Source organism: Delftia sp. NA_296.1 (genome assembly GCF_052692095.1).
In genome coordinates, this window is sequence record NZ_JBQZGF010000003.1 from 504,827 (window position 1) to 560,444 (window position 55,618).

Below are 55,618 nucleotides of genomic sequence, written 5' to 3' on the forward strand. Positions count from 1 at the left end.
GGATCGCATACGTGCTGGAACTGTGCATGGACCAAGTGAGCTTCATGGAGGGACTTCTGTCGCTGGACGGCATGAAGGAGCGCATGGCGGCATGCCTTGCCTATGAGGAGCTGGTGGTGCGCCAAGGCGTGCGCAGCGAGGCATTGCGCGCATTGCACTATCTTTTTGCGGCCCAGGCGGAGATGGATCGGGCCGACTTCAAGGCCATGCTGGGGTTGGGTGACCGGCTGGCCACCGCCCAGGTATCGGCACTGCTCAAGCGCGGCCTGCTGGAGACGGATTCACCGTATGGAAGAGTGCGCCTGGGCGTGCCGCTGCACGCCCTGCGTTTTTACTTCCCCCGCCTCTGGCCGGAAGCGGAGGCTGATTCGCTGTAGACGGCTCCTCTCAAGCCGCCACAACCCTCGCCCCGAACACCATCGCCCGCAGCCTGCCCAGCAGCGGCCACACCAGCATCAGCAGGGCCAGCGTGGTGATGGTGCCCGACAGGCCGTTGTGCCAGAAGATGCCCAGCTCGCCCTGGCTGGAGAGCATGCTCTGGCGGAAGGCGTCTTCCATGCGGTCGCCCAGCACGATGGCCAGGACCATGGGCGCCAGCGGATAGTCCAGCTTCTTGAACACGTAGCCGACCACGCCGAAGACCAGCATGAGCCAGATGTCGGTGGCATTGCCGTGGACGGTGAAGGCGCCGATGGCGCAGACCATGAGGATCATGGGCGCGACGATGGAAAACGGCACGCGCAGGATGGCGGCGAACAGCGGCACGGTGGCCATGACGATGACCAGGCCGGCGATGTTGCCCAGGTACATGCTGGCGATCAGTCCCCAGACGAAGTCCTTTTGCTCGGTGAACAGCAGCGGGCCGGGCTGCAGCCCCCAGATCATCAGCCCGCCCAGCAGCACGGCCGCCGTGGCCGAGCCCGGAATGCCCAGGGCCAGCATGGGCAGCAGGGCCGAGGTGCCGGCCGCGTGGGCGGCGGTCTCGGGGGCGAGCACGCCTTCGGGGTTGCCCTTGCCGAAGCTGTCGGGGTCGCGCGAGAACTTCTTGGCCAGCCCGTAGCCCATGAAGCTGGCCGCCACGGCGCCGCCCGGCGTCACGCCCATCCAGCAGCCCACCAGGGCCGAGCGCAGCATGGTCAGCCAGTAGCGCGGCAGCTGGGCCCAGGTCCTGAACACCACCTTGAGGTCGATGGAGGCCTTCTTGCCCTTGAAGGCCAGGCCTTCCTCGATGGTCATCAGGATCTCGCTGATGCCGAACAGGCCGATCACCACCACCAGGAAATCAAAGCCGCGCAGCAGCTCGGTGGAGCCGAAGGTCATGCGCAGGTCGCCCGAGATGGTGTCCATGCCCACGGCCGCCAGCAGCAGGCCCACGGCCATGGCGGCCACGATCTTGGCCTTGGGCTCCTTGCCCATGCCGATGAAGGAGCAGAACGTCAGGAAGAAGACCGCAAAGAACTCCGGCGGCCCGAACTGCAGCGCGAACGAGGCCACGACCGGCGCCAGGAAGGTGATCAGCATCACGCCCGAGATGGCGCCGATGAACGAGCCCGTGAAGGCCGTGGTCAGCGCCGCCCCCGCGTGGCCCTGCTGGGCCATGGGATAGCCGTCGAAGGTGGTTGCCACCGACCAGGCCTCGCCCGGGATGTTGAACAGCACCGAGGTGATGGCGCCGCCGAACAGCGCCCCCCAGTAGATGCACGACAGCAGGATGATGGCCGAGGTGGGCGACATGCCGAAGGTCAGCGGCAGCAGGATGGCCACGCCATTGGGGCCGCCCAGGCCCGGCAGCACGCCGACCACGATGCCCAGCAGGATGCCCGTGAGCATCAGCCCCGTGTTCTGCCAGGTGGTGACGGCCGCGAAGCCGTGCGCAAGGTATTGGAGTTCGTCCATGGTGTTGCTCCGTGGCGGCGACAGGGGTCAATAGCCGAGCCAGGCTTCAAGCGGACCCTTGGGCAGGGGCACCTTGAACTGGATCTCGAAGACGTAGAACAGCAGCACGCTGGTGAAGCCCGACAGCGCCACGGCCTTCCACCAGGGATAGCGGCCCGCAAACACCATGAAGCCCGTGATGAACAGCACCGAGGCCGCGTAGATGCCCAGCGGCGCGATCACGGCGATGTAGGCCGTCAGCGGCAGCAGCACCTGGGCCACGCGCTTGAGCTGCAGCCAGCTGGCGAACTGCTCCTGGCTGCGGTTGCGCAGCGCCTGCACGAAGACGGCGATGGCGCAGATGCCCAGCACGGCGCCCACGCGCAGCGGGAAGTAGCCGGCCTGCGGGCCGGTGTCGCTCCAGCCTGCGCCAATGCGCTGGTTGTCCCAGACCACGAGCACGGCCAGCGCCAGCAGCACGGCGGCCACGCCGTACTCCACATGGCGGCGGGACAGGCCGGGGGCCTGGGCTTCGGTGGCGGGGATGGATTCGGTGGCCGCGCTGGAGGGCTGGGCCGGGGCTGCTGCTGCTGCTGCTGAATTGGAGGAGGGCGGGGCAAGGTGGATGGCGGTGTCCATGGCGCGGCTCCTCACTTGGCGGCGGCGGCCACGCTGGCCGACAGGAAGCCGGCCTTCTTCATGATGTCGAGGTGGCGCGTCTCGTCCTTGGCCAGGAAGTCCACGAAGGCCTGCCCCGTCATGTACTCGGGCTTGAGCGCGTTTTTCTCCAGGTACTCCTTCCACTCGGGCGTGGCCACCACCTTGTGCATCACGCCTGCATAGAACTGCGCCTGTTCGGGCGTGGTGCCGGGCGGCAGGAAGAAGCCGCGCAGCATGGTGTATTGCACATCCAGGCCCTGCTCCCTGCAGGTGGGGATGTCCGACAGCGCCTGGCTGCCCGTGACCTTGGCCGTGTACTCGATGCGCTGCGTGTCGAACACGCACAGCGCCCGCACCTGGCCCGCGCGCCACTGCGCCATGGACTCGCTGGGGTTGTTGACGTTGGAGTCGATGTGCTTGCCCACCAGCTGCGTGCTGGCCTCGCCGCCGCCCTTGTAGGGGATGTAGGTGAACTTCACGCCGGCGGCCTGTTCCATGTTGGCGGTGATGATCTGGTCCTCGCGCTTGGAACTGGTGCCGCCCATCTTGAACTTGCCGCCGGCCTGCCGCGCGGCGGCCAGGTAGTCGGCGGGCGTCTGGTAGCCGGTCTCGGCATTGACCCAGAGCACGAACTGGTCCTGGGCAATCATGGCCACGGGATTCAGGTCGCGCCACTGGAAGGGCAGGGCCGTGGCCATGGGCAGGGTGAAGATGGCCGTGGAGGCCACCAGCAGCTTGTGCGGGTCGCGCGCCGAGGCCTTGACATCCAGAATGCCCTCGGCGCCGGAGGCGCCGGCCTTGTTGAGGATGACCACGGGCTGCTCGATCAGCTTGTGTTTGGTGACGATGGCCTGGATCACGCGTGCCATCTGGTCCGAGGCGCCACCGGCCGAGAATGGCACGACGAGTTCGACGGACTTGGCGGGCTTCCACTGCGCCCAGGCGGCAGGGGCGGCGAGGGTGATGGCGGCTGTGGCGGCGAGGGTGGCGACGGCAGTTGCCGCCAGGCGGTTGCGGGGCGATGTCATGTCTCTTGTCTCCTGTTATTTCCTGGTATTGGTGCAATCCACGATCAAGGGGGCGAGCCATGTGCTCCGGCTCTGCCAAGGGTTTTCGGCGCGGGGCCGATGGGTTCAGGCGGCCTTGCGCAGCGCCCCGGCTGCGGCGTGGGCAGCGAAGTAGTCCATGGACGCCTGCACGCCGCTGCCGGCCAGACGGATGCCGGACAGCTTCAGGCCCATCTCCACGCCCGCCACCATGGCCAGCAGCGTGAGGTCGTTGCTGTCGCCCAGGTGGCCCATGCGGAACATGCGGCCCTTGAGCTTGCCCAGGCCCGCGCCCAGCGACAGGTCGAAGCGCGTGTGGATCAGGCGGCGCAGGGCGTCGGCATCCACGCCTTCGGGCGTGATCACGCCGGTGAGCACGGGGGAGTAGACCTGCGGATCGGCGCACTGGATGGGCAGGCCCCAGGCCTGGACGGCGGCGCGCACGCCGGCCGCCCAGCGCTGGTGGCGCGCAAACACCGTATCCAGCCCTTCGGCCAGCAGCATGTCCAGCGATTCGGACAGGGCGTACAGCAGGTTGGTGTTGGGCGTGTAGGGCCAGTAGCCGGTCTGGTTCATCTCCACGATCTCGTCCCAGGCCCAGAACGACTTGGGCAGCTTGGCGCTTTTGGCGGCCTCCAGCGCACGTGGCGACAGCGCGTTGAAGCTGATGCCGGGCGGCAGCATCAGGCCCTTTTGCGAGCCGCTGATGGTCACGTCCACGCCCCATTCGTCATGGCGGTAGTCGGCGCTGGCCAGGCCCGAGATGGTGTCCACCAGCAGCAGGGCCGGGTGGCCAGCCGCATCGATGGCCCGGCGCACGGCGGCGATGTCCGAGGTCACCCCCGTGGAGGTCTCGTTGTGCACCACGCACACGGCGCGGATCCGGCGCTCCGTGTCCTTGCGCAGCCGTGCCTCGATCAGGCCGGCCTGCACGCCATGGCGCCAGCCCGGCGCCTCGGGCAGGTGCTCGTCGCTGCCGCCATAGGACAGGAATTCGGTGGACAGGCCCAGGCGCGTGGCCATCTTCTGCCACAGCGAGGCGAAGTGGCCGGTCTCGAACATCAGCACATGGTCGCCAGGGCTGAGCGTGTTGATCAAGGCCGCCTCCCAGGCGCCCGTGCCGGAGGCCGGATAGATCACCACCGGATGCCGGGTCTTGAAGACCTGCTGGATGCCGGCCAGCACCTTGAGGCCGAGCTGGCCGAACTCCGGCCCCCGGTGGTCGATGGTGGGCAGGCTCATGGCCCGCAGGATGCGGTCGGGAACCGGGCTGGGGCCGGGGATCTGGAGGAAGTGGCGGCCCGTGGGATGGTTGTCGAGCGTGAGCATGGTGCGTCCCTTTCAAGGAAATGCCAGGTCGGTCTGCGGGGGAGGGTGTTTGCGAATTTTTGCATTCAAAATTCATAAATGCCTTGGTGATAACCATGAATACCTTGAGAAATGCTTGCGTAAAAATGAATGCAAAATTCATTCGACCAGGAGAATCCATGGCGGAGATCATCGAGATTTCGCGGCTTGCCCTGCATGACCAGGTGGCGGCGCGGCTGCGCACCTGGCTGGTGGAGGGGCGCATACCGCCCGGCGCCAAGCTCAACGAGCGCGCGCTGTGCGAGCAGCTGCGCGTCTCGCGCACGCCGCTGCGCGAGGCCATCAAGCTGCTGGCCTCCGAAGGGCTGGTGGACCTGGTGCCCAACCGCGGCGCCGTGGCCGTGCGCCTGGGCGAGGCCGATGTGCTGCAGACCTTCGAGGTGCTGGCGGGGCTGGAGGGCATGTCGGGCGAGCTGGCCGCGCAGCGCATCAGCGAGCAGCAACTGGCCGAGGTGCGGGCCCTGCACTTCGAGATGCTGGCCAGCCATGCGCGCCAGGACCTGTCCGGCTACTACCGGCTCAATGCGCTGATCCACTCGGCCATCAACCGCGCCGCCGCCAACCCCGTGCTGGCCGAGACCTATGGCCGCATCAACGCCCGCGTGCAGTCGCTGCGCTTTCGCACCAACCAGGACGCGGCCAAGTGGAAGCGCGCCGTCCAGGAGCACGAACGCATGCTGGAAGCGCTGCAGGCGCGCGATGCCGCCGCGCTGCGCCAGGTGCTGGTCGCCCACCTGGAGCACAAGCGCGACACCGTCATCGCCCTGCTCAAGGCAGGCCAGATCTACCCACGAACCATGAACGAATGAGAGCTGCCATGCTGATGGAATCCACGCACCGCCTTGCCGCTTCCCCCGACGACACCGTGCCCGCCCCCGGCACCGTGCTGCCGCCCGACGATGTCAGCCAGATGCTGGCGCGCCGCCTGCGCTCGGACACGCGCGGCCAGGTCCTGTTCGACGCCGCCTCGCGCGGGCGCTATGCCACCGATGCCTCCATCTACCAGATCATGCCGGTAGGTGTCTTTGTGCCCACCTGCGAGCAGGACATCGCCACGGCCCTGCAGATCGCCCGCGAGCTGAGGGTGCCCGTGCTGCCGCGTGGCGGCGGCACCAGCCAGTGCGGGCAGACCACGGGCGCGGCCCTGGTGATCGACAACAGCAAGCATTTGCGCAACATCCTCTCGGTGGACCCTGATGCAGGCACGGCCGAGGTCGAGCCCGGCCTGGTGCTGGACCACCTCAACGCCCGGCTCAAGAAGCTCGGCCTGTGGTATCCGGTGGACGTATCGACCAGCGCCCAGGCCACGCTGGGCGGCATGGCGGGCAACAACTCCTGCGGCTCACGCTCCATTGCCTACGGCAACATGGTGCACAACGTGCGCGGCGCCCGCGCCTGGATGGCCGATGGCGAGCTGCTGGACTTCGGCCCCGTCGCCCAGGCCACGGGCCGCGCGGCGCGCATTGCGCAATTCGTGCACGGGCTGGCGCAACAGCACCGCGAGGACATTCACGCCCACTGGCCCAAGGTCATGCGCCGCGTGGCCGGCTACAACCTCGACATCTTCGACAACCAGAGCGAGCGGCCCTACACGGCCGACGGCAGCGTCAACCTGGCCCATCTGCTGATAGGCGCCGAGGGCACGCTGGCCTACACGCGCTCGCTCACCCTGCAGCTCAGCGCGCTGCCGCGCGCCAAGGTGCTGGGCGTGGTGAACTTTCCCACCTTCCACGCGGCCATGGACTCGGCCCAGCACATCGTGAAGCTGGGCCCCACGGCCGTGGAGCTGGTGGACCGCACCATGATCGAGCTGGGCCTGGCCAACCCGGCCTTCAAGCCCACCATAGAGACCGCGCTCATCGGCCGCCCGGCTGCCATCTTGCTGGTGGAATTCGCCGGCGACGACCGCGCCGCGCTGCTGGTGCGGCTGCGCCAACTGGTGGAACTCATGGGCGAGCTGGGCCTGCCCGGCAGCGTGGTGGAAATGCCCGAGGAAGCGGCCCAGAAAAACCTCTGGGAAGTGCGCAAGGCGGGGCTGAACATCATGATGAGCCTCAAGGGCGACGGCAAGCCCGTGAGCTTCATCGAGGACTGCGCCGTGCCGCTGCAGCACCTGGCCGAGTACACCGATGCGCTCACCGAAGTGTTCGCGCGCCACGGCAGCCGGGGCACCTGGTACGCCCATGCCTCCGTGGGCACGCTGCATGTGCGGCCCATCCTGGACATGCGCACCGACGGCGCGGCGCGCATGCGCGCCATTGCCGAGGAAGCGGCCGAACTGGTGCGCAAATACAAGGGCGCCTTCAGCGGCGAGCACGGCGACGGGCTGTGCCGCGGCGAGTGGATCGCCTGGCAGTTCGGGCCCGCCATCACCGAGGCCCTGCGAGCCATCAAGCAGCACTTCGACCCGGACAGCCTCTTCAACCCCGGCAAGATCATCGACACGCCGAAGATGGACGATGGCCGGCTGTTCCGCTTTGCGCCCGCCGATGCGCCCCGGCCCTACCGGCGCATTCCCATCACGCCCGTGCTCGACTGGTCTGCCTGGAACGTGCAGGCCGACCCGGTCACCGAAGTCACCACGGCGCCCGGCACGGGCGGCGACGTCACCGGCGGCTTTGCCAAGGCCGTGGAGATGTGCAACAACAACGGCCACTGCCGCAAGTTCGACGCCGGCACCATGTGCCCCAGCTACCGCGTCACGCGCGACGAGCAGCACCTGACGCGGGGCCGCGCCAACACCCTGCGCCTGGCCATCTCGGGCCAGCTGGGGCCGGACGCCTTCACCAGCGAGGCCATGCACGACACCATGGACCTGTGCGTGGGCTGCAAGGGCTGCAGGCGCGACTGCCCCACGGGCGTGGACATGGCCCGCATGAAGGTGGAATTCCTGGCCCACTACAAGGCCCGCCATGGCCACACGCTCAAGGACCGGCTGGTCGCCCATCTGCCGCGCTACGCGGCCACGGCCAGCCGCATGCCCTGGCTGCTGAACCTGCGCAACCGCCTGCCCGTGCTGCGCCAACTGGGCGAAAAACTGCTGGGCCTGTCCGCCAGGCGCTCGCTGCCGGCCTGGCGCAGCGACACCTTCTGGCGCGCGCCCGAAGCACATACCTTTCTTGACCGCGACCAGGCCCTGGCCCGCGCGGCGGGCGGCGAGCGCGTGGCCGTGCTCTTCGTGGACACCTTCAACGGCACCTTCGAGAGCGAAAACGCCCTGGCCGCCGCCCGCGTGCTGCAGGCGGCCGGCTATGCGCTGCACACCGCCAGCAAGTCCGCCAAAGAGGGCGGCGGCCACCACTGCTGCGGCCGCACCTACCTGGCCATCGGCATGGTCGAGCAGGCCAAGGCCAGCGCCGGTGCGCTGATCAACGCCCTGGCGCCCTTGGCCCGCGCCGGCATCCCCATCGTCGGCCTGGAGCCCTCCTGCCTGCTGACCCTGCGCGACGAAGCCCTGGTCATGGGCCTGGGCGAGCCTGCGCAGGCCGTTGCCGCCCAGGCCCTGCTGTTCGAGGAATTCATTGCCCGTGAAGTCAAGGCCGGCCGCTTTGCGCTGCCGCTGCGCGCCGCCGAGGCGCCCATCCTCGTGCACGGCCATTGCCACCAGAAGGCCTTCGGCGCGGTCAGCCCCATCCTCGACGTGCTGCGGCTGATTCCCGGCGCCCAGCCCGAGCTCATCGAAAGCTCCTGCTGCGGCATGGCCGGCAGCTTCGGCTACGAGGCCAGCCACCACCAGGTCTCCATGGACATGGCCGAGGCGGCCCTGCTGCCGGCCATACGCCAGCGCCCCGAGGCCATCGTCGTGGCCGACGGCACCAGCTGCCGCCACCAGATCGCCGACGGCGCGGCGCGCGAAGCCGTGCATGTGGCGCGGCTGCTGGAAAGCCTGCTGGACGCCCGCTGACCGCCATCCTTCCTCCCGCACAAGACAAGGCACTCCCATGAAGCACAAGCCCTGCCTGGACCTCCAGGACATCAAGACCATCGCCCAGGCCGCCGAGGCGCATGCCACGGCGCGCGGCTGGGCCGTCAGCATCGCCATCGCCGATGACGGCGGCCACCTGCTGTGGCTGCAGCGCCTGGACGGTGCGGCACCGGCCTCGGCCCACATCGCGCCGGCCAAGGCCCACGCCGCCGCACTGGGCCGCAAGGAAAGCCGGCTCTATGAGGAAATGATCAATGGCGGCCGTACCGCCTACCTGAGCGTGCCCGCGCTGCAGGGCCTGCTGGAAGGCGGCGTGCCCATCACCAGTGAGGGCCACTGCCTGGGCGCCGTGGGCGTCAGCGGGGTGAAGCCGGCAGAGGATGCGGAGGTGGCGCGGGCGGGGATTGCGGCGCTGGGGGCCGCGCCGCAGCGGTAGCGGCCCTGGGCTTCAGCGCGACTTGCGCGGCTGCAGGGCCTCGGCGCGCAGCATGGCCAGCACGGCATCGCGCTTGTGGTGCAGGTGGGTGACCAGCAGCTCGCGCAAGGCCGTGGCGTCGCGTGCGCCCAGGGCCTCGATCATGGCCTCGTGCTCCTTGACGGCCTGCTTCCACTTGGCCGTGTCCAGGTTGGTGCGAAAGCGCAGCGACTGCACGCGGTTGTTGATGCGCTGGAAGGTTTCCGTCAGCACGGGGTTCTTGGCGGCGCTGTTCAGCGCCGCGTGGATGGCGGCGTTGAGCCGGTAGTAGGCAGACACGTCGGCGCGCGCCACGCTGGCCATCATCTCGTAATGCAGGGCGCGGATCTCGGCGAATTCCTGGTCGGTGATGCGCTGTGCGGCCAGTTCGCCCGACAGGCCCTCGATGCCGGCCAGCACCTCGAAGGCGTGCATGACATCGGCCTCGCTCAGCTTGACGGCGATGGCGCCGCGGTTGGGCAGCAGGTCGGCCAGGCCTTCGGCGGCCAGCAGCTTGATGGCCTCGCGCAGCGGCGTGCGCGAGACGCCGAGCTGCTCGCACAGCTCGCGCTCGTTGAGCTTGGCTCCCGGGGCGATGCGCCCTTCGATGAGCATGGACCGCAAACGGTCCGCCACCTGCTCGTGCAGCGCCGCCCGCGATATCTCGATGATCTCCGCCATCTAGCGGTCTCCTTGGCTGTTCCTGGCTGGTGGATGCCCCCGCCACAGGCATTGCGCCATGCGGGGCGGCGCCGATGTTAGCCGAGTTTGCACCCCAGGCGCGCCTCCTGCCCGGCGCACGCGCTGTCCCTGCCAAGCACTACAGGCTTTTCAGCAGGGGCCTACGGCCTGCGGGCGTGGCTGCCCGCACCATGGTGGCGATCAGACACACCAACCAGGGACAAACAATGGCCAACGCAGCGATCCGGCTGCAGATCCAGGTGGATCTTGCTTATGACATCCGCGATCCGGCCGGGGCCGATTTCGTGTTCAACATCCATGCGGCCCACACCTCGCACCAGACGGTGGAGAACGAGCGTCTGGTACTCAGCCAGCCCGTGGAGCCCGACATTGCCACCGAGCCCGCCACCTCCACCCGCTTCATGCGCCTGCATGCCAACCCAGGCCCCCTGCACCTGACTTACACGGCCACCGTCTGCATCGCGCACCACCGCGAGGATCCGGCGGCGCTGGGCGAGGTTCCGGTGCGCTGCATCCCGCTGGAGGTCCTGCCGTACATCTACCCCAGCCGCTACTGCCAGTCCGACCGGCTGATGCAGCTGGCCTTCCGCAATTTCGGCCAACTGGCGCCCGGCTATTCGCGCGTGCTGGCCATACAGCAGTGGGTGCAGGAGCTGGTGACCTTCGCTTCGGCCACCAGCAACTCGTCCACCTCGGCCGTCGATACCCTGGTGGAGCAGGTGGGCGTGTGCCGCGATTTCACGCACCTGATGATCGCCCTGTGCCGCGCGCTGAACATTCCCGCCCGCATCGCCACCGGCACGGACTACGGTGCCGACCCTGCGCTGGGCCCGCCCGATTTCCATGCCTACGTGGAAGCCTACCTGGGCGACAGGTGGTATCTGTTCGATGCATCGGGCACGGCCATTCCCATGGGCTTCATGCGCTTTGGCACGGGCCGTGACGCGGCGGACGTGGCCTTTGCCACCATCTTCGGCAACGTGGTGGCCATGGCCCCCATGATCCAGACACAGGCCCTGGAAGACGAGCACAGCCAGCTTCCCCGGCTGTGCAGCGAGGCGCTGTCGACCACCGCGCCTTCGCCCGCCGTGCTGTCGGGCTGCGCATCGTTTGGCAGCACGGCGGACCGAAGGAGCTTCAGGCAGCTGCCTGCCTGAGCTGCCTGCGCTGTGAAAGGCGCACGGCGGCGGTCCTCAGAAGCGGTGCGTTCCCGTCACCGCAAAGGTGCGCCGCTGGCCGTAGAAGCAGTCGCCGCGTGCCAGGCACTGCGTGATCTGCACCTTGTCGGTCAGGTTGACCACGTTGAAGGCCAGGCGCCATGGGCCGGCGTCATAGGACACCATGGCATCCAGCAGGGTGGCAGAGGGCGTGTCCACCAGGCTGGTGCCCGTCCACTGCGAACCCGTGTAGCGCACGCCGGCGCCCAGGCTCCAGCCGCCGCGCCCTTCGCTGGCAAAGCGGTGGGTCAGCCAGGCCGACGCCGTGTGGCGCGGCACGCTGGTCACGCGCTGGCCCTGGTCGCCGCCATTGCTGCGCGAGATGACGGCGTCGGTGTACGCATAGGCCAGGGTGGCGTCCCAGTGGCGCGCCAGGCTGGCGGTGAGCTCGGCCTCGAAGCCGTTGACCTTGACCTCGCCGATCTGCAGGCTGTTGAGCGGGTTGGCAGGGTCGGAGGTCTTGCGGTTCTTCTCGCGCAGCGTATAGACCGCGGCAAAGGCCGACAGGCCCTGGCCCGGTGGCTGCCACTTCACGCCGGCTTCCCATTGCTCGCCGCGCTGGGCCTTGTAGGGCGTGCCGTAGACATCCACGCCGCCCAGCGGCTGGAAGGACTCGGAGTAGCCCAGGTAGGGCGCCCAGCCACCGTCCATCTGGTAGGTGGCGCCTGCGCGCTTGGTCCAGGCCTTCTCGTCCACGGCGGAGGCGGGCCGGCCTTCGGTATCGGTCTGGGCGCTGTCGTGGCGCAGGCCCAGGGTGGCGGTCCAGCGGCCCCACTTGATCTGGTCCTGGGCGTAGAAGCCCAATTGCTTTTGCGACACGCCCGGCTGGCGCACCAGCTGCGAGGCCGTGGGCGGCGTGAAATTGCCGTAGACGGGGTTGTAGACGTCAAACGGCGCGGTCAGGCCGCGCCAGGTGGACTGGCTGGTGCTGTTGCGCTGCGCATCCATGCCGGCCAGCACGGTGTGCTCGGCCGTGCCCCAGCGCAGCCGGCCTTCGAGCTGCGTGTCGATCACCAGCATGCGCCCGCCGTTGACCTGCCAGGAGGCATCGCGGTAGACGCTGCGGTTGTCGGGGTTGAAGACCGGGCGCGCAGGGCGGCCCTGGCCGGGGATGGCGGTGAAGCTGGTGTAGATGGAGCGGTAGTCCACGTCGCTGATGGTGCGCCGCAGGTTCTGGCGCACAGTCCAGTCCGCGTTCAGGCGGTGGCTGAACAGGTAGCCCCAGGATTTGTTCTCTGTGTCGAACGAGTCCCAGCCGGGCTCGCCGATGAAGGTGCTGGTGGGAATCTGGCCGTAGGGGCTGGGCAGGCGCGTGCCCTGCCAGGGGAAGAAGCCGATCAGCGAGCCGCTCTTGTCCTTCTGGTAGAGCGCCTGCAGCGTGAGCGAGGTATCGGCGCTGGGCCGCCAGGTCAGGCTGGGCGCGATCACCAGGCGGTCGTCGTTCACATGGTCCACCTGGGTGCCGCTTTCCCGGCCCACGGCCACCAGGCGGTACAGCCACTGGCCGTCTTCGGTGACGGCGCCGGTCAGGTCGGTGGCGATCTGCTTGCGCCCGTAGCTGCCCACCTGCACCTGAACCTCGCGCAGCGCCTCGGCCTGCGGGCGCTTGCTGGTCAGGTTGAGCACGCCGCCCACGCTGCCCTGGCCGTAGAGAACGGAAGAGGGGCCGCGCAGGAACTCCACGCGTTCCAGCGTGTAGGGGTCGGGGCGGCTGGTGTTGTAGGTGCCGTAGGTGCGCAGCAGCCCGTCCTGGTACTGGCTCACGCTGCCGCCGCGTGCCGAGAAGCTGTCCACGCGGCTGTCAAAGTAGTTGGACACCACGCCCGCGCTGTAGGCCGTGGTCTGGCGCAGCGTCTGCACGCCCTGGGCCTCGAACTGGTCGCGCGTGACCACGCTGATGGCCTGGGGCGTCTCTATCAGCGGCGTGTCGGTCTTGGTGGCCGAGATGGCGCGCTTTGCGGTGAAGCCCACCACGGCTCCGGTGGGATTTTCCTTCTCGGTGCCTGCGTTCACGGTGACCGGGGCGAGCGTGGCCTCGGGAACATTTTCAGGCTGGGCCTGCGCGTGGGCTGCGCCGCACAGGGCAAGCAGGGCGGCATGCGCAACTGCCGTGCGCGAGAGTCTTTGGATAAGCATGGTCAATGGTCGAGAGCTGGGAAACCTGTGCCGTGGGGCGTGCTCTGGGTGCGTCGGCGCTGCTGCCGGCCTGGGTCCAGCGGCGCAGCCTGTCGTGGCGGGTGCGGATTCTAGAATGACAATGAGAATGATTTCTTTTTCTTTTCATTTGTATGTAGCATGCAACGCATTGGTATCATTTTGATAGCAACAAAGCATGTCTTGAAGAGATCTGCGAGTCGATGTGCAGGGCGGTGCGATACGCGTGCGGTCTTGCTTGCGGGAAGTACGCGCAGCGTGTTAGCCCCTTTCACGCCGGGGCGCCAACGGCCCCGGTCGCCTCAGGCCAGGGCGGCCTGCGAGGGGTTGCTTCGGTGTGAAACGGCCTCGGGCCACAGCCGCCCGGCCGCCGACTGCAATGCTTCCACCAGCTGCCGCGTATCCGCCTTGCCCGTGGCGTGCAGCGCTTCGGTCACGATCAGCGCGTTGACTGTGGATTCGCGCACTGCCGAGTGGCCGCTTTGGCGGTTGCACCAGCGCCGGGCGTGGGCGCGGCCAGCGGTGTCGGCGAAGATGATTTCGCCGGGCTCGGGATATTCGATCTCGCCCGAGAAGGTCTCGTAGACCTCGCTGCCGGTTGCGGGGCGCACCTGCAGGCAGCCGCTGATGCGGTCCAGGTCGAAGACGGCCACGGGAATGGCAAAGGCCACCGAGGCCGCATTGCACAGGTCCACCAGCGGATGCAGGCCCGGCAGATCTCCTTCCTTGCGCAAGCGGCGCAGCAGGGCCTCGGCGGCGCAGCGGTATTGCGTGGGCTTGAGGCCCATCCTGGCAAAGCCGCGCCGCCAGGCCTGAATGGATGGCATCTCGCTTTCCGGGGTGCAGGCCAGGTTCTGCCTGGCCTGTGCCATGAAGGGGGCGATCACGGCGTGTACGGGCACGTCGGGCGACAGGCCGCGCAGCAGCAAGGTCTGCGAGGCCAGTTCAGGAAAGTCGCGGGGGATGGAGGATGAGTAGGAGAACTGCAAGATCAGGCCTTGTGAGTGGAGAGGGGATGTGATCTCCATCCTCGCCAGGCCGGTTTGCGTGGTCTTGAAGGAAATTGCAGCGCGTCATGCAGCGCAGGCCTTGGCTGCCCTGGCGTAGAAGCCGGGCGCCATGCCGAAGCTGCGCACGAACAGGCGCGTCATATGGCTCTGGTCGGCAAAGCCGCTGTGCGCGGCGGCCTCGGCCAGCGGCATGCCGCCGGCGATGAGCCTGCGCGCCTGGTGCAGGCGCCGCTGCAGCAGATAGGCATGGGGCGTCATTCCCGTGGCGCGCGCAAAGGCACGCAGGAACTGGTAGCGGCTCAGGCCCGCCTCGTGCGCCAGGGCGCCCAGGGTCAGCGGCGCACCGGGATCGTCGTCCATCCGGGCGCGGGCCAGTGTGATGGGGGCCGGTGCGCGGGGCGCCGGGGCAGGGGGCTGCAGCATGCCGCCCAGCAGCTGCAGCAGGCCTTCGTCCAGGTCCAGGGCGTCCGTTGCCTCGCCGCTGCCGGTCATCCTGCGGTACAGAGCCTGAAAACACGCGGCCAGGCGCGGGTCGCGCACGGCGGGCTGGCTGAACTCGAAGCCGGTCGCTGGCCCCGCGCCATCCATGTCCGCCATGAGCCCGGCCACGACCGAGGGCTCCAGGTAGAGCATGCGCCAGGCGCGACCGCCATCGCCCAGGGGCATGCCGTCATGCAACTCGCCGGGGTTGACCATGATGAGGTCGCCAGCCCCGGCCTCGTACAGACCTCGCCCGCTGGCGGATTTCTGCGCGCCACGCTCGATCAGGCCGATCCCGTACTGCTCGTGGGCGTGCCGGCCAAAGTGCCTCGCCGTGTCTGCGGCCACGGCTTCCACGCCTGCGGTGCGGCAGCGCAGCCAGCTGAAATGCCCATCCGTGGTCGAAACCATGCTGCAGCCTTTCCTACCCACCCTGGCGCGCCAGCGTGATCGCCAGGCCGGCCAGCCCCGCGCCCACCACCACGGGGATCACGCCCACCTTCCAGCGCAGCAGCGCGGCCGCCGCAGCCAGGCCCAGCAGTGCGGACGGCCAGTCGAAGGGACCCGCCCAGCCCTGCGGCCACAGCACGTGCCAGGCAAAGAACACGGCCAGGTTGGCAATGACGCCCACCACGGCGGCCGTGATGCCCGTCAGCGGCGCGGTGAAGCCCAGCCTGCCATGGGTGGACTCGATGAAGGGGCCGCCCAGCAGGATGAAGGCAAAGGACGGCAAAAAGGTGAAGAAGGTCACGACCAGGGCGGCGGCGGCGCCGGCCGGCAGCAGCGCATCGGGGCCGAACACCTGCGTGCTCCAGCCGCCCAGGAAGCCCACGAAGGACACCACCATGATCAGCGGCCCCGGCGTGGTCTCGCCCAGGGCCAGCCCGTCCATCATCTGCGTGGCCGTGAGCCAGTGGTAGTGGTCCACCGCGCCCTGGTAGAGGTAGGGCAGCACGGCGTAGGCGCCGCCAAAGGTCAGCAGCGCCGCCTTGGTGAAGAACCAGCCCATCTGGGTGAGCGCGCCCTGCCAGCCGAAGGCGGCGGCCAGCAGGCCCAGCGACAGCGCCCACAGCCCCAGGCTGGCCGCCAGCACCTGGCTGAAAAAGCGCCAGCGGAACCGTGCATGGGCCGGTGTGGGCGTGTCATCGTCGATGACGGCCGGGCCGTGGCTGCCACCGCGCGGGCCGTGCCCGCCCGCAGGGGAGAAGTGGCGCGGCGCCAGCCTGCCCCCCAGGTAGCCCAGTGCGCCGGCCGCCAGCACGATCAGCGGAAACGGCAGCTTCAGCGCGAAGATGGCCACGAAGGCCGCCGCGGCAATGCCCCACAGCCAGCCGTTGCGCAGGGTGCGCGAGCCCACGCGCCAGGCCGCCTGCACCACCAGCGCCGTCACGGCCGGCTTGATGCCATAGAAGATGCCGGCAACGGCCGGCACATGGCCGAAGGCCACATAGATCCAGGACAGGGCGATGAGCAGCAGCAGCGAAGGCAGCACGAACAGCCCGCCGGCCACGATGCCGCCCCAGGTGCGGTGCAGCAGCCAGCCGATGTAGGTGGCCAGCTGCTGCGCCTCGGGGCCTGGCAGCAGCATGCAGTAGTTGAGCGCATGCAGGAAGCGCCCCTCCGAGATCCAGCGCCGCCGCTCCACCAGGTCCTCATGCATGATGGCGATCTGCCCGGCCGGCCCGCCAAAGCTGATGCAGCCCAGCTTCAGCCAGTAGCGCAGGGCTTCGGCGCGGGTGGGCGGGAGGGGTGCAGCGGGTGCAGCGGGTGCATCAAGCGAACTGGGAGGCATGCCGCAAATGTCTCATACGGCAGCCGCCGCCGACGCCTGCAGGCACCTATACCGCATCCGTACCGCACCCGTACCGCACCCGCGCTGCGCAGACGCTACATCTGCCGGGCGGCCTGCTTGACCAGCACCGGCTCGGCGCGGTAGCTGCCCGGGAACAGCTGCTTGAGCTGCTCCACCTTGGGCAGGTCGTTGATGACGATGTAGGGATGGCGCGGGTTCTCCGTCATGAAGTCCTGGTGGTAGTTCTCGGCCGGGAAGAAGCTGGGCTTGTCCTCCAGCCGGGTCACGATGGGCTTGCCGAAGACCTTGGCCGCGTCCAGCTGGGCCACATAGGCCTGGGCGGTCTTGAGCTGGGCGGCGTCGGTGGCGAAGATGGCCGAGCGGTACTGCGTGCCCGTGTCCGGTCCCTGGCGGTTGAGCTGGGTCGGGTCATGGGCCACGGAAAAGTAGATCTGCAGCAGCTGCCCGTAGCTGACCTGGGCCGGGTCATAGGTGACCTCGACCGACTCCGCATGCCCGGTGCGTCCGCTGCTCACCGCCGAATACGAGGCCTGGGCCGCCGTGCCGCCGCTGTAGCCCGATACGGCGCGCTGCACGCCCTTGACGTGCTGGAACACGCCTTGCACGCCCCAGAAGCAGCCGCCCGCAAAGATGGCTTTCTGCGGCCCCTGGCCCGTGGCGGGCGCATCCTGCGCGGGTGGTGGAATGCGCACGGCCTGCTCGGCCGCCTGCAGGTTGCTGCCCTGCCACAGCAGGGCGCCGCCCAGCAGCACGGCGCTGCCGGTCAGCAGTTGCAGAAGGCCGCGGCGGCGGGGTGCGGTGGCGAGGGTGGAATCGTTGGTCATGGTGTCTCTCCGGTGAAAGTGAAGTGGCCAGGGATCAGCCAAAGGTGAAGGCATAGGCGGAGATGCCGGGGTCCAGGAATTCGATGCTGAAGGTGCGTTCGGCTGCGCCGCCGTCCTGGCGCACCAGCTGGTACAGGCGCTGCTCGGTCACGCTGCCGCTGCCGTCGGCGGCCACGTCCATGCCGCGCGAGGCGCCGGGCGCCTTGCCGTCGATCAGCACCTTGAAGCGCACGGGCTTGCCATCGCTGCCGGGGCCCAGCACCAGGTGCAGGTCACGTGCCTGGAAGCGGTAGGTGATGCGACCGGTGGCGCCGTCCAGCGTGGCGCTTTCCGGGCCCACCGTCCATTGGCCGCTCAGGCCCCAGGCGTTCAGCGGCAGGCGCTCGGGCGTGGCATAGGCGGTGGCCTGGTTGTGCACGGCGGCAGGCGTGGCGGCAAATTGCTCGGCGCGCTCATAGCCCAGGTAGGTTTCGTGCGAGCGCACGGCTGCCATGTCGGCTGCCTGCTGCACGCCCTTGGCCTGCACGTCGATCAGGCCCTGGTCCACCTGCTTCGATCCGGCTTCATGCAGCAGTTGCTGGATCACGCGCTCGGACTCGGCATAGCCGCCCTCGCCAAAGTGGTGGTGCCGGATGCGGCCCTGGGCATCGATGAAGTAGTGCGCCGGCCAGTACTGGTTGTTGAAGGCGCGCCAGATCTTGTAGCCGTTGTCCACGGCCACGGGGTAGCCGATGCCCAGGTCCTTGATGGCCTTTTCCACGTTGGACAGCTTGCGCTCGAAGGCGAACTCCGGCGCATGCACGCCCACCACCACCAGGCCCTGGTCGCGGTATTTCTCGGCCCAGGCCTTCACATAGGGCAGGGTGCGCAGGCAGTTGATGCATGAATAGGTCCAGAAATCCACCAGCACCACCTTGCCGCGCAGTTGTTCGGCCGTCAGCGGGGGGGAGTTGAGCCAGTCGGTGGCGCCGTCCAGCGCAGGGGCCAGCCCTTCGTCCGGCAGGGCGGCGCGGGACGGGCCGCCGGCCATGCGCATGGCGCCGCCTGCGGCCATCATGGCCGGGCCAGCACCCTCACCCCTGTCCACGGCGGCCATCATTGCGGGACCGGCCTGCATGGCCATGGCGCCACCCTCGGGCCTGCCGCTCAGGCGGTCCAGCAGCCTTTGCTCCAGGCCGCCGGTGGAGGCCGTGGACACTTGCGCCAGCACGCCCGTGTCCAGCCCCAGCGCAATCGCGCCCACGCCGGCCAGCATGGCTGCGCCCAGCCCGCGCCGCACCCATTCGCCCGCACCCAGCATGCGCTTGAGCGCCGCAAACACCTTGCCGCCCAGCAGCAAGGCCGCCGCCATGGAGGTGGCCGCACCGGCCGCATAGGCCAGCAGCAGCAGGCTGGAGGTGGTGTTGGCGCCCTGCAGTGCGGCGCCCGTGAGGATCAGGCCCAGGATGGGGCCGGCGCAGGGCGCCCACAGCAGGCCCGTGGCCACGCCCAGCAGCAGCGAGGCGCCGGGGCGGGCGCCGCCGTCCGTGCCCTGGGCACGCTCGGACAGGCGCGAGCCCGCCGCCACCAGCGGCCGCGTCAGCCGCTCGGACAGGCCGGGCCACAGCAGGGTCAGCGCAAACACGGCGACCAGGCCCAGGGCCAGCCAGCGGCCGTATTCATTGGCGGCCACCACCCAGCCGCCGCCCACGGCGGCCAGCGAGGCCACCAGGGCGAAGGTCAGCGCCATGCCCGCCAGCAGCGGCAGGCCGCTTTTGGCGAAGGGCTGGTCGGCGCGTGCAAAGACGAAGGGCAGCACCGGCAGGATGCAGGGGCTGACGATGGTCAGCACCCCGCCCAGATAGGCCAGGACGATCAGCAGCATGGCGTGGCTCCCGGGTTCAGGCAGGCTGGGGCGTGAACGTCAGCGACAGCCCGTTCATGCAGTAGCGCAGGCCCGTGGGCTTGGGGCCGTCGTCGAAGACATGGCCCAGGTGGCCACCGCAGCGGCGGCAATGCACCTCGGTGCGCAGCATGCCGTAGGTGCGGTCCTGACGCGTGGCCACGGCCTTGTCCAGCGGCTGCCAGAAGCTGGGCCAGCCCGTGCCGCTGTCGAACTTGGTTTTGGACGAGAACAGCGGCAGCGCGCAGCCCGCGCAGGCAAAGGTGCCAGCGCGGTGCTCCTTGTTCAGGGGGCTGGTGCCGGCGCGCTCCGTGCCTTCCTTGCGCAGGATCTGGTACTGCTCGGGCGTGAGCCGGGCACGCCACTCGGCGTCGCTGTAGCTCACCTCGAAGATTTCGCTGGAGGCGGCGGCCGGTGCGCGGCGCGGGAACAGGCTGGCCGCCAGCACGGCGGTGGTGCCGGCGCCTGCAGTCCACAGAAGATGGCGTCTGGTGGTCATGGTGTGCTCCTGAAGGTTCTTTGCGTCTGAAAACGATGCGATGCCAGTCAGGTTAGGGCGGCGGCCTCCCGAAGTCTTCACGCAGAGTTCAAAGATTCGTGATAACTCCCGGCCCCGGTATTGCGCACAATGGCAGCCACTCCCGCCACTTCCAGGAAACCGCATCCGATGACCGCCACGCGCCGCGTACTTCTCGTCGAGGACGACGCCCATATCGCCGACCTGCTCACGCTGCACCTGCGCGACGAAGGCCTGGAAGTCATGCACTGCGCGCGTGGCGACGACGGCCTGCGCCAACTGGAGCGCGGCGGCTGGGACGCGCTGGTGCTGGACATCATGCTGCCCGGCGTGGACGGCCTGGAGATCTGCCGCCGCGCCCGCGCCATGGCGCGCTACACGCCCATCATCATCATCAGCGCGCGCTCCAGCGAGGTGCAGCGCATCCTGGGCCTGGAGATCGGCGCCGACGACTACCTGGCCAAGCCGTTTTCCGTGCTGGAGCTGGTGGCGCGCGTCAAGGCGCTGCTGCGCCGCGTGGAGGCGCTGGCCCAGAATGCGCGGCTGGAGTCCGGCAGCCTGACCATCGCCGGCCTGGCCATGGACCCCGTGGCGCGCGATGCCCGGCTGCATGGTGCCCGGCTGGACCTGACCCCGCGCGAGTTCGACCTGCTGTACTTCTTCGCGCGCCAGCCCGGCAAGGTGTTCTCGCGCATGGACCTGCTCAACGCCGTCTGGGGCTACCAGCACGAAGGCTACGAGCACACCGTCAACACCCACATCAACCGCCTGCGAGCCAAGATCGAGGCCGACCCGGCCCAGCCCGCGCGCATCCTTACCGTCTGGGGGCGCGGCTACAAGTTCGCCGAGGCGGGGGAGGGCGCCTGACATGAAGCTGCGCCTGACACTGACCCAGCGCCTGTCCCTGGTCTTTGCCGTGCTGCTGCTGGTGTGCAGCGGCACATCGGCCTGGATGCAGTTGCGCGCCAGCCGCATGCACGAGCTGGAAGTGGTGCAGGGCCTGTCGCGCGATGTGGCCGAAAGCATTGCGCGCGACGCCCAGCTGACCGACGCCAACGGCCTCATGCCCGGCGCCGTGCGCAGCTTCTTCAACCAGCTCATGTTGGTCAACCCCAGCGTGGAGGTCTACCTGCTGGATGCCGACGGCCGCATTGCCGGCCATGCCGCCCCCGACGGCCGCGTGCGCCGCGAGCGCGTGGACCTGGCGCCCGTGCACCGGCTGCTGGAAGGCGGCACCCTGCCCATCCTGGGCGACGACCCGCGCAGCGTCGAAGGCCGCAAGGTCTTCAGCGCGGCGCCGCTGCGCGTCAACGGTAAGGACGTGGGCTTCATCTACGTGGTGCTGCAGGGCGAGGCGCATGACCAGCTGGTGGCGCAGGGCTCGGCCAACTCGGTGCTCAGCACGGCGCTGTGGTCCATCGGCATGGTGGCGCTGCTGTGCCTGGTGGCGGGCCTGGTGGCCTTTGCGCTGATCACGCGGCCGCTGCGCCGTCTCACCGAAGAGGTGGCCGGTTTCGACATCCATGGCGCGCCCCCGGACCTGCCGCCCCCCCAGCCCGGCGCCGCACAGGACAGCCGTGACGAGATCGCCGTGCTGGACTCGGCCTACCGCCGCATGGTGGCGCGCATCGGCGAGCAGTGGCGGGCGCTCACGCGCCAGGACCAGGAGCGGCGCGAACTCATCGCCAACGTCTCGCACGACCTGCGCACGCCGCTGTCGTCCCTGCACGGCTACCTGGAAACGCTGCTGCTCAAGGACGCCGTGCTCGACGCCACCGAGCGCCGCCGCTACCTGGGCATTGCCCTGGCCCAGAGCCAGAAGGTGGGCGAGCTGGCGCAAAGCCTGTTCGAGCTGGCGCGCCTGGAATACGGCTTTGTCCAGCCCGAGCCGGAGCCGTTTTCCATGCCCGACCTGGTGCAGGACGTGTTCCAGAAATTCGAGCTGCGTGCCGAGGCGCGCCAGGTGGCGCTGCGGGCCGACTTCCCGCCCCGCCTGCCCGTCGTCCAGGCCGACCTGGGCATGATCGAGCGCGTGCTGGGCAACCTGCTGGACAACGCGCTGCGCCACACGCCCGGCGGCGGCAGCATCCAGGTGGCGCTGGCGGCAGCGGGCAACGCGGTCGAAGTCACCGTGGCCGACACCGGCCCCGGCATCTCGGCCGATCTGCGCGAAGGCCTGTTCGAGCGCCCCTTCACCGTGGGCGGCGCCCGCCGCGGCGGCGGCCTGGGCCTGCGCATCGTCCACCGCATGCTGGAGCTGCACGGCTGCCGCATCGAACTGGTGGACCAGCCGGGGCAGGGGGCGAGCTTCCGGTTCGTGCTGCCTGCGGCCGCGCAGGCAACGGGCGCCGGCGCCCGGCCGCGCCAGGGCTGACGCGGATCGTGGGTTACCCTTGTGCACAGCGCGCCCTCGACGGCGCGGCATGCACAAGATCGTCAACACGCCCCCAAGGACCCACGCCATGTCAACGTCTGCCTCCCCGGTTCATCGCCTGCCCGCATGGGTGCCGCTGCGCTACACCACGTTCTGCCTGAGCCTGGTCGGCAGCGCGGGGCTGCTGGTGGCGGCGCTGGTGTGGGGAGGGCTGTGGTGGTGGCTGGGCTTTGGCGTGTGCGCCGCGCTGGCGCTGCTGGGCGTGCGCGACATGACCCAGGTGCGCCATTCGGTGCTGCGCAACTACCCCATCATCGGCCACCTGCGGTTTCTGCTGGAGTTCATCCGGCCCGAGATGCGGCAGTACTTCATCGAGTCCGACCATGAGGCGCTGCCGTTCTCGCGCGCCCAGCGTTCCCTGGTCTACCAGCGCGCCAAGGGCGACCCGGACAGCCGCCCCTTGGGCACGCAGCTCAACGTCACGGCCCAGGGCTATGAATGGGTGAACCATTCCATGCAGCCCACCAAGCTGGCCTCGCATGATTTCCGCATCACCATCGGCTGCGCCGATGAAGGCGCCTCGCCCTGCACCCAGCCCTACAGCGCCAGCATCTTCAACATCTCGGCCATGAGCTTTGGCGCGCTGTCGGCCAATGCCATCCTGGCGCTGAACAAGGGCGCGAAGATGGGCGGCTTTGCGCACGACACGGGCGAGGGCTCTATCAGCCAGCACCACCGCGTGCACGGCGGCGACCTGATCTGGGAGGTGGCCTCGGGCTACTTCGGCTGCCGCAACGACGATGGCAGCTTCAACGAAGAAAAATTCATCGCCAACGCCACCGACCCGCAGGTCAAACTCATCGAGATCAAGCTCAGCCAGGGCGCCAAGCCCGGCCACGGCGGCATGCTGCTGGGCGCCAAGGTCACCCCTGAGATCGCCGCCGCGCGCGGCGTGCCCGTGGGCGTGGACTGCATCAGCCCGTCCAGCCACAGTGCCTTCAAGACACCGGTGGAGATGATGCATTTCATCGCCCGCCTGCGCGAGAAGTCGGGCGGCAAGCCCACGGGCTTCAAGTTCTGCGTGGGCCATCCCTGGGAGTGGTTCGCCATCGTCAAGGCCATGCAGGAGACGGACATCACGCCGGACTTCATCGTGGTCGATGGCGCCGAGGGCGGCACGGGCGCGGCGCCCGTGGAATTCACCGACCACGTGGGCGTACCGCTGCAGGAAGGGCTGCTGCTGGTGCACAACACGCTGATCGGCGTGGGCCTGCGCCACCGCATCAAGATCGGCGCGGCCGGCAAGGTGATCACGGCCTTCGACATCGCGCGCATGATGGCGCTGGGCGCCGACTGGTGCAACGCCGGGCGCGGCTTCATGATGGCCCTGGGCTGCATCCAGGCGCAGAACTGCCACACCGGCCACTGCCCCACGGGCGTGGCCACGCAGGATGCGGCGCGCCAGAAGGCCCTGGTCGTGCCCGACAAGGCCACGCGCGTGGCCAACTTCCACGACAAGACCCTGCATGCGCTGCAGGAGCTGGTGCAGGCTGCGGGCCTGGAGCACCCTTGCGACATCACGGCCCACCACATCGTGCGGCGCATCTCCGACACCGAGGTGCGGCAGCTGGCCAACCTGGTCCTGCGCGTGGAGCCCGGCGCGCTGCTGGGGCCGCTGGACAAGCAGCACAGCGTGTTCAAGCTCTACTGGCCGGGCGCCAGCGCCCACACCTTCCAGTTCGCGCCTCCCACGCTCAAGCCTTCTGCGCCGCAGGCCAAGGCGCAGGCGGCAGGCCAGGCTGCCTAGAGGCGCCACGCACAGAAGGCAGGCGCCACAGACCACAGCCGATTACAGGTTTTAACAACCCTCGGGGATAATGCGCCCCGAGAACTTGGTGCACAACTGTATTTTTCTGTGTAAATGAAAACTATTTTGGTTCGCATTGCGGCTGCCGTCTTCGGCGGCTATGCCTTCACCTGGGGCTTCATCGCCCTGGGCGTGGTGCTGATGTTTGCCGCCGGAATGGAGTTCCACGATGCCGAGCATCTGGGCTACATCCTCGGCTTCCTGGTGTTTCTGACGGTGTTCCTCTGGGCCTTTGCGGCGCAGAGCCTCCCGCGCGTCTGGGCCGTGCTGGCCGGTGGCGGCATTGTCATGACCGGCTGCGCATCGCTGCTCCAGCAGATGCTGCTGCCCTGATCCGGAGATCGCTTCCCATGTTCCAGAATTTCCGCCTTTCCATGGCCTGGCTGCACACCTGGTTCGGGCTGGTGCTCGGCTTCGTGCTCATGGCCGCGTTCTTCTTTGGCGCGCTGTCGGTGTTCGACCGCGAGATCGACCGCTGGGCCATTCCGGCTTCGCGCTTCGAGCCCACGCCCATGCCCTCGTACGACCAGATCCTCAAGCCGGTCTTCGAGTCCATGCAGCCCAACGCCCAGGCGCGCGAGGCCATGCGCGGCGAGGTCAACGGCGCGCTGCCCGAGCGCTTCGACACGCCCCAGCGCTGGGGCGCCTACACCACGCACCGCGACCCGGTGCTGGGCCTGTTCGCCGGCTACGAGGTGGCCAACGCCAAGAAGCCCGAGACCCTGATCTGGGCCATGCGCACCATCGACCCGCGCAATGGCGAGTCCCTGCCGGACGACCACCTCAAGATCGGCAGCCAGTTCTTCTACCCGCTGCACTACAGCCTGACGCTCAACTGGATGGGCCTGGGCTACTGGATCGTGGGCTTTGCCGCACTCATCATGCTGGTGGCCCTGGTCAGCGGCGTGGTCATGCACCGCAAGATCTTCCGCGAGCTGTTCACCTTCCGTCCGAAGAAGGCCACCCAGCGCAGCGTGCTGGACCTGCACAACATGACGGGCGTGGTTGCGCTGCCCTTCCACTTCTTCTTCGCCTTCACGGGGCTGGTGATCTTTGCGGGCATCTACTTCCCCATCACCCACACCCAGCTGGAGCCCCTGCACGAGCTGCACGAAAAAATGGAGGCCGAGGAAACCGGCCTGCCGCACGACCGCGCCGGCGTGGCCGCGCCCGTGGCCTCGGTGGACGCCATGGTGGCCGAGGCGCAGCGCCGCTGGGCCGCCAAGGGCATGGCCGGCGACGTGGGCTTCCTGTCCGTCACCCATGTGGGCGATGCCAATGGCTACGTCAGCGTCTACCGCGCCGGCACCGACCGCATCGCGCTCACGGGCGAGGGCATCCACTTCAAGGCCAGCACGGGCGCGCTGTTGCGCGAAGACCCGCCGCGCACGGCCGTGGACAGCCTCAACACCTTCCTCACCGGCCTGCACCTGCAGCACTTCCGCCACTGGCTGCTGCGCTGGCTGTACGTGCTCGGTGGCCTGGCCGGCTGCGCCTGCATTGCCACCGGCTTCGTCTTCTTCGTGGAAAAGCGCAAGAAGCAGCACGCCAAGCAGGGCGTGCAGGGCGCGCGCGTGGTCGATGCCCTGGCCGTCACCACCGTCACCGGCATGCTGGTGGCCGCCCTGGGCATGCTGATTTCCAACCGCCTGCTGCCCGAGGCCATGCCCCAGGGCTGGCCGGGCCGGGGCGACATGGAGCGCTATTTCTTCTGGGCCGCCTGGCTGCTGGCCATGGCGCATGCCTTTGTGCGCAGCGCCCCCGTGGCCCGGGGCCTGCCCAACCCAGCATGGCGCGAGCAGTGCTGGGCCGTGGCCGCCATGGCCGTCACGGCCGTGCTGCTGAACTGGCTGACCACGGGCGACCACCTGTTCAAGACCCTGGGCGCGGGCTACTGGCCCGTGGCCGGCGTGGACCTGTTCATGCTGGCCAGCGCCGTGCTGGCCGTGGTGGTGGCACGCAAGCTCAAGAGCCGCGTGGCCACCGCCACGCCTGCACGCACGGCGGAGGTGGCCCATGTCTGAGGGACTGATGGACGCACTGCTGCTGGCCGCCGCCTTTGCCGCCTCGCTGGCCGGCATGGGCTGGTTTGCGCTGGCCAAGGACGTGCACTGGGAGCAGGTGCACGGCGACATGCCCCAGCCCGATGGCAAGGTCAGGCTGCTGCGCTGGCTGGGAGCCTCGGGGCTGGCCGCCTCGCTGGGACTGTGCCTGGCGGTGGACCATGCCTCCATGGCCTCCCTGGTCTGGATCATGACGCTGGCCGCTGCCGCCCTGGCCATTGCCTTCACCCTGACCTGGCGGCCGAGCTGGCTGCGCTGGCTGCCGGCCTGACGTTTGCGCGGGGACCACTGCGCCCGCTGCAGGCTCAGGCCTGCCTTTTCCTCATCCTGCGGCTGGCCAGATAGGCCATGCCGCACAGCAGCGCCAGCATGCCGCCCTTGCCCAGGCCGGGAACGGCCTGGACATTTCCGGGGCCGGCACCGGGCCCTGGGTCCGTGCCCGGACCGGGATCGGTGCCCGGGCCCGGGTCGGGAGGATCGGCAGCGATCACCTCGATGGACACGGATGCCGGTGCGGCAGCGCTCTGGTGCCCGTCGGATACCGTGAAGGCGAAGGTATCGGGCCCGGAGTAGCCGGCCGCCGGCGTGTAGACCAGCGTGCCCGTCTGGGGATCGAAGCCGCTGATGCCGCCATGGGCGGGGCCAGCGGTGATCTCGAAGCGCAACGGGTCCGACTCGAAGTCCGTGCCAGCGAGGGTGATGGACAGCGCCGTATCCTGCGGCGTCGTGACGGCTTGCGGCAGCGCCACGGGGGCGGCGTTGGCCGCCATTGCGTTGGAAAAGCGCGAGGTGTCGCCGGTGGAAATCCGGGTGGCGGTCGCCGTGACAGCGGCCTGGTCGCCCGGAGGCATGGCGCCCTTGAACGCCAAGGGCGCATGGCCGGAGGCATCGGTGGTCACGGTCTGCGAGCCCAGCAGAACCTTGCCGGCGGCGCGCTCCACCAGCCCGTCGGGCAGCCTGGGCGTCGAGAAATACTCGATGCGCATGCTCTCGTTGGCGACGCTGTCCAGCGTGCCGGACAGGCCGTCGGGCGTCACCGTGAGCAGCACCGGCTCGGCAGGATCTCCGTTGGCCAGGCTGGTTCGTGCGATGCCTCCCTCGGTATTGCCGTAGATGGCATTGCCGAGCATGGAGACGCCCTTGACTTCGTCCCCCCGCAATCCCACGCCGAACAGCCTGTTGTGCGCAATCACGTTGGCATGTGCCGCGTCGTCACCGCCGACCAGGGTGTCATGGGCCTTCTGGAAAAAGGAAACGCCTTCCCCATTGGGCAGGGCGGTTCCCTGGGGACTGACGCCCACGTAGTTGCCCTGCACGAGGTTGTTCTTGCCGGCGCCCTGGAACTGTATGCCGGACGCCTTGCTGCCACCGACGATGTTTCCGCGCACGGTCACCTCGTCCGAATCCTTGATGACGATGCCCCATTGATTGGGCAGCATGGTGCTGGCATCCAGGCTGGTTCCCACGATATTCCCGGCAATCAGGGTATTCGAGTTGCGTGCGGCGTAGTTTCCATTCAATTCAATGGCCGTTTCCTTGTTTCCGGCAACCAGGTTGCCGTCGTCAGGGCCTGTGCCAATGCGATGTCCGCCTTTCGGCGAAAAGAATACGGCAATGCCTGGCCCATTGTTGGCAATCATGGCCGTGCCGGCTGCATTGGTCCCGACACGGTTGCGGGTCACCAGCGTGTGCGAGCCGGAAATGGAAATCCCGGATGAACCACCGGTTTCCCTGACATTGCCGGAGACGAGGTTGCTGTCGATCAGCGTGCCGGTAAATTCGGATGCCACGCTGATGCCGTTTCCCTGGTTTCCCAGCGCCACGTTGCCGGTGATATCGGTGCCTATGTAATTTCCCTGAATGATGTTTTCCGTACCGACGCCCGGCCAGGAAAGCCATATTCCGGAATTTTCCGCCGCGGAAATGACATTTCGCCCGCCAATATCCAGATTGCCGATGCGGTTGCGGTTGCCGGAGTTGACAATAATGTTGCTGCGGTTGCCCATGGCGACCGTTCCCGATGCGTCAACGCCTATGTGGCAGCCCAGCACGGTGTTGCCGTCGCCTGTCACCGTCAGGGCCGTGCTGAAGCCGCCTATCGCCAGACCGCGCACCGTGATGGCGCCTGCCAGCTCAAGCCCTATACCGAACTCGGAGCTGCCTGCCTGCAGCGTGATCAGGGGGCGGCGTGGCAAGTGGTCCTCATAGCCGGGTTGCGTGCTGGCGTCCACCGTCAGTGATGTGGCCGGTGCAATGGGCTGCATGAGGCTTCCATTCCAGTTGCTTTGGGTGACGATGGTCTGCTCTCCCCCCGCACCGATGCTGAACTCGATGCGGTTGTCGCCCCCTTTGTTGCGGTTGGCGTTGGCGTAGGTGATGGCGTCGCGCAGGGAGCAGGGTCCCAGGCCGGTGCTGGCGCACGGGCCGCTTGCGTCGGCGGCGCTGTCCACCACGACGGTCCATGCATGGGCCGTGGCGACACAGCCTTGCAAGAGCAACGCCAGGGCGAGCAGGCGCAGCGGTCTGTTTGCCGGCCTGGTCGTGAATCGTTGCCTGTATATCCTCATTGCCATTTTTACTTTCCCTGAAAGAGGCTGCCGAAACGCATTCTGGATATTGCGCAATACAGGACGTGAAATAGCGCTGGCATTCTGCATGCGCGACGTCTGTGTGCAATATCACAGGGGTGGTCAGAAACGGAGCAGCCTTTGTCGATGAATCAATCCGGCAATGATCTCCAGGGCATCGGAATATTGGTTTAAGAATTTTCTTAAAGTGACAGGAATAATGGCATTTCCAAAGAGATTTGACGATTTTCCGATGGCGGATCGATGCTTGAAATCGCTCTTTGGCGAGGCGGCGTGCAAGAGGTTTCAGTATTAAGAAAATTCTTAGTCCAAATTCGCCCTTTGATTTCTAAGATTCGGCAATGCGCCAGTTTCAAGCTCTCTTGTTTTCTTCCAGATCGATACATCACAGGCTGTGCCTGTCCCTGGCACGGCGTGATTTGATGGCATTTGCACTGGCGATCATGGCCATGCTGGCCTGTGCCGGTCACGGCGGCAGGGACGCCGCCGCCCCGGCGACGCCATCGCGCAGCCTGGGTCATGTGCCCGTGCGAGACATTCAGTTGTTTTTCATGGACCGATGTTTCCTGCTGCTGGACGCTGCGGTGGGGGCCACGCACGCAGCCATCCACACGCAAGCCGGTTATGCCTGGTCGTGGCGCGCCAGCGCACCGCAGGGCCAGCCCGGGCCGCTCCATTCACTGATGCAGGCAGGCCGGGCGCTTCCCGAATCCCTGTTGCTGCGCAAATCCGCGAACAACGCCGGATGGCTTGCAGGCCGCTGGGAGCCCGCGCGGCAGCTGGTCAGGGCCCATGTCTGGCTGCTGCTGGGGTCCGTGTCGCTGGGACTTGCCTTCATGGCTGCACTTGCATGGTGCGTGCGCCGGCTGCGCCGCAGCGTGCCGGCTTCGGCCTGGAGCCGGGCAGGCGCCTGCGCCGCCGGTGATGCGCTCTGCCGAAAGCTGCTGGACACGGCCCCCGTGGGCCTGGCGCTGGTGCGGTGCAGCGATCGCAGCCTGCTGCTGTCCAACGGACTGGCGCGGCAGTGGGTGTGCAGTGATTCTTCGTGGTTCGAGCATGCCGTTGCCGAGGGCGCGCAGCAGGGCCGGCGCGAGCTGGTGCTGGGAGACGGTCGGCTGGTGGAGGTCCGCACCACGCACACCAGCCACGCTGGCGAGCCGGTGGTTTTTTGCCTGGTCAGCGATGTGACGGCGCTCAGGCAGGCGCAGGCAGCGCTGGTCGATGCCAAGCTGCGCGCCGAATCGGCAAGCCAGGCCAAGACGCAGTTTCTGGCCACCATGAGCCATGAAATACGGACGCCGCTCTTTGGCATCCTGGGAACGCTGGAGCTGCTGGCGCTGTCCAGGGCTCCTTCCGAACAGACCCGCTACCTGGGGGCCATGCAGCAGGCATCGGCCTCCTTGCTGCGCATCGTCAACGACAGCCTGGACCTGTCGGCCATCGAGGCGGGCCGGCTGCAGCTGGAGGCCCATGCGTTTTCGGCCACCGAACTGCTCGACAGCGTGGCCGCGGGCCTGCTGTCGCGTGCCGAGCAAAAGGGGCTGCAGCTGTATGCCGTCTCCGATGTGAAAACGCCGCCGCTGCTGGTGGGCGATGCCTTGCGGCTGCGGCAGATCCTGGACAACCTGGTGGGCAATGCCATCAAGTTCACGTTCTCCGGCCATGTGGCCATCCGCCTGCAGGTCATGGGCGAAAGCGAGGAAGGCACCGACCTGCGGTTCCAGGTTCAGGACACCGGCATCGGCATCGAGCCGGAGCAGCAGCCCTTCCTGTTCGACCCGTACTTCCGTGCCCATGCGGCCACGCAGCAGCAGGTCCAGGGCGCGGGCCTGGGGCTGTCCATCTGCCTGCGCCTCAGCCAGGAGATGGGCGGGCGGCTGACGGCCGCCAGCCAGCCGGGACTGGGGACCTGCGTGTCATTCGAGCTGCGCCTGCCGCGCGAGAGCGCGGCAGGCTATGAGGCGGTGCCCAGTCTGTTGCCGCACACCGTCTACGTGGATGGCGCCATTCCGGAAGTCGTGCACAACCTGTGCGCCTGGCTGCGGCATTGGGGCGCCATGGCCCAGCCCTACCGGGAGCAGGTGCAGGGCTCCAATGAACAGGCGGTGCTGGTGCAAGCCTGGCCACGGTCGGTGCGCCGTCCGCAATGGACGGGCAAATGCGTTCTGGCGCTGGCGCCGGGCGAGGTTCCCCGCGAAACCCTGCAGGCCCGTGTGTGGGAAACCAGCATGCCTGGCGTGCTGGCCGTGGGCCAGGCGCTGGGCATGGCCCAGCAGGGCATTGCGCCGGGCGCGCGCCCTGACCTGTACGCCGCCGTTTCCCAGGTCCACGAGCCGATGGGGCTGAGTGTGCTCATCGTCGAGGACAACCCCATCAACAGAATCATCCTGCGAGAGCAACTGCAGGTGCTGGGCTGCGAGGTCCAGCAGGCCAGCAATGGGCAGGACGCGCTGTCCATGCCCGGACTGCTCGAGTTCGACGCCGTTCTCACCGACCTGCACATGCCGTTGCTGGACGGCCTGGCCCTGGCGCGTGCGCTCAGAAAGCGTGGCTACGGCCGCCCGATCGTCGGGCTGACGGCCAATGCCCAGCCGCAGCCGCAGACGCAAACGCAGGCGCAAGGGCAGGGCGACGGACTGCCGGCCGGCTTCGACAGCCTGCTGTGCAAGCCATTCACGTTGGCGGTGCTGCGCACCACCCTGAACCACATCAAGCAATGCAGGACCTGATCCCATGCTGTCGACATTCAAAGTACTCATTCTTGACGACCACGCCCTGTGCTGCGAGCACACGCGCAGCCTGCTCATGGAGGCGGGAATCGTGGACACGCACATTGCCTGCAACGCACGCGATGCACTGCAAATGCTGCGCGATGGCGGATTCCACCTCGTCATCACCGACCTGAAAATGCCCGACATGGACGGCCTGCAGTTCATCAATGAACTGAGCCAGCGCGGCCTGCATCCCATGCTCGTCATATCCAGCTCCTGCTCGCGCCGGTTGATGAACAGTGTCAGTCTCATGGCCAAGGAGTCCGGCTTTTCCGTCATCGGGATGTTTCAAAAGCCGTTCGGTGCGGACCATGTCCAGGTCCTGGCCAGCCAACTCAGGTCCTTGCGTGCCTACGAGAGGAAAAGTACTCCAGGGATCAAGGAACGGCCGATTTTCGCCAAGGCACACCTGATCCAGGCGCTGGAGGAGAAAACCATACAGGCCTGGTTCCAGCCCAAGAAATCCCTGCTCACGGGCCACACCGTCGGTGTGGAAGCGCTGGCACGCTGGAACGATCGGCAGTTCGGCTTCATGATGCCGGGCTCGTTCATGTCCGCCATCCGGTTCCATGGCCTGGACCATGCCTTGCTGGTGCGGATGATGGAAGACGCCATGGCAGCGCACCTGGCCTGGCGCAGTTCGGGATATGTGATTCCCGTATCCGTCAACCTGCCGATACCGTTGCTGGACGATATCGGGCTGCCGGATGAGTTGCACGACATGGCGGCCCGGTGCGGCATCGCTGCGGAGAACATCACGTTCGAGCTGCTGGAGGACCAGGCCGTCGGCATACCCGCCAACTACTACATGTGCGCGAGCCGCCTGCGGCTCAAAGGCTTTGGCCTGGCCCAGGATGACTACGGGCGGGGTTACAGCTCGATGTACAGCCTCATCTCCACGCCCTTCACCGAATTGAAGATCGACCGGGCCTTCGTGGCCGGCGCCGCGGGTGACGAGGTGCGCACTGCGGCCTTGACATCGTCGGTGCAGCTGGGGCGGCAACTGGGCCTGACGGTGACGGCGGAAGGGGTGGAGACCACCCAGGACCTGGAGTTGCTGCGCAGCATCGGCTGCGATTGCGTGCAGGGATATCTGCTGTCCGCCGCGGTGCCCGCCAGCGAATTTGCCCTTATGCTGGCATCCGAACCCCGACACCAAGGCAACCCCACCTGACCCAAGCACGCAAGGCGTCCATGCCCGACTCCCCGTTCAGCAAGATCACACGCACCACACGCTGGCAGAACCGGGTACTGTTTGGAGTGCTTCCCCTTGCGATCTTCCTCATCGCCGTGCTGCTGTGGGGCTCTGAGAGGATCTTCGAGCAGGAGCAGGGCCGCCTGGCCTTGAACTTCTCCGCCATCGTCGGCTCGCTGGACGAGCAGGAGATCTTTCTTCGGCGGCTCAAGGGCCGCAACGAGTCCTGGAAAGCGCTGCCGGACCAGAGGATAGCCACCATCGTTGACGTGCCCGCTCCTGCGCAGGCGGACTACCGCATGTTCCGTGGCCGCGAGGCCATCGGCGGCATTCCCTTTTCACTGCAATGCTCTGCGCGCGCGGCCTGCGACACGCTCCCGGACCGGCTTTTCTCGCTGGGCAGCTCCCTGGCCGCGGGCTATTCCTCCTTCTGGGCAGGCTCCTACTTCCCTGCAGCCGCTGCCTTCTTCACCAAGGAGGATGGGGCGATCAGCATTGGCGTGCCGGCCATCGACGTGCCCATCGGCAACGAGAGCGTCACGCAGGAAATGTTCGACAGCACGATTGCCGCCGTCAAGGCGCATCTGCGGGCCAGGGCCGCCGATGCCCGGCCTGGCGCCGGCTCCACGGCGCCGGCGCAGGAGATCGTCTGGTTCCGGTCGCCCCAGTTCCCGGAAAAGATGATCGGCATGGTCGCAGCCGGCTTTTCAAGCCATATCGATGCCGGCGACGAAGCCGCCACAAGCCCGATCTACGCCGCCATCCTTTTCAGCCGCCAGCGCATCAGCGCCATAGAAAGATCCATCCATACGCTGCCCAGGCATCTTTTCTGGCTGGAGCACCGGGATTTCGGCGTGCTCATGGGCACCGGCCCGGTGCCGCAGGTGGACGAGGCGGGGATGCGGTACACGCGCAATGGCCTGATCCTCAAGACCGAGGATGCCTCCGGCCGGTGGACCGGCTACTACCAGGTGGACTACACCACCTTTTTCCAGGGCCGGCTGTTCGCGCCCTCTGCCGGCCTGGTGCTGGCCCTGCTGCTGAGCCTGCTGGCCGGTATCGCCTATACCCGCTGGTTCAACCGCAAGGTGATTGCGCCTGCCCAGGAAGCGCAGCGGGTCATCGTCGAGAGCAATCAATTCAACAGGACGCTGATCGAGACCGCCCCCGTGGCTGTCTGCCTTGTGGCCTACGGCAGTGGAAAGATCATCTTCAGCAACTCGCTGGTGCAGGAGTGGCTGCACTCGGCCGATGGCTACCTGCGCCCCGGCTCGCCGGAAAACAGGGCAGCGCTGGATGAAATTGTCCACGCCAGGGCCGCAGGAACCATGGAGCAGCTGGTCACCGCGCAGGGCCGAACGCTTTACGTGGCCTACGCGCCCACCCGCTACCTGGGCCAGGATGTGACGCTGTGCGTGTTTGCCGACGTCAGTGCGCGCGCAGAAATCGAGAGCAATCTGGAGCGGGCAAGAATCGCGGCGGACGAGGCCAACGAGGCAAAGTCCACCTTTCTGGCGACCATGAGCCACGAGATCCGCACGCCGCTGTATGGCGCGCTGGGCACGCTGGAGCTGCTGGGCCTGACCGAGCTCACGCAGCTGCAGCGCAAGTATGTGGACCGTATCGAAGCCTCCTCGTCCATCTTGCTGCAGATCATCAGCGACATCCTGGACACCAGCAAGATCGAGGCGGGCCAGTTGCAACTGGAAAAGGCCCCGTTCAATCCCCGGGAGCTGGTGCAAAACTGCACCAGCTCCTATGCCGCCATGGCGCAGCAAAACGGCCTGCTGCTGTTTTCCTGCGTGGACGCGCAGGTGCCCGAGTCGGTGCTGGGCGATGCGGTGCGCATCCGCCAGATCCTGGGCAATCTCATCAGCAATGCCATCAAGTTCACGGAGGCCGGCCATGTGATCGTCCGCCTGCGCAGCGTGCCGGGCACGGCCTCCCAGGTCCGGCTGGTGTTCGAGGTCTGCGACACGGGCGTGGGCATAGAGAAATCCCTGCATGGCGAGCTTTTCACGCCCTTTTATCTGGTCAAGAACAGCAGCCGCACTGCCCGTGGGGCGGGCCTGGGCCTGTCCATCTGCTGGAGCTTGGCCCGGATGATGTCCAGCTCCATCGAGGTCTGGAGCGAGCCCGGCCTGGGCAGCCGGTTCTGGTTCGAGCTGGGGCTGGAGACCGTCGCGCAGGAGGAGGAGGCGCCCGAGCTCAAGGGTGCCCGCATCGCGGTGCGCACCCCCCACCCGGAACTGACGGACAACATCTGTGCCTGGCTGCAGCGCTGGGGCGGCCAGGCCCGCGCGGCGGGCGCCGCTCCGGTGGCCGCGGACAAGGATGAACTGCTGCTGGACGTCCTGTTGCCGGCGGATAGCCCCGCGCCCGGATGGACGGGGCCGCACCTGAACCTTTCCTCGCCGGACAACCGGGGTATTGATGGGCACAACGTTATGAGCATCGGTTTGGGCATTGCGCAAGTGCTCGGCGGCGCACAGCGCTCGGCCGGCTCCGGCTCCGATCTGCCCCTGTTCGACCTGCGCGTGCTGGTCGCCGAGGACAATCCCGTCAACCAGGTGACGCTGCGCGGCCAGCTCGAGAGCCTGGGCTGCGAGGTCACGGTCGCCGACGATGGGGAGGAGGCGCTGGCGCTGTGGGACATCAGCCCGCACGATCTGGTGCTGACGGACGTGAACATGCCCTACCTCAACGGCTACGAACTGGCGGAGCGGCTGCGTGCGGAGGGCGTTGCCTGCCCCATCGTCGGCGTGACCGCCAATGCCATGCTGGACGAGGAAAACCGCTGCCTGAATGCCGGCATGAATGCCTGGCTGGTCAAGCCCATCCCGTTGCGCACGCTGGTCCGCACCCTGGAGAAATTCGCGCCGAAAAAGCGGCTCCGTCCGGCGCTTGCGCAGGCCGGTACCCCGGCGGGGGATACCCCGCAGCCTGCGGCCCTGTCGGAGCCCAACGTGCTGCAGACGCACCGGCAGGTCTTCGTGCAGTGCATGAACGACGACATCGCAATGCTGGCCCGTGGCCTGGATGAGCGCCGGCCCGACCTGGCCGCGCAGGCGCTGCATCGCATGCGTGGCGCCTTGCTGCTGGCCAGGATGCACGAGCTTGCCGCGCGCACCCAGTCGCTGGAGGACCAGCTCCCGAACGGCACCCGGGAGCCCGGCCTGCAGGCCGCGCTGTCAGTCCTGCTGGACGACCTCTTGGCCGACCTTCGAGCCATGATGGCGCAATTGCCCCAGCCCTAACCCTTTGCTTGCGATCCCATGAAACTGAAACTGCGCATTGCTGTCGTGGACGACCACGCCGTGGTCCTGCTTGGCGTCAAGGACTTCCTGGAGCAGGACCCCAATCTCCAGGTCGTGGCCACATTCGATACCCCATCGTCCTTGATGGAATACGCCAGATCGAACCCCCTGGATGTGGTCCTGACCGATTACTCCATGCCGGGCGATGATCTCTACGGAGATGGCCTGCGCTACGTGGACTATCTGATACGCCACTTCCCGCACCTCAAGGTGCTGGTGCTGACGACCGTCTCCAATCCCATGATCATCTCGGCCCTGTATGACGCGGGCGTCGCCGGCGTGCTGCTCAAGGAAGATCCGCTCAGCCAGATCATGGCGGCGCTGCAATGCGTGCGCCTCAACACCCGCTACTACTCGTCCTCGTTCCAGGCAGACACGCCCAGGCAGGAGCGGTCCGTTTTCCTGGCCGAGCGCGCCAACAGCCTCTCGCCGCGCGAGTTCGAAGTCCTCAGGCATTTCGCCAATGGGGAGTCCATCACCGAAATCGCCGCACGGCTGCGGCGCAGCGTCAAGACCGTCAGCCTCCAGAAGAACTCCGCCATGCGCAAGCTGAACGTGGACAGCAACCAGGACCTGGCGGCCTTCTGCGCCGAGCACCATCTCTTCGACTGACCTGCCTGCGGGCTGCACAAGCCGGTCACCCTTTTAGCCCCTGGCCTTGCGCCTGGCTGCCGTCCTCGGCGTCCCCCTCACCCAGGCGATAGTGCGGTTCGGACGGCATCAGGCGAAACCCCAGAAGTGCCCCGCGCCGGCTTGTCTTCATCGCCAGGGGCGCCTGGCAATGCACGCAGCCATAGTTCACGAAATTGGCGTCCTGCTCCAGTGAATAAAAGCGGAACCTCAGTCCGGGGTGGGGCGTTGACAGGCTTGTATTGCTCAGCAATTCGTAGCACGGGTCGCACAGTTTCTGGGACGTTCTCTTTGGCTGCATTTCTGGAAAAAACGGATCGATATACCGCTCTCCAGTCTTGCCCGGCCTTGCGCAGCCAAGGTTAAGACGATTCTTATTGCCGTACGGCGCGCATCAAAGCGGCTGCTGCTGCGTCGTGCAGTGGATGCCGCCACCCCCGGCGGCAATCGCGTCGATGTCCAGCTGCACCACCTCGCGGCGGGGAAACAACTCGCGCAGCAGGGAGCGGGCGTTGGCGTCCGCGCGGGCGTCGCCAAACTGCGGGGCGATCACGGCGCCGTTGCACACATAGAAGTTGATGTAGCCGGCCGCGAACTCCCTGGACTCCAGCTTGCTGCGCACCGACGAGGGGCCCTTGAGCACCTGCACGCTGAGCTTTTGCCCGCGCGCATCGGTGGCCTGGCGCAGTATGTCCAGATGGCGCCGCGTGACGGCGTAGTCGTAGGAGTCCGGGTCGTCGTCCAGGCCCGCCACCACCACGCCGGGCGAGGCAAAGCGCGCATAGAAGTCGGTGTGCCCGTCCGTGATGTCGCGGCCCGCAATGCCGGGCAGCCAGATGATCTTGCGCAGGCCCAGCAGGCGCTTGAGTTCAGCCTCGCAGGCGCTTTTCGACAGGCCCGGATTGCGGTTGGGGTTGAGCACGCAGCTTTCGGTGATGAGGGCCGTGCCCTGGCCGTCCACCTCGATGCCGCCGCCCTCCAGCACCAGCGCGGTCTCCAGGTGGCGCACGTTGGCGGCTTCGGTGACAAAGCCTGCCACCTCGGCATCGTTGTCATGCGCCTGCTTCTCACCCCAGCCGTTGAAGTTGAAATCCACGCCCGCCAGTTCGCCCTTGCTGCTGCCAGTGCCGCTGCCCAGCTTGCGCACGAAGACCGGCCCGGTGTCGCGCATCCAGAGGTCATCCACGGGCTGCACATGCAGCTTCACGCGGTTGCCGCACAGGCGCGCGGCCAGGTCGTAGTCGCGCTCGCGCACCAGCATGTTCACGGGCTCGAAGGCGGCAATGGCGCGCGCAATGCCGGCCAGGTGCTCGCGCGCGGGCTCCAGCAGGCGGCGGCCCCAGACCCTCTCGCTGGGGCCGAAGGACATCCAGGTGGACTGGTGCGGCTCGCCCTCGTCGGGCATGTGCCAGGTCTCCAGGCTGTCCGGGTCCTGGCGGCTGCCTTCGGCACGGGCTGCCGTGGAGCGGGCGGCGGCGGTGCCGGCCAGGGCCGCCACGGGCGACAGGCCCAGGCAGTTCAGCAGGCAGCGGCGGGAAAGGGCGTAAGGCATGGTGTCTTCAGCAGGTGCTTGGGGGAATGCCGCGATTGTCCGAGCCCGTATTCATTCTGAAAATTGATATCTTTTGCCGCAATCAATCAACCCAGCTCATGCTTTGGCAAGCGGCACCGCCTGCTCCACAAGGTAGTCGAACACCTCGCGCACCAGCGCCATGCGAGGCTCCCCCTCTATGCGCGACATCCACAGGCGGCCCAGCGCAAAGGGTGGGATGCCTTCCACCAACTGCAACCGGCCCGTGCCCAGTGCCTCGTCCGCCAGCAGGCGCGACACCACGGCGCAGCCACGCCCGCGCAGCGCCGCGTCCAGCAGCAGGCGTGCGTCGTCGTAGATGGCGGTCTTGCGCAGCCGGCCCAGGTGTTGGCGGATGAAGGGGCCGGTGCGGTCGCTGGTCAGGTCTTCCTCCAGGCACAGCAGGCCGGCGCCTGTGTGCGGCCCGGGCGCGCGCACGGCCACCAGCTCGTCGGCCAGCAGAGGCACCTGCAGCACATCGGTCTGCCGCAGCGGCTCGCGGGTAATGGCGATGTCCACATCCAGCTCGTCGATGTAGCGCGCCGTCTCGTCGGTGGAGACGATGGGGCACAGCTGGGGGTGGCGCCGCAGCAGGCCGTCCAGGCGCGGCTGCAGCCAGCCGCTGGCCACGGGGGCAGGGCAGACGATGGTGACCAGGCTGTCGTCCATATAGGTCTCTATGCGGCTGAGCCCGTGGCGGATCTGGTCCAGCGACTTGCCCACGCTGTCCAGCAGCAGCCGGCCCGCCACCGTCAGCTCCACGCCGCGCCCCTTGCGGCGGAACAGCGGCTGGCCCAACTGCTGCTCCAGCTGCGCAATCTGGTGGCTCACGGCGGATTGGGAAATGCACAGCTCCTCTGCCGCGCGCGAGTAATTGCCCAGGCGGGCTGCGGCCTCGAAGCCGATCAGGAACCGGAAGGAGGGGAGGCGGGCATTGGACATGGGGCACGGCAGACAAAGCGGTGGAACCGGAATTGTCGACGCACCCAGCCCAAGCCGGGCGCGATGGCCGGGCGCTGTCGTTGCAACACTTGGTTACTTCCTTGACCCATCTCAAATCCCGCATGCGGCAGCGTCGATACGCTTCGGCCCATGAATCACCAGGGCTTGACTTTGGTCAGCATGGCTTGGCACGCAGGCATTCCCCGCCTGTGCGCGCACAACAGCGGCGCACAACGCCGCACAGGAGATGCATCAATGCACATCGGTCAACGTTTCTGGCGCCGCCAAGGATTGGGCGCAAAGCTGTCACTCACCAATTTTGTCTGGGTCGCCGCCATCCTGGCGCTGCTGGTGCTGGGCATTGCCTGGGATGTGAGCAAGTCCCTGCAGAAAAAAATGCACAACGAGATGCAGCAGGGCGTCCAGATGCTGCACAACTTCGTCGAGTCCACCGACAAGGAACTGCGCCAGCGCACCCAGTTCCTGGCCGACAGCCTGGCGCGCAGCCTGCAGGGAACGCTCAGCCTGGACACCAGCGGCGGAGAACCCGTGCTGAGCCTGGACGGCCAGCCGCTCAACGGCAACGATGCGCACCTGCAGGCCTTCACGCGCAGCACCAGCGCCGTGGCCACCGTGTTTGCGGCCCAGGGGCAGGGCGACTTCGTGCGCATTGCCACGACGCTCAAAAACGAGAAAGGCGACCAGAGCGCGGCCGTGCTGGGCAGCCGGCTGGACCGCGCCCACCCCGCCTACGCCGCCATCCAGGCCGGCCAAAGCTACATGGGCCTGGCCCACCTGTTCGGCCGCCAGTACATGACGCAATACCGCCCGCTCAAGGACGCCTCCGGCGCCACCGTGGGCATCGCCTTCGTGGGCCAGGACTTCTCGCAACTGCTGGAGCACTTCAAGGACTCCATCCGCGCGCTCAAGGTGGGCCAGACCGGCTACTACTACGTGCTCAATGCCGAAGACGGCCCCCAGCGCGGCCAACTGGTCGTGCATCCCGCCCTGGAAGGCCAGAACATGAGCGATTCCAAGGACGGCGATGGCCGCTTCTTCATCCGCGACATGCTGGACCGCAAGCAGGGCAGCATGGCCTATCCCTGGACCAATCCGGGCGAAACCCAGGCCCGCGACAAGCTGGTCGTCTTCAGCCAATACGCACCCTGGAACTGGGTCATTGCCACCAGCGCCTACGTGGACGAAGCCGTGTCCGAGACCCGCAGCCTGGTCCTGCAGTTCGCCCTCATGGGCCTGGGCGCCGTGCTGCTGCTGTCGGCGGCATGGTTCTGGCTCATCCGCCGCATGATCGTGCGCCCCTTGAAGCAGGCCAGCCACATGGCCTACGCCATTGCCGATGGCGACCTGACCGTGCGCATCGCCAGCGACCGCCAGGATGAAATCGGCCACCTGCTGGAAGCCATGAACACCACCAGCACGGGCCTGACGCGCGTGGTCGGCAGCGTGAACGAACAGGCCCACAGCGTGGCCCTGGCCAGCGCGGAAATCGCCCAGGGCAACCAGGACCTGGCCGCACGCACCGAAAGCGAAGCCAGCGCGCTGGAGCAGACCGCCGCCGCCATGGAAGAGCTGGGCTCCACCGTGGCCCACAACGCAGACCACGCGCAATCGGCCGACCGCATCACGCGCGAGGCCCAGCGCGTCGTCACCGAAGGCGGGCAGGCCGTGCGCAAGGTCGTGCAGACCATGCAGGGCATAGACGCCAGCAGCAAGAAGATCGCCGACATCATCGGCGTCATCGACTCCATTGCCTTCCAGACCAATATCCTCGCCCTCAACGCCGCCGTGGAAGCGGCCCGCGCGGGCGAGCATGGCCGGGGCTTTGCCGTGGTCGCCGAGGAAGTGCGCGCCCTGGCAGGCCGCAGCGCCGAGGCCGCCAAGGAAATCAAGCAGCTCATCAGCCACAGCGTGGCCGAAATCCACACCGGCAACCAGGAGGCCGCATTTGCCGGGGAAACCATGGAGCAGGCCATGGAGGAAATCCGCAAGGTCACCCAGCTCATCTCGGACATCAGCCACGCCAGCGCCGAGCAAAACAGCGGCGTCGCCCAGGTGGCCGAGGCCATCACCCACATCGACCAGACCACGCAGAAGAACGCCGCCCTGGTCGAGGAAATGGCCGGCGCCGCCGCAGGCCTGCGCCACCAGTCGGATCAGTTGGTGCGCGTGGTCTCGGTCTTCAGGCTGCCGGGCGGCAGCGGTGCGCCGCTGCAGACTGCGGCCCGTGCAGCCAATAGCGCGCCCAGTCCCGATGACAGTGCCAGCGGGAACGCCAGGCCGGCCGGCGTTGCATCGCCCCGTGCATCGTCCATGGCGCCCGGAGCCGCCCTGTCTGCCACGGCCAAGCCGGCAGCCCCCGCAGCTTCGGCAAGAACGCCCACCGCCAAGTCCGTTGCCATGGCCTCCACGGCCGATGACGACTGGGACAGCTTCTGAGCGCCGCGCCCGCTGGGGAAGCCCAGGCCCGGAGCCGGGCAGGGCGCCCGGGGCGGCGCAGCGATTGCCAGCATGGTCTCCATGCCCTCCAGCGGCGCAAAGCCCGGGCAGGGCAATTCAAACGGATAGATTGACGCCAAAAGTAAGCTGTCCTGCTGGAACGCGATCAATATCTGCCGATATTCCCGACATCGGCTGAACCCGATATATCAGGACAACACACACACGAACAGCACTATCGCGGCCAATGCCTGTACGAGCACGCTAGCATGTCGAATTCGGTAAGTACTGCTGCGCAAGCACGCCAGTCATCATCGACCGAGTCATCCCCGTGCGCCAGGCGGCGCTCATCGACGAAGAACCCACATGCATCGACGTTTTCGGCATGCCGTATTGATCTCTCTATTGGCCAGCCTCGGCGCCTTTGTCGCTCCTGTGCGCGCACAGGCTCCATCGACGCCAAAAGTGCAGTCTGGCGATGGACACCCTTACGAGATCGCCGACAGCGAGGTATGGGACGTGCCCGATTCCATTTCCCAACGCGGCTACCAGGTCTTCGTTGCATTGCCACCGTCCTACGCCACCCAGCCACAGCGACGTTACCCCGTGCTGTATGTGACGGACGCCGACTACGCTTTCCCCATCATTCGGCAGCTGGCGCGCCGCCTGAATGTGGAAGGCCCGCAGATCGAGGAATTCATTCTCGTCGGCTTGTCCTATGGAAAGGGCGAGGACGGCGGTGTCAGCCGCCAGCGTGATTACACGCCGACACCCAACGGTCCAAGTACTGCATCACCCAATTCGATACATGGTCAGGCGCGCGCCTATCAAAAATATCTGCGCGATCAGGTAAAGCCCTTCATCACCGATCGGTATCGCGCAGACTCTGCCAGAGCAATCTTTCTGGGCCACTCCTACGGCGCGCTGCTTGGAATACAGGTGCTTTTCACCGACCCTGGCATGTTCAGCAGCTATATCCTCGGCAGTCCCTCTCTCTGGTACGACAAGCGGCATGCCTTGAAGCTCGAGGCGAGTTACGCCAAGCAGAATCAGGACCTGAGGGCGAACGTATACCTGTATGTCGGTGCCTATGAGGCCTTGCGAAAAGGTGATCGACGCTACAACCAGACGGTGGACATGGTTGCCGACAATCGCGCATTGGAAGCGGCTCTGCTGAGCAGGAAGTACCCGAGCTTGAAACTAAAGTCAGCGATCTTGAACGATGAGGACCATCTCACCGTCGCACCACGTGGCTTCACGCAGGGGTTGAAGTACCTGTTGCCAGTGCGCTGAGCCCTCATATGGCGTTGACCCATTTCAGCAAGGCTTTGCTGGCCACGGGCGCTGACGGCGCGCAATCGGGTGGCCGCTTCGGGTCGAACTGACACAACCAGTCGGTACCAGTCCTCTTCAACCTGGCGCCTTGCCCTTCACCCACAACCCAAACTCCTTCATCACCCCCACCACCGGCTTGAGCCGTTCCCCATCCTGGGTCAATTCGTACTCCACCTTGATCGGCGCCGTGGGGTAGACGGTGCGCTTGACCAGGCCCGCTTCCTCCAGCGCGCGAAGGTCCAGGGTGAGGGAGCGTTGGGAAATGCCGGGCATGTCGCGGCGCAGGTCGTTGAATCGCCGGGGGCCGTCGATGAGGTAGGAGGCGATGAGCAGCCTCCAGCGGCCGCCCAGCAGGCGCATGGCTTCTTCCACGGAGCAGCCGGAGATGTTGGATTTCATAGCACATTCATCATAGGCAGGCGGCAGGTATATTTTTTTAACCTATGGGCAGTTTTATTGCCTTCTTCCAGATTTATCCCTGGTGCATGACATTGGCCAGGGGCTGTGCCTGAACGCGCAGGCCCCTTGTTCCATCACCAGAGAAATTCCATGAAGCTGTATTACCTGCCGGGCGCCTGTTCGCTGGCGCCGCACATTGTCCTGAATGAGCTGGGGCTTGATTTCCAACTGGTCCGGGTGGACCACAAGACCCACCAGACGGAAGACGGCAGGGACTTCCGTGCGCTCAGCCCGTTCGGCTATGTCCCCCTGCTGGAGTTGGACGACGGCAGCCTGCTGCGGGAAGGGCCCGCCGTTCTGCAGTATCTGGCGGACCTGCGGCCTGCGTCGCTTCTGGCGCCGGCCCATGGCAGCCTGGAGCGTTATCGGCTGCTGGAGTGGCTGGCCTTTCTGAACTCGGAGATCCACAAGGGCTTCATCCCGCTGCTGTATGCCGTGCTGGCGGGAAAGTACGGCGTGGAGACGGCCAGGCCCAAGCTGGAGCAGCGGTATGCCTGGGTGAACGCGCAACTGGCCGGCAAGCGCTACCTGATGGGCGATGGCTTCACCGTGGCCGATGCGTATCTGTACGCGCTCACGCAGTGGGGGCAGGCGCCGTGGCTGGAGTCGGTCTACAAGACGAGCATTCGCTTTGATGGCCTGGAGCATCTTGCAGACTGGTACGCGCGGATGCGGGAGCGGCCTGCCGTGCGCCAGGCGCTGCAGGCGGAAGGGCTGCGATAAGGCCGGGGGCCGCCACGTATTCAGCCACCAAGCACTTTGCTGCTTCATTGCAAGCAGCCTGCGCCTTGCGGCCCTCGGGTGCCCAATGCAATCGTCTGACGTGACGTGACGTGACGTGACGTGAACGTGATGTGAACGTGACGAATCACGCCAAGGTTTCAAGGCTCACGGCCACGATGACGGGGGCAGGATCGGTGTTCACGAGGCGCAAGGCCTGGTTTGGCTGCCCGTCTCCGCTTGCTCGCTGAACCGTCACACCCATGGCCTGCACGGTGTCCGCCTCATCCAGCGTCTGGCGCAGCGAGGCGGGGATTGGCGCTGCGGCAGTGAAGTCGAAGCGGGGCTTCAACGCGACGTAGAAAGTTGACACACGGCACGCCATCAGGCCGCCAGGCCCGAAGAATACGCCTGCATCCGGCACCAGGCCGCGACCCAGCGCCACCATCGAGGCGTCGTACCAGCTGCCGGGGTAGATCGGCACTTGGTCCCAGCATTCAGAGGTGATCGTGACCGTCTCCAGCGAAGCTGCGGGTAGCGCAAGGACGCGGCCGGAAGCGTCCAGGGCCTGCAGGGAAGCCGGAGCCTGCGGCCCTGCGCCGGATGTGTCGTTGAGATTCAAGCGCAAGGTGCCGGGGTTTGCGATCGTGCCGACAGCCACTGCTGCGCTCCACTCCGACGAACTCTTGGGCAGTGTCCAGATCGGTTTCCACTGGAGGTAGCCGGTCTCGTACACCTTGGTCCATCCCACCGGAGTGGGCGAGTATGCAGGTTCGCCCGCAGGCGTTGCCATCTTCTGCATGGCGCCTGCAAGCATCGACTGATAGGGAAATTTGCAGGCTTCGAGTACCTGCAGAAAGGTCTTGTATCCCTGCGAAAAGCTGCGCCCCGACGCTTGGTACAGCGCGCCATTGGCAGCGGACTGGGGCACCGTATCTGCAAAGAGAAACTGCGCGTCGGCCATGGTGCCGGTCACTGGATCCGGCCAGTTCCACGCGGTCACCGGCATCAGCATCTGCCCCCGCACCAGCGGCGCCGAAATGGATGCCGAGCGCTTGAACACCATGCCGGTTTTCGGCCCGCTCGATACGCTTGGGGCCCTTGGGGGCGGAGGCACCAGATCAGCCAGGCCGCCGAGGAACTGATGGATCACGTTCATGAACGCTGTCTCCGGTTGACGGGGGTGGGCGGGGTGGGCGGGACCCGCCAGTCCCGCCCACCCGCTGGTCTTCAGGTCAGTGGATGCCCGGGAAGTCGACGATCACGCCGATGATTTGCGGGTTCACCGAGGTGCTGCTTCCCTTGAAGGTATTGGCCTGTGCGGTGCTCTTGGTGTACTCGGACTGGTGCCCGCCCGTGCCACCGAAGGTGAAGGGTCCGATGCGCACACCCGCGCTGGCCTCGAAGGCCTGCTTGTTCTGCTGGTAGGTGTTGGCGCTCATCGTGATCTCGAACGAAGGCTTGTAGACGACCAGCAGCTCGGACACCCGTGCCGCGACGATGCCGTTCGGGCCGAACAGGGAGCTCGATCCCGGGCCGCCGTTGGCCACCCAAGGGGCGACGATGGTGTAGCCCTGGCCGTTCGGCCCCTGCTGTGCCTTGGCCAGTTCGCTCATGAAGCCGCCCGGGTACCAGTCGCCCGGATTCACCTTCACGCGCGTGGAGGACTCGCAGCTGATCTTCACTGCCGAGCTCGAGTCCTGGTTGAACAGGTCGGACTTGCTCCAGCCGCCCGATGCGTTGACGCTCCAGAAGAAGTTGCCAACGCTGGTCGAGCCCTTGGCAAACGAGGACTTGAAGTCGCTGCTCGATTGCGAAGATTTCATCGCGATCGAGAACGCGCCTGCGCTGCCGTTGCTGAGCGATGCGCGCCAGTCCGCGCCGTTCGTGTCGATGTGGAAGTCCGGCTGCCAGCGCAGGATGCCCGCGCCATCCGGCACCTTGGTCCAGCCTGCCGGTGCGTTGTTCGTGGCGGGGTCGCCCGACGGCGTCTGCATCATGTCGATGGCGCGCTGCAGATCGCTGGGCATGCTGGCCCGCTCCAGCTCCATCTTCATCTTGACCGCCTGGTTGTAGGCGTTGGTGGCCGCCTGGATGGTCGTAATGTAGGCAGCAGCCTCCGGCGCGTTGTTGATCCACGTGCTGATGTCAGGGTAGCGGGCCGCGAATATCAAGCCGCCGTTCTGCTTTGCACTCAGGTAGACCTGGTTCATGTCGCTGTTGGCCTTGACGATCGCATTGCTTTTCTGGACGCACAGGTTGGCCAGCGCTGTCTGATCGGCCTGCTGCTCGGGGCTGACCTTGAATGTCACGTGACCGAAGATCTGGCGAACGGCGTCGAAGAGCGTTGCATCGAGGCTGCCGTACTGACCGATCGCAGACCACTGCGGCATGCCGCTCACGACCTGATAGGCCGCCGCGTCCCATTGCCCGGTCGGAGCCGTGCCCCAGCTGAAGTCCTTGGGGGTGCCAAGCAACTGGAAATTCGGGGTGCCGAGATTATCGACAAGGGCGTTGTACAACTGGCTGAACATGGCTTGATCTGACATGGCGTGCAATTCCTGAAATTGAATGAATAGGGAGCGACATGAGGTTTGAAGTCATGAACGCTTTTCTTTGCCAATGAGAATGATTGCCCGGTATTGGGCCTAAGGCATGGGGTGCCCGGGAGAAATATCAGGTGGTGACCGCGAAGAGTGGTTCATGGCGGGATACTCCTTTGAGTTGCGTGCAGGAATCCGACACGTGGGCGCCGGGAAGATGCCTCGACGGACGCTGACCGTAGAGGCGAAGAGGTGAAGGGATATGAGCCTTTGCAGCCTTTCAAGGCTCGCGCGGATATTCCATATCAACCGCGCAAACCTGGAATGCACTGGCGCCTGCTGAAGCCGTCATAAGTATTCGTTGGACTCATCATGCCCAATTGCATCAGGAGGATGGAATACTTCCAATGTCGTATTCGGTGAGCACGGGCAGGCGATGCGCGCTGGCCTGGATATCAGATGCTGCCGCCATTGCGAGTTGCCGTTGGCGCAAATGTCTGCAACTGGGCGGTGCTTGTCAGGCCCAGTTTGCGCAGAATGTTTTCGCGATGCTTGCGCACGGTCAAGTCGCTGAGGTAAAGCGAACGTGCGATCTCCTTGCTGGTCTGGCCCGCCAGCACGTGCACCATCACTTCCTGCTCGCGGGGAGACAGAGGGAGCGGTGAGCGGGCAGCGCTCAACCAGCCGTGCCGCCTGGCATGCGTGACGAGTTCTACGGCATTGCGCAGGCCCAGCCGCGTGCACATATTGCTGCGGTGCTTGCGTACCGTGTGTTCGCTGATGCCCAGCGTGTGCGCAATGTCCTTGCAACCAAGGCCTTTGGCCATCGCTTCGAGTACATCGATTTCGCGCGCAGTGAGCGCAGACGCGATGACTTCATCTGCTATTGGATGCGCAGCATCGAGATGGCATTCGCTATTTGCCAAAACTATTTCCGATCTATCCATGGTATGTCTCCCATTTTTTATGTGCCGATGCCATAGGGCCATTCCACGCCGAAGCCTCGGCGAGACTGCTTTGCACAGTGCCGTTTGAAAGATTGAATAACTGGCTAAACCGCCTGTTTACCGCCTGAGTAAACTGACGTCATGCCATTCGTGTGAAAATTGTGCGGTAAAGGATCAGCCGAAAAAGCCTGAACATTGGACGATTGAAAATCGCGCGCATTCAGCCTGTGGCAGCCTTTTGTATCCAAGGCGGGAGATTAGTAAACCATTATCAAGATGGTGTGGTGCGTTGAGGGAGTATCAAAGTCGTTTGAGAATCTGTTATCGCCATTTCACCGTTGGAATGGACATCTTAGTGGAAATCTTTGGTGAAATCATTACATCTGGCTACAAAAATTCGACACCAAGGTTTTTGCAGGAGATTGTGGGAAAGCCAATGGTCTTCTGTGGATCGCGCTTGCGTGATCAGGATTTTCTGGCATTGCCCAGCCGAGTTCAGGATGCGGGCTGTTGCGCAGGTCTTGAGACATGCGGGTAAGCAATTCCTGCCATGGCGTATCGAGAAGCGGCTGGGTGCCTGCGACGTGCTTCAAGGGAAGCACCTCTTTTGCCAAAAGCGTTCCCGGGTCATGACGAAGGGCGTGAGCACCACGACCGTCGCCAGTTCCAACGACCTGGATATACGCCAGTTCAGGGGGCAGGGCGGGCGCCCTCGTCAGGCCCGCCCTCCAGCACGCGCAGCAGCAGGGACAGCCGCTGGTCCAGCGCGGCCAGTTCGGCAACGGGCATGGGCGCCAGCATGGCGCGCTCGTTGTCCAGGTGCGCTTCCACGGCGCGGTCTATCAGCTCCAGCCCCTGGTCGGTGAGCTGCACCAGCATGCTGCGCGCGTCCTGCGGGTTGGGCAGGCGCTGCACCAGGCCGCGCGTCTCCAGGCTTTTCATGCGATGGGTCATGGTGCCCGAGGTGACCATGAGCGTGGAAAACAGGGCCGTGGGCGTGAGGCAGAAGGGCGCGCCCGAGCGGCGCAGCGTGGCCAGCACGTCGAATTCCCACATGGTCATGCCGAAGCGGGCAAAGCACTCTTCCAGCCGCTGCTCCAGCAGGGCGGCGCAGCGCTTGATGCGGCCTATGGGGCCCATGGGGCTGGCGTCCAGGTCGGGGCGTTCGCGCGCCCATTGTTCGAGGATGGTGTCTACCCGGTCGGGCAGGCGGGGGAGGGTGGGTTTCGGCATTTGTCTTGATTTTAAGATAAGTCGTGCATAATGGATTTGTCTTGAATTGAAGATAAATGCCATGTCCTCCTCGCCATCCTCTTCTTCCGCACCCTCGGCCAGCCCCGCCATGTCCTGGCGCGACATCCTGCTGACCGCGCTGGCGCCCGCCATCTGGGGCTCCACCTACATCGTCACTTCCGAATTGCTGCCGCCAGACCGTCCGTTCACGGCTGCGCTGATCCGCGTGCTGCCGGCCGGACTGCTGCTGGTGCTGTTCACGCGGCGGCTGCCCGTGGGCTCGGGCTGGTGGCGGCTGCTGGTGCTGGGCGCGCTGAACATCGGCGTGTTCCAGGCGCTGTTGTTTGTGGCGGCCTACCGGCTGCCGGGCGGGCTGGCGGCCGTGCTGGGTGCCGTGCAGCCGCTGCTGGTGATGGCGCTGGCCTGGGGCGTGGACGGGCGGGTCCCCGCGCGGCTGACGCTGTGGGCCGCCGTGGCGGGCATTGCGGGCATGGCGGTGCTGCTGCTGTCGCCGCAGACGGTGTTCGAGCCCGTGGGCATGGCTGCGGCATTGGCGGGTGCGGTGTGCATGGCGGCCGGCACCTGGCTCACGCGGCGCTGGCGCGTGGACTTGCCGGTGCTGGCGCTGACGGGCTGGCAACTGCTGTTTGGCGGGCTGATGCTGCTGCCGCTGGCCTGGTGGGTGGATGCGCCGCTGCCCGCGCTGTCGCTCACCCAGCTGGGCGCCTATGCCTACCTGTGTCTTGCCGGCGCGCTGCTGGCCTATGTGCTGTGGTTTCGCGGCATCGGGCGCCTGCCTTCGGTGGCCGTGTCTTCGCTGGGCCTGCTGAGTCCGCTCACCGCCGTGGTCCTGGGCTGGGCGCTGCTGTCGCAGTCCATGACGGGCATGTCCTTCCTGGGCCTGCTGGTGGTGCTGGCCAGCGTGCTGGCGGTGCAGTGGTCTGCTTCGCGCGGCGCCTGAGCGTGGGAACGGTTGGCAAGGGGCAGCGGATTATTTATCATACGGTGTATGTTTAATTGGATGGAGAGATCACCATGGCACCCGCAAAAGCCCTCAGCAATGCATTCGGCAAGGTCTTCATCGCCACTTCGGTGGATGGTTTTATTGCCCGGCCCGATGGTTCGCTGGACTGGCTGCCGGCCGGGGGCGATGGTGGCGAGGACTACGGCTACGCGGCCTTCATGAAGACGGTGGACGGCATCGTCATGGGCCGCTCCACCTATGAAAGCGTGCTCGGCTTCGAGTCCTGGCCGTTCGACAAGCCCGTGGTGGTGATGAGCCGCACGCTGGGCGCGGGCGATGTGCCTGTGCACCTGCGCGGCAAGTTGCGCATCACGTCCGCCCAGCCTGCCCAATTGGTGGCCGAGCTGCGGGCCGAGGGCTGGGGCAGCGCCTATATCGACGGCGGAGCCGTGATCCGCGCGTTTCTGGCGGCCGGCGAGATTGGCGAGATGACGATCACCCGCGTGCCCGTGCTGATCGGCGCGGGGCGGCCGCTGTTTGGTGATATCGGCTGCGATCTGCGCCTGGCCTGCCTGGCCTCCCAGGCCTATCCCAGCGGCATGGTGAGCACGCGCTACCGGGTGGAGGCGGGTGGCCGGGTCATGGTGCGCAACGGTGGCGGCGATGAGTGAGCCGGCTGTATCGGCTGTACCGGCTGTATCGGCTGTACCGGCTGTATCGACTGCACAGGCTGTACGGCGCGGGCGCCCCTCGGCCGGGCGCTCGCTCAGCCGCGATCAGGTGCTGGATGCCGGGCTGGCCTTGCTGGAGGCCGTGGGCGCGCAGGGCTTTGGCCTGCGGCCGCTGGCGCGGCAGCTGGGCATTACGCCCATGTCGGTGATCCACCATGTGGGCGACCAGCAGGAATTGATGCGCAGCCTGGTGGAGCGCGTGCATGGCCAGCCGCTGGCCGAACCGCAGCCCGGGCTTGCGCCGGCGCAGCGCGTGCAGGCGCTGCTGGCGGGCTACATGGAGCGCGTGCGCCGCCATCCGGCGCTGACGGTGTGCATTCTGGGCGACCCGGCCCTGTTCACCGATTCGCTGGCGGCCTTCACGCAGCGGCTGCGCGGCGAGGTGCAGCAGTGCGAGCCCGGCGAAAACGAGGGCGATGCCGCCGTGCTGCTGGACCTGCTGATCGACTACACGCATGGCCATGCGCTGGCGCTGGCCCTGTCGGGCGAGGGCGCGCAGGCCTTGCATGGCCGGTTCGAGCAGGGGCTGGCGCGGCTGCTGCGCTAGGCGCCGGCCTCCACGCGCAGGCCGGCCTGTTGCCAGCCGGTGAAGCCTGCCTCGAAGCGCCGCGCCTCCCGGCCGCTGGCGCGCAGCGCCGTGACGGCATTGGCCGAGAGCACGCAGTACTGGCCACCGCAATAGGCCACGATGTCCTTGTCGGGCGGCAGCGCGTCCAGCTCGCCTTCCAGCGCTTCCAGGGGAATGTTGACGGCCCCGGGCAGGTGGCCCTGGGCGAATTCCGCTGGCGGACGCACGTCCAGCACGATGGTGTCGTCCATCTGCATGCGCTGCAGCAGCTCGTCCAGCGCAACGGCTTGCAGGCGGTCACGCTGGCGCAGGCTGTCGGAGACCACGGCGCGGATCTCGGCGTGGCGGAATTGCAGATAGTCGTGCAGCGCATCGATGATGCCGGTGATGGGCCCGTCGCCCAGCCGGTACAGCACATGCTTGCCCTCGCGCCGTGTGAGCACCATGCCCGCGCGCTTGAGGTGCTGCAGGTGCTGGGAGGTGTTGGCCACGGACAGCCCGCACAGCTCGGCCAGGCGCTCCACGGGCTGCTCGCCTTCGGCCGCATGGCTCAGCAAGGTGAGGCGGTGGGCATGGCCCAGGGTGCGCGCCAGGTCGGCCAGGTCGGGGAAGGCCTCGATCGGTACAGGGCTGCTTGACGGATTCATGGGGGATAGCCTAGCATCACGCAAACATTCAATCAATTAATTGAATGTATTGTTCATTGTGCATGCGGTGGCATCCAAGGAGGCCGCTGCAACCCTGCAAGAGAGTGGAAAGACATGCTGGATGTGCCGGAATTCCTGCTGCGCGCCGTGCTGACGGGCGCAGGCGCGACCTTGGTGATGGATGTGTGGGCGCTGCTGCTGCAGCGTCTGTGGGGCGTGCCTTCGCTGGACTACGCCATGGTGGGCCGCTGGCTGGGCCATCTGCCGCGCGGCCGGCTGGTGCATGCCGGCATCGGCCGGTCCGCGCCGGTGGCGGGTGAGAAGGCCCTGGGCTGGGTGGCGCACTATGCGATCGGCATCGCCTTTGCGGCAGCCCTGCTGGCCCTGGCGGGTGAGGGCTGGGCCCGGGCGCCCACGCTGTGGCCGGCCCTGGCCTGGGGCGTGTTCACCGTGGCCGCACCCTTCCTGGCGCTGCAGCCGTGCATGGGGGCGGGGCTGTTTGCCCGCAAGACACCCAAGCCCGCCGTGGCGCGGCTGCGCAGCCTGATGGCGCACACGGTGTTCGGCCTGGGCCTGTTCATCGCGGCCTGGGCCGTCTCGCAACTGAGGGGCTGAGCGGATGCGCTGACCCGGTTCAGGCAAACAGCCTGTGCGCCATGAATTCGAGAAAGGCCCTGACCTTGGGCGAGAGGTCGCGGCCCGGGGGCCAGACCATCCAGACCGTGCCCTGGGCGTTGGCGGTGAACGGGTCGAGCACGGTCTGCAGCAGGCCCTGCTCAAGCTGCCGGGCCACGGTGAAGTCCGGCAGGCAGGCAATGCCCTGGCCGCGCAGCGCCAGGAAGATGCGCATCTCCACGCTGTTGCAGACCACGCTGGAGGGCAGCGCGGGCGGGGCGGTGTCGTCGTCATTTCCCAAGGGCCAGCGCTCCAGCCGGCCGGTGGCCGGATAGCGGTAGTGCAGGCATTGGTGGCGGACCAGGTCGGCAGGTTGCACCGGCCTGCCATGGCGCTGGAAATAAGCGGGCGAGCCCACCAGCACGCGCCGGAAGCCGCCCAGCCGCCGGTGCTTGAGGCCCGAGTCCTGCAGCGGCGCGGCGCGTATGGCCACGTCAAAGCCGTCGCCGATCACATCGGCCAGATGGTCCGAGAAATTCAGGTCCAGTTCGACTTCGGGGTACTCCAGCAGGAAGTCCGAGAGCGCCTGCTCGAACAAACCGCAGTGGCGTGGCAGGCTGACCTTGAGCCGGCCCTGGGGCCGCTCGCCAGCATGGCGCAGTTCCTGCTGCGCGGCCTCGACCTCGCAGAGGATGCGCCGGCAGCGCTCCAGAAAGCGTTCGCCCTCGGCCGTGAGTGCCAGCGTGCGCGTGCTGCGGTTGAACAGGCGCACGCCCAGGCGCTCCTCCAGCCGCGCCACGGCCTTGCCCACGGCCGAGGGCGACAGCCCCAGTTCGCGCGCCACGGCAGAGAAGCCCAGCCGCTCGGCCACGCGCACAAAGAGGCCGATGCTGCCCAGGCTGTCTATTTCCATGCGCTGTGTGAAGAGGTGTGTGAAGAAGATGATTTGAGACTCATGTGTCTCAAGTGTTCGGAAATAAAGATAGATTGTCTCAGATGAAGACGGGCCTACGCTGGCGGTCGTTTCTTGAAATGGCGCACAAACCATGTCTTCCCTCTCTCGCGGCAACCCCCTCAAATGGCTGCAACTGCTGGCCGTCTGCCTGACGGGGCTGCTGATTCCCCTGAGCTTCACGGGCCCGGCCGTGGCCCTGCCTTCCATCCATGCCGAGCTGGGCGGCACGCCCTCCCAGCTGGGCTGGATCATGAATGCCTACATCCTGAGCTACGGCAGCGCCATGATGGTGGCCGGCAGCCTGACCGACATTCATGGCCGGCGCCGCCTGTGGCTGCTGGGGCTGGCCTGGTTCGGCCTGCTGAGCTTTGGCGTGGGCCTGGCAACCGATCTGCGCTGGGCCGATGGGCTGCGTCTGCTGCAGGGGCTGGGCGGTGCGGTGGCCTTTGCGGCGGCCATGTCCTCGCTGGCGCCGCTGTTCGAGGGCGCGGCGCGCATGCGGGCCTTCAGCCTGCTGGGCACGACCTTTGGCCTGGGCCTGGCCTTCGGCCCCTGGGCGTCGGGCCTGATGGTGGACAGCCTGGGCTGGCGCTGGGTGTTCCATGGGACGGGGCTGGTGGCGCTGCTGGGCCTGCCCATGGTGATGGCCAGCGCGCGGCGCGATGAAGCCGTGTCTGCCGACCGGCCCGACTGGCTGGGCGCAGCCCTGTTCACCCTGGCCCTGGGCGGTTTCACCTACGGCGTGCTGATGGTGCCCGAGCGCGGCTGGCTCCATGCCGAGGTGCTGGGGCCGCTGGCGCTGTCCGCCGTGCTGTTCGTGGTCTTCGTGGCGGTGCAGCGGCGCGTGGCCCGTCCGTTGCTGGATCTGTCGCTGTTCTCGCAGCCACGCTTTCTGGGCGTGCAGCTGCTGGCGGCGTCACCGGCGTTTCTGTTCATCTCTCTGGTGGTCATGCTGCCCGGGCGCTTCATTGGCGTGGAGGGCCTCAGCCCGCTGGCGGCGGGCCGCATGATGGGCTGGCTGGCGGCGCCCTTGCTGGTGGTGCCGCTGCTGGCGGCCCTGCTGGTGGGCCTGTTGTCGCGCTGGATCAGCCCGGGCCGGCTGTCGGCGGCCGGTCTGCTGCTGGCCGCGGCGGGCCTGTGGTGGCTGGCGGCTGCCTTCGGGCAGGGCGCCGGTCCGGTGTTGGCGCTGCCCTTGCTGCTGATAGGCACCGGCATTGGCCTGCCCTGGGGCCTGATGGACGGGCTGGCCGTGAGCACCGTGGCGCCAGACCGCGTGGGCATGGCCACGGGCATCTTCAACACCGTGCGCATCTCGGCGGACGGCGTGGCCCTGGCCGTGGCGGGCGCCGTGCTGGCGGTGCTGGTGGAGGGGCGGCTTGTCGGGCTGTCGCCCGATGCAGGCCTGCGGCGCGAGATGGCCGGGCAACTGGCCCAGGCCGATCTGGCGCGCGCCGCCCAGGCGCTGCCGGGGCAGGACGGCTTGCTTGCGCAGGTGTACGGCGCGGCCTTCCACGATCTGTTGCTGCTGCTGGCAGGGCTGGCGGTGGTCACGGCGCTGGCCGTGCTGTGGCTGCTGGAGCGCAAGGGCCGGGCCGTGTCTTCCCCGGAGCAACTGGCCCCGCAGGCCGCGCGCAGGCTCAGCTAGCAGGCTGCAACTGCACGCCCAGGCGCGAGAACAGGATCTGCCGGCCATCGCCCTGCAGGCGCTGTATCACCATGCCACCATCGCGGTGCAGGTAGATGCGCAGGGCGCTGCCGTTGCCGGGATCGTGGTCCAGGTAGCAGGGGTCCTTGTCCAGATCCTTCCAGCCGTGGAGTTCGACCAGCCTGCGTCCGGCGAGGCGGCGCAGCTCGGTCTCGGGGGCCGCGAAATAGCTGTGGGTCTGAAGCCACAGCGTGCGCAGCTGCTCGAAGGACTGTTCGCGCGAGGAACAGGCGGGCGCAGCCTCCAGCAGGGACAGCAGCATGTCCAGAAGCTGATCGAATGAATACTGCATGCCGCGCCCCTTTCAGCGATCGACGGTGCGCACTGCGCAACCTCGATCAGGGTAACCGGATATTGCGCGAATGTGAACAAAGCATGACCGTGGTGGTTTGTCGCTATTGCCAGCCTGCGCCGACAGTGATTGGCGCGGGTGTTGCATGCAGGGCACCGGCCTGGATGGCCGGACAATGGCCGGGCACATCCTGCGTGATGCCG

The 55,618-nt window shown here is 66.9% G+C and carries 47 protein-coding genes (1 of these 47 only partly in view); 23 read left to right on the forward strand and 24 right to left on the reverse strand.

Annotation, left to right across the window (positions count from 1 at the left end; translation table 11 throughout):
• Positions 1 to 377, forward strand: partial view of a Fic family protein gene (locus ACUTR7_RS10175; RefSeq protein ID WP_445608752.1) — the 3' portion only. It extends 841 nt beyond the left edge of the window; the window shows 377 of its 1,218 coding nt (coding positions 842-1,218); its start codon lies off the left edge, out of view; it ends in the stop codon at positions 375 to 377.
• Between the two features lie 10 nt (positions 378 to 387).
• Here ACUTR7_RS10175 and ACUTR7_RS10180 read toward each other — a convergent pair whose 3' ends face one another.
• The 4 genes from ACUTR7_RS10180 to ACUTR7_RS10195 all read right to left on the reverse strand — a co-directional run bounded on the left by ACUTR7_RS10180 (position 388) and on the right by ACUTR7_RS10195 (position 4,910).
• On the reverse strand, positions 388 to 1,896 hold the full coding sequence (locus tag ACUTR7_RS10180; protein WP_445608753.1) for a tripartite tricarboxylate transporter permease: 1,509 nt from the start codon (positions 1,894 to 1,896) through the stop codon (positions 388 to 390).
• A 27-nt stretch (positions 1,897 to 1,923) separates the two neighbouring features.
• Positions 1,924 to 2,514: a tripartite tricarboxylate transporter TctB family protein gene (locus tag ACUTR7_RS10185; protein WP_445608754.1), complete on the reverse strand. Its 591-nt coding sequence runs from the start codon at positions 2,512 to 2,514 to the stop codon at positions 1,924 to 1,926.
• Positions 2,515 to 2,525: 11 nt separating this feature from the next.
• Entirely contained in the window at positions 2,526 to 3,563 is a 1,038-nt protein-coding gene (locus tag ACUTR7_RS10190; RefSeq protein WP_071955152.1) for a Bug family tripartite tricarboxylate transporter substrate binding protein, read from the reverse strand.
• A gap of 105 nt (positions 3,564 to 3,668) precedes the next feature.
• On the reverse strand, positions 3,669 to 4,910 hold the full coding sequence (locus ACUTR7_RS10195; protein WP_445608755.1) for a pyridoxal-phosphate-dependent aminotransferase family protein: 1,242 nt from the start codon (positions 4,908 to 4,910) through the stop codon (positions 3,669 to 3,671).
• Positions 4,911 to 5,068: 158 nt separating this feature from the next.
• Between ACUTR7_RS10195 and ACUTR7_RS10200 the strand changes: the two genes are divergently transcribed.
• Genes ACUTR7_RS10200 through ACUTR7_RS10210 form a run of 3 tightly spaced genes read left to right on the forward strand, consistent with a single transcriptional unit; the run spans position 5,069 to position 9,310 of the window.
• Positions 5,069 to 5,758, forward strand: a complete 690-nt coding sequence (locus tag ACUTR7_RS10200) for a GntR family transcriptional regulator (RefSeq protein WP_012204897.1) — start codon at positions 5,069 to 5,071, stop codon at positions 5,756 to 5,758.
• Between the two features lie 8 nt (positions 5,759 to 5,766).
• On the forward strand, positions 5,767 to 8,853 hold the full coding sequence (locus ACUTR7_RS10205; RefSeq protein WP_445608756.1) for an FAD-binding and (Fe-S)-binding domain-containing protein: 3,087 nt from the start codon (positions 5,767 to 5,769) through the stop codon (positions 8,851 to 8,853).
• A 37-nt stretch (positions 8,854 to 8,890) separates the two neighbouring features.
• Entirely contained in the window at positions 8,891 to 9,310 is a 420-nt protein-coding gene (locus tag ACUTR7_RS10210; protein WP_013802959.1) for a heme-binding protein, read from the forward strand.
• Between the two features lie 12 nt (positions 9,311 to 9,322).
• Here ACUTR7_RS10210 and ACUTR7_RS10215 read toward each other — a convergent pair whose 3' ends face one another.
• A complete protein-coding gene (locus ACUTR7_RS10215) occupies positions 9,323 to 10,009 on the reverse strand; it encodes a GntR family transcriptional regulator (protein ID WP_013802958.1) in 687 nt (228 codons plus the stop codon).
• A gap of 227 nt (positions 10,010 to 10,236) precedes the next feature.
• Between ACUTR7_RS10215 and ACUTR7_RS10220 the strand changes: the two genes are divergently transcribed.
• The gene (locus ACUTR7_RS10220; protein ID WP_013802957.1) at positions 10,237 to 11,187 is read left to right on the forward strand and encodes a transglutaminase-like domain-containing protein; all 951 of its coding nucleotides are present in this window, start codon (positions 10,237 to 10,239) and stop codon (positions 11,185 to 11,187) included.
• A gap of 36 nt (positions 11,188 to 11,223) precedes the next feature.
• Here the strand turns inward: ACUTR7_RS10220 and ACUTR7_RS10225 are convergent, their stop codons facing one another.
• From ACUTR7_RS10225 to msrB, 7 genes are all read right to left on the reverse strand, one after another.
• On the reverse strand, positions 11,224 to 13,383 hold the full coding sequence (locus ACUTR7_RS10225) for a TonB-dependent siderophore receptor (protein WP_445608757.1): 2,160 nt from the start codon (positions 13,381 to 13,383) through the stop codon (positions 11,224 to 11,226).
• Positions 13,384 to 13,703: 320 nt separating this feature from the next.
• A complete protein-coding gene (locus ACUTR7_RS10230; RefSeq protein WP_445608758.1) occupies positions 13,704 to 14,390 on the reverse strand; it encodes a B3/B4 domain-containing protein in 687 nt (228 codons plus the stop codon).
• An 84-nt stretch (positions 14,391 to 14,474) separates the two neighbouring features.
• Positions 14,475 to 15,302 carry an AraC family transcriptional regulator gene (locus tag ACUTR7_RS10235; RefSeq protein ID WP_315530557.1) on the reverse strand — a complete coding sequence of 276 codons (828 nt, stop codon included), beginning with the start codon at positions 15,300 to 15,302 and terminating at the stop codon, positions 14,475 to 14,477.
• Between the two features lie 13 nt (positions 15,303 to 15,315).
• Entirely contained in the window at positions 15,316 to 16,683 is a 1,368-nt protein-coding gene (chrA, locus tag ACUTR7_RS10240; RefSeq protein WP_445608759.1) for a chromate efflux transporter, read from the reverse strand.
• Between the two features lie 95 nt (positions 16,684 to 16,778).
• Positions 16,779 to 17,528: a peptide-methionine (S)-S-oxide reductase MsrA gene (gene msrA, locus ACUTR7_RS10245; protein WP_034392299.1), complete on the reverse strand. Its 750-nt coding sequence runs from the start codon at positions 17,526 to 17,528 to the stop codon at positions 16,779 to 16,781.
• Positions 17,529 to 17,562: 34 nt separating this feature from the next.
• A complete protein-coding gene (locus ACUTR7_RS10250) occupies positions 17,563 to 19,392 on the reverse strand; it encodes a cytochrome c biogenesis protein DipZ (protein WP_445608760.1) in 1,830 nt (609 codons plus the stop codon).
• 16 nt (positions 19,393 to 19,408) lie between these two features.
• The gene (gene msrB / locus ACUTR7_RS10255; RefSeq protein ID WP_013802950.1) at positions 19,409 to 19,909 is read right to left on the reverse strand and encodes a peptide-methionine (R)-S-oxide reductase MsrB; all 501 of its coding nucleotides are present in this window, start codon (positions 19,907 to 19,909) and stop codon (positions 19,409 to 19,411) included.
• Positions 19,910 to 20,077: 168 nt separating this feature from the next.
• Between msrB and ACUTR7_RS10260 the strand changes: the two genes are divergently transcribed.
• The 6 genes from ACUTR7_RS10260 to ACUTR7_RS10285 all read left to right on the forward strand — a co-directional run bounded on the left by ACUTR7_RS10260 (position 20,078) and on the right by ACUTR7_RS10285 (position 26,502).
• Positions 20,078 to 20,794: a response regulator transcription factor gene (locus ACUTR7_RS10260; RefSeq protein WP_012204915.1), complete on the forward strand. Its 717-nt coding sequence runs from the start codon at positions 20,078 to 20,080 to the stop codon at positions 20,792 to 20,794.
• A gap of 1 nt (position 20,795) precedes the next feature.
• Positions 20,796 to 22,301 carry a sensor histidine kinase gene (locus ACUTR7_RS10265; RefSeq protein ID WP_043824292.1) on the forward strand — a complete coding sequence of 502 codons (1,506 nt, stop codon included), beginning with the start codon at positions 20,796 to 20,798 and terminating at the stop codon, positions 22,299 to 22,301.
• 88 nt (positions 22,302 to 22,389) lie between these two features.
• Complete coding sequence (locus tag ACUTR7_RS10270) at positions 22,390 to 24,108, forward strand: FMN-binding glutamate synthase family protein (RefSeq protein WP_099735148.1); 1,719 nt, start codon at positions 22,390 to 22,392, stop codon at positions 24,106 to 24,108.
• Between the two features lie 114 nt (positions 24,109 to 24,222).
• Positions 24,223 to 24,501 carry a hypothetical protein gene (locus tag ACUTR7_RS10275; RefSeq protein ID WP_013802944.1) on the forward strand — a complete coding sequence of 93 codons (279 nt, stop codon included), beginning with the start codon at positions 24,223 to 24,225 and terminating at the stop codon, positions 24,499 to 24,501.
• 17 nt (positions 24,502 to 24,518) lie between these two features.
• Positions 24,519 to 26,192: a PepSY-associated TM helix domain-containing protein gene (locus tag ACUTR7_RS10280; protein ID WP_445608761.1), complete on the forward strand. Its 1,674-nt coding sequence runs from the start codon at positions 24,519 to 24,521 to the stop codon at positions 26,190 to 26,192.
• Positions 26,185 to 26,502: a DUF3325 domain-containing protein gene (locus ACUTR7_RS10285; protein ID WP_013802942.1), complete on the forward strand. Its 318-nt coding sequence runs from the start codon at positions 26,185 to 26,187 to the stop codon at positions 26,500 to 26,502. Before ACUTR7_RS10280 ends, ACUTR7_RS10285 begins: the two co-directional genes overlap by 8 nt.
• Before the next feature lie 34 nt (positions 26,503 to 26,536).
• Here the strand turns inward: ACUTR7_RS10285 and ACUTR7_RS10290 are convergent, their stop codons facing one another.
• Positions 26,537 to 28,888: an Ig-like domain-containing protein gene (locus ACUTR7_RS10290; RefSeq protein WP_445608762.1), complete on the reverse strand. Its 2,352-nt coding sequence runs from the start codon at positions 28,886 to 28,888 to the stop codon at positions 26,537 to 26,539.
• Positions 28,889 to 29,370: 482 nt separating this feature from the next.
• On the opposite strand from ACUTR7_RS10290, the gene ACUTR7_RS10295 reads away from it, so the two are divergent.
• The 4 genes from ACUTR7_RS10295 to ACUTR7_RS10310 are packed head-to-tail and all read left to right on the forward strand — an operon-like array spanning position 29,371 to position 36,714.
• Positions 29,371 to 31,548 carry an ATP-binding protein gene (locus ACUTR7_RS10295; protein ID WP_445608763.1) on the forward strand — a complete coding sequence of 726 codons (2,178 nt, stop codon included), beginning with the start codon at positions 29,371 to 29,373 and terminating at the stop codon, positions 31,546 to 31,548.
• Positions 31,549 to 31,552: 4 nt separating this feature from the next.
• On the forward strand, positions 31,553 to 32,764 hold the full coding sequence (locus tag ACUTR7_RS10300; RefSeq protein ID WP_445608764.1) for an EAL domain-containing protein: 1,212 nt from the start codon (positions 31,553 to 31,555) through the stop codon (positions 32,762 to 32,764).
• A gap of 20 nt (positions 32,765 to 32,784) precedes the next feature.
• The gene (locus tag ACUTR7_RS10305) at positions 32,785 to 36,042 is read left to right on the forward strand and encodes a response regulator (RefSeq protein WP_445608765.1); all 3,258 of its coding nucleotides are present in this window, start codon (positions 32,785 to 32,787) and stop codon (positions 36,040 to 36,042) included.
• Positions 36,043 to 36,060: 18 nt separating this feature from the next.
• Entirely contained in the window at positions 36,061 to 36,714 is a 654-nt protein-coding gene (locus ACUTR7_RS10310) for a response regulator (protein WP_445608766.1), read from the forward strand.
• Positions 36,715 to 37,126: 412 nt separating this feature from the next.
• Here the strand turns inward: ACUTR7_RS10310 and ACUTR7_RS10315 are convergent, their stop codons facing one another.
• Positions 37,127 to 38,284, reverse strand: coding sequence for an agmatine deiminase family protein (locus ACUTR7_RS10315; protein ID WP_445608767.1), 1,158 nt, complete (start codon positions 38,282 to 38,284; stop codon positions 37,127 to 37,129).
• A 96-nt stretch (positions 38,285 to 38,380) separates the two neighbouring features.
• The gene (locus ACUTR7_RS10320) at positions 38,381 to 39,244 is read right to left on the reverse strand and encodes a LysR family transcriptional regulator (RefSeq protein WP_445608768.1); all 864 of its coding nucleotides are present in this window, start codon (positions 39,242 to 39,244) and stop codon (positions 38,381 to 38,383) included.
• Positions 39,245 to 39,499: 255 nt separating this feature from the next.
• Here ACUTR7_RS10320 and ACUTR7_RS10325 point away from each other — a divergent pair, with 255 nt between their 5' ends.
• Both ACUTR7_RS10325 and ACUTR7_RS10330 read left to right on the forward strand, forming a co-directional pair.
• Complete coding sequence (locus ACUTR7_RS10325) at positions 39,500 to 41,701, forward strand: methyl-accepting chemotaxis protein (RefSeq protein WP_445608769.1); 2,202 nt, start codon at positions 39,500 to 39,502, stop codon at positions 41,699 to 41,701.
• Between the two features lie 366 nt (positions 41,702 to 42,067).
• Complete coding sequence (locus ACUTR7_RS10330) at positions 42,068 to 42,994, forward strand: alpha/beta hydrolase (protein WP_445608770.1); 927 nt, start codon at positions 42,068 to 42,070, stop codon at positions 42,992 to 42,994.
• 117 nt (positions 42,995 to 43,111) lie between these two features.
• Here the strand turns inward: ACUTR7_RS10330 and ACUTR7_RS10335 are convergent, their stop codons facing one another.
• The gene (locus ACUTR7_RS10335) at positions 43,112 to 43,435 is read right to left on the reverse strand and encodes a winged helix-turn-helix transcriptional regulator (protein WP_445608771.1); all 324 of its coding nucleotides are present in this window, start codon (positions 43,433 to 43,435) and stop codon (positions 43,112 to 43,114) included.
• 150 nt (positions 43,436 to 43,585) lie between these two features.
• Between ACUTR7_RS10335 and gstA the strand changes: the two genes are divergently transcribed.
• Positions 43,586 to 44,218 (forward strand): glutathione transferase GstA, encoded by a 633-nt coding sequence (gene gstA / locus ACUTR7_RS10340; protein WP_445608772.1) that lies wholly within the window; start codon positions 43,586 to 43,588, stop codon positions 44,216 to 44,218.
• Between the two features lie 145 nt (positions 44,219 to 44,363).
• Here gstA and ACUTR7_RS10345 read toward each other — a convergent pair whose 3' ends face one another.
• The 5 genes from ACUTR7_RS10345 to ACUTR7_RS10365 all read right to left on the reverse strand — a co-directional run bounded on the left by ACUTR7_RS10345 (position 44,364) and on the right by ACUTR7_RS10365 (position 48,938).
• On the reverse strand, positions 44,364 to 45,374 hold the full coding sequence (locus ACUTR7_RS10345) for a hypothetical protein (protein ID WP_097202667.1): 1,011 nt from the start codon (positions 45,372 to 45,374) through the stop codon (positions 44,364 to 44,366).
• A gap of 76 nt (positions 45,375 to 45,450) precedes the next feature.
• Positions 45,451 to 46,764: a hypothetical protein gene (locus ACUTR7_RS10350; RefSeq protein WP_043825568.1), complete on the reverse strand. Its 1,314-nt coding sequence runs from the start codon at positions 46,762 to 46,764 to the stop codon at positions 45,451 to 45,453.
• A 449-nt stretch (positions 46,765 to 47,213) separates the two neighbouring features.
• Positions 47,214 to 47,705, reverse strand: coding sequence for a response regulator transcription factor (locus tag ACUTR7_RS10355; RefSeq protein WP_097202665.1), 492 nt, complete (start codon positions 47,703 to 47,705; stop codon positions 47,214 to 47,216).
• A gap of 377 nt (positions 47,706 to 48,082) precedes the next feature.
• Complete coding sequence (locus tag ACUTR7_RS10360; protein ID WP_445608773.1) at positions 48,083 to 48,298, reverse strand: hypothetical protein; 216 nt, start codon at positions 48,296 to 48,298, stop codon at positions 48,083 to 48,085.
• 97 nt (positions 48,299 to 48,395) lie between these two features.
• A complete protein-coding gene (locus tag ACUTR7_RS10365) occupies positions 48,396 to 48,938 on the reverse strand; it encodes a MarR family winged helix-turn-helix transcriptional regulator (RefSeq protein WP_013802916.1) in 543 nt (180 codons plus the stop codon).
• Between the two features lie 109 nt (positions 48,939 to 49,047).
• Here ACUTR7_RS10365 and ACUTR7_RS10370 point away from each other — a divergent pair, with 109 nt between their 5' ends.
• The 3 genes from ACUTR7_RS10370 (at position 49,048) to ACUTR7_RS10380 (ending at position 51,180) form a co-directional block, all read left to right on the forward strand.
• Positions 49,048 to 49,899: an EamA family transporter gene (locus tag ACUTR7_RS10370; RefSeq protein ID WP_088165517.1), complete on the forward strand. Its 852-nt coding sequence runs from the start codon at positions 49,048 to 49,050 to the stop codon at positions 49,897 to 49,899.
• Between the two features lie 74 nt (positions 49,900 to 49,973).
• Positions 49,974 to 50,573 (forward strand): dihydrofolate reductase family protein, encoded by a 600-nt coding sequence (locus tag ACUTR7_RS10375; protein WP_445608774.1) that lies wholly within the window; start codon positions 49,974 to 49,976, stop codon positions 50,571 to 50,573.
• Positions 50,566 to 51,180 carry a TetR/AcrR family transcriptional regulator gene (locus ACUTR7_RS10380; RefSeq protein ID WP_445608775.1) on the forward strand — a complete coding sequence of 205 codons (615 nt, stop codon included), beginning with the start codon at positions 50,566 to 50,568 and terminating at the stop codon, positions 51,178 to 51,180. The genes ACUTR7_RS10375 and ACUTR7_RS10380 overlap by 8 nt, the downstream gene beginning before the upstream one ends.
• Here ACUTR7_RS10380 and ACUTR7_RS10385 read toward each other — a convergent pair.
• On the reverse strand, positions 51,177 to 51,848 hold the full coding sequence (locus ACUTR7_RS10385) for an ArsR/SmtB family transcription factor (RefSeq protein WP_071955213.1): 672 nt from the start codon (positions 51,846 to 51,848) through the stop codon (positions 51,177 to 51,179). The two genes, ACUTR7_RS10380 and ACUTR7_RS10385, sit on opposite strands and share 4 nt — an antisense overlap.
• 114 nt (positions 51,849 to 51,962) lie before the next feature.
• On the opposite strand from ACUTR7_RS10385, the gene ACUTR7_RS10390 reads away from it, so the two are divergent.
• Complete coding sequence (locus ACUTR7_RS10390) at positions 51,963 to 52,463, forward strand: DUF2938 domain-containing protein (protein ID WP_445608776.1); 501 nt, start codon at positions 51,963 to 51,965, stop codon at positions 52,461 to 52,463.
• A gap of 19 nt (positions 52,464 to 52,482) precedes the next feature.
• Here the strand turns inward: ACUTR7_RS10390 and ACUTR7_RS10395 are convergent, their stop codons facing one another.
• Entirely contained in the window at positions 52,483 to 53,370 is an 888-nt protein-coding gene (locus ACUTR7_RS10395; RefSeq protein WP_445608849.1) for a LysR family transcriptional regulator, read from the reverse strand.
• Between the two features lie 139 nt (positions 53,371 to 53,509).
• Between ACUTR7_RS10395 and ACUTR7_RS10400 the strand changes: the two genes are divergently transcribed.
• Positions 53,510 to 55,063 (forward strand): MFS transporter, encoded by a 1,554-nt coding sequence (locus ACUTR7_RS10400; RefSeq protein WP_445608777.1) that lies wholly within the window; start codon positions 53,510 to 53,512, stop codon positions 55,061 to 55,063.
• On the opposite strand, the gene ACUTR7_RS10405 is transcribed toward ACUTR7_RS10400, so the two are convergent.
• Positions 55,056 to 55,415 carry a hypothetical protein gene (locus ACUTR7_RS10405; RefSeq protein ID WP_088165118.1) on the reverse strand — a complete coding sequence of 120 codons (360 nt, stop codon included), beginning with the start codon at positions 55,413 to 55,415 and terminating at the stop codon, positions 55,056 to 55,058. The genes ACUTR7_RS10400 and ACUTR7_RS10405 overlap by 8 nt on opposite strands.
• Positions 55,416 to 55,618: the final 203 nt, after the last annotated feature.

What these genes read in the sequence shown, in the direction of transcription:
- ACUTR7_RS10220 (WP_013802957.1), top strand. Translation starts at nt 10,237, where the DNA reads ATGGCCAACGCAGCGATCCGGCTGCAGATCCAGGTGGATCTTGCTTAT.
- ACUTR7_RS10215 (WP_013802958.1), bottom strand. Translation starts at nt 10,009, where the DNA reads ATGGCGGAGATCATCGAGATATCGCGGGCGGCGCTGCACGAGCAGGTG.
- ACUTR7_RS10235 (WP_315530557.1), bottom strand. Translation starts at nt 15,302, where the DNA reads ATGGTTTCGACCACGGATGGGCATTTCAGCTGGCTGCGCTGCCGCACC.
- ACUTR7_RS10180 (WP_445608753.1), bottom strand. Translation starts at nt 1,896, where the DNA reads ATGGACGAACTCCAATACCTTGCGCACGGCTTCGCGGCCGTCACCACC.
- ACUTR7_RS10325 (WP_445608769.1), top strand. Translation starts at nt 39,500, where the DNA reads ATGCACATCGGTCAACGTTTCTGGCGCCGCCAAGGATTGGGCGCAAAG.
- ACUTR7_RS10270 (WP_099735148.1), top strand. Translation starts at nt 22,390, where the DNA reads ATGTCAACGTCTGCCTCCCCGGTTCATCGCCTGCCCGCATGGGTGCCG.
- ACUTR7_RS10210 (WP_013802959.1), top strand. Translation starts at nt 8,891, where the DNA reads ATGAAGCACAAGCCCTGCCTGGACCTCCAGGACATCAAGACCATCGCC.
- ACUTR7_RS10305 (WP_445608765.1), top strand. Translation starts at nt 32,785, where the DNA reads ATGCCCGACTCCCCGTTCAGCAAGATCACACGCACCACACGCTGGCAG.
- ACUTR7_RS10315 (WP_445608767.1), bottom strand. Translation starts at nt 38,284, where the DNA reads ATGCCTTACGCCCTTTCCCGCCGCTGCCTGCTGAACTGCCTGGGCCTG.
- ACUTR7_RS10275 (WP_013802944.1), top strand. Translation starts at nt 24,223, where the DNA reads ATGAAAACTATTTTGGTTCGCATTGCGGCTGCCGTCTTCGGCGGCTAT.
- ACUTR7_RS10400 (WP_445608777.1), top strand. Translation starts at nt 53,510, where the DNA reads ATGTCTTCCCTCTCTCGCGGCAACCCCCTCAAATGGCTGCAACTGCTG.
- ACUTR7_RS10355 (WP_097202665.1), bottom strand. Translation starts at nt 47,705, where the DNA reads ATGGATAGATCGGAAATAGTTTTGGCAAATAGCGAATGCCATCTCGAT.
- ACUTR7_RS10390 (WP_445608776.1), top strand. Translation starts at nt 51,963, where the DNA reads ATGCTGGATGTGCCGGAATTCCTGCTGCGCGCCGTGCTGACGGGCGCA.
- ACUTR7_RS10320 (WP_445608768.1), bottom strand. Translation starts at nt 39,244, where the DNA reads ATGTCCAATGCCCGCCTCCCCTCCTTCCGGTTCCTGATCGGCTTCGAG.
- ACUTR7_RS10345 (WP_097202667.1), bottom strand. Translation starts at nt 45,374, where the DNA reads ATGAACGTGATCCATCAGTTCCTCGGCGGCCTGGCTGATCTGGTGCCT.
- ACUTR7_RS10405 (WP_088165118.1), bottom strand. Translation starts at nt 55,415, where the DNA reads ATGCAGTATTCATTCGATCAGCTTCTGGACATGCTGCTGTCCCTGCTG.
- ACUTR7_RS10350 (WP_043825568.1), bottom strand. Translation starts at nt 46,764, where the DNA reads ATGTCAGATCAAGCCATGTTCAGCCAGTTGTACAACGCCCTTGTCGAT.
- ACUTR7_RS10295 (WP_445608763.1), top strand. Translation starts at nt 29,371, where the DNA reads ATGGACCGATGTTTCCTGCTGCTGGACGCTGCGGTGGGGGCCACGCAC.
- ACUTR7_RS10335 (WP_445608771.1), bottom strand. Translation starts at nt 43,435, where the DNA reads ATGAAATCCAACATCTCCGGCTGCTCCGTGGAAGAAGCCATGCGCCTG.
- ACUTR7_RS10190 (WP_071955152.1), bottom strand. Translation starts at nt 3,563, where the DNA reads ATGACATCGCCCCGCAACCGCCTGGCGGCAACTGCCGTCGCCACCCTC.
- ACUTR7_RS10300 (WP_445608764.1), top strand. Translation starts at nt 31,553, where the DNA reads ATGCTGTCGACATTCAAAGTACTCATTCTTGACGACCACGCCCTGTGC.
- ACUTR7_RS10260 (WP_012204915.1), top strand. Translation starts at nt 20,078, where the DNA reads ATGACCGCCACGCGCCGCGTACTTCTCGTCGAGGACGACGCCCATATC.
- ACUTR7_RS10290 (WP_445608762.1), bottom strand. Translation starts at nt 28,888, where the DNA reads ATGCAGAATGCCAGCGCTATTTCACGTCCTGTATTGCGCAATATCCAG.
- ACUTR7_RS10195 (WP_445608755.1), bottom strand. Translation starts at nt 4,910, where the DNA reads ATGCTCACGCTCGACAACCATCCCACGGGCCGCCACTTCCTCCAGATC.
- ACUTR7_RS10330 (WP_445608770.1), top strand. Translation starts at nt 42,068, where the DNA reads ATGCATCGACGTTTTCGGCATGCCGTATTGATCTCTCTATTGGCCAGC.
- ACUTR7_RS10385 (WP_071955213.1), bottom strand. Translation starts at nt 51,848, where the DNA reads ATGAATCCGTCAAGCAGCCCTGTACCGATCGAGGCCTTCCCCGACCTG.
- ACUTR7_RS10280 (WP_445608761.1), top strand. Translation starts at nt 24,519, where the DNA reads ATGTTCCAGAATTTCCGCCTTTCCATGGCCTGGCTGCACACCTGGTTC.
- ACUTR7_RS10225 (WP_445608757.1), bottom strand. Translation starts at nt 13,383, where the DNA reads ATGCTTATCCAAAGACTCTCGCGCACGGCAGTTGCGCATGCCGCCCTG.
- ACUTR7_RS10370 (WP_088165517.1), top strand. Translation starts at nt 49,048, where the DNA reads ATGTCCTGGCGCGACATCCTGCTGACCGCGCTGGCGCCCGCCATCTGG.
- msrB (WP_013802950.1), bottom strand. Translation starts at nt 19,909, where the DNA reads ATGACCACCAGACGCCATCTTCTGTGGACTGCAGGCGCCGGCACCACC.
- gstA (WP_445608772.1), top strand. Translation starts at nt 43,586, where the DNA reads ATGAAGCTGTATTACCTGCCGGGCGCCTGTTCGCTGGCGCCGCACATT.
- ACUTR7_RS10310 (WP_445608766.1), top strand. Translation starts at nt 36,061, where the DNA reads ATGAAACTGAAACTGCGCATTGCTGTCGTGGACGACCACGCCGTGGTC.
- ACUTR7_RS10200 (WP_012204897.1), top strand. Translation starts at nt 5,069, where the DNA reads ATGGCGGAGATCATCGAGATTTCGCGGCTTGCCCTGCATGACCAGGTG.
- chrA (WP_445608759.1), bottom strand. Translation starts at nt 16,683, where the DNA reads ATGCCTCCCAGTTCGCTTGATGCACCCGCTGCACCCGCTGCACCCCTC.
- ACUTR7_RS10380 (WP_445608775.1), top strand. Translation starts at nt 50,566, where the DNA reads ATGAGTGAGCCGGCTGTATCGGCTGTACCGGCTGTATCGGCTGTACCG.
- ACUTR7_RS10375 (WP_445608774.1), top strand. Translation starts at nt 49,974, where the DNA reads ATGGCACCCGCAAAAGCCCTCAGCAATGCATTCGGCAAGGTCTTCATC.
- ACUTR7_RS10185 (WP_445608754.1), bottom strand. Translation starts at nt 2,514, where the DNA reads ATGGACACCGCCATCCACCTTGCCCCGCCCTCCTCCAATTCAGCAGCA.
- ACUTR7_RS10205 (WP_445608756.1), top strand. Translation starts at nt 5,767, where the DNA reads ATGCTGATGGAATCCACGCACCGCCTTGCCGCTTCCCCCGACGACACC.
- ACUTR7_RS10265 (WP_043824292.1), top strand. Translation starts at nt 20,796, where the DNA reads ATGAAGCTGCGCCTGACACTGACCCAGCGCCTGTCCCTGGTCTTTGCC.
- msrA (WP_034392299.1), bottom strand. Translation starts at nt 17,528, where the DNA reads ATGACCAACGATTCCACCCTCGCCACCGCACCCCGCCGCCGCGGCCTT.
- ACUTR7_RS10285 (WP_013802942.1), top strand. Translation starts at nt 26,185, where the DNA reads ATGTCTGAGGGACTGATGGACGCACTGCTGCTGGCCGCCGCCTTTGCC.
- ACUTR7_RS10365 (WP_013802916.1), bottom strand. Translation starts at nt 48,938, where the DNA reads ATGCCGAAACCCACCCTCCCCCGCCTGCCCGACCGGGTAGACACCATC.
- ACUTR7_RS10250 (WP_445608760.1), bottom strand. Translation starts at nt 19,392, where the DNA reads ATGCTGCTGATCGTCCTGGCCTATCTGGGCGGGGTGCTGACCATCGTC.